Source organism: Roseateles sp. L2-2 (genome assembly GCF_050613215.1).
GTDB lineage: Bacteria > Pseudomonadota > Gammaproteobacteria > Burkholderiales > Burkholderiaceae_C > Roseateles > Roseateles noduli.
In genome coordinates this window covers 724,289-779,137 of record NZ_CP192509.1, presented here as the reverse complement: position 1 = coordinate 779,137, position 54,849 = coordinate 724,289, and the positions used below count along the sequence as shown (strand labels likewise).

57 protein-coding genes and 2 tRNA genes (2 of these 59 only partly in view) are annotated in these 54,849 nt (G+C 68.1%); 14 read left to right on the top strand and 45 right to left on the bottom strand.

The features are described 5' to 3' along the window. Positions 1-303, top strand: the final stretch of a protein-coding gene (locus ACQZ13_RS03620) for an extracellular catalytic domain type 1 short-chain-length polyhydroxyalkanoate depolymerase (RefSeq protein ID WP_431049879.1). Its footprint begins 711 nt before the window's first position; 303 of the gene's 1,014 nt are visible here — the last part of the coding sequence; its start codon lies beyond the left edge, outside the window; the stop codon is at positions 301-303. Between the two features lie 4 nt (positions 304-307). On the opposite strand, the gene ACQZ13_RS03615 is transcribed toward ACQZ13_RS03620, so the two are convergent. From ACQZ13_RS03615 to fba, 4 genes are all read right to left on the bottom strand, one after another. Beyond that, positions 308-1,411, bottom strand: coding sequence for a hypothetical protein (locus ACQZ13_RS03615; protein WP_431049878.1), 1,104 nt, complete (start codon positions 1,409-1,411; stop codon positions 308-310). A gap of 95 nt (positions 1,412-1,506) precedes the next feature. Beyond that, positions 1,507-2,403: a phosphoribosylaminoimidazolesuccinocarboxamide synthase gene (locus ACQZ13_RS03610; RefSeq protein WP_431049877.1), complete on the bottom strand. Its 897-nt coding sequence runs from the start codon at positions 2,401-2,403 to the stop codon at positions 1,507-1,509. Positions 2,404-2,530: 127 nt separating this feature from the next. Continuing rightward, positions 2,531-2,956, bottom strand: coding sequence for a gamma-glutamylcyclotransferase family protein (locus ACQZ13_RS03605; RefSeq protein ID WP_431049876.1), 426 nt, complete (start codon positions 2,954-2,956; stop codon positions 2,531-2,533). 98 nt (positions 2,957-3,054) lie between these two features. Beyond that, positions 3,055-4,119 carry a class II fructose-bisphosphate aldolase gene (gene fba, locus ACQZ13_RS03600; RefSeq protein WP_431049875.1) on the bottom strand — a complete coding sequence of 355 codons (1,065 nt, stop codon included), beginning with the start codon at positions 4,117-4,119 and terminating at the stop codon, positions 3,055-3,057. 400 nt (positions 4,120-4,519) lie between these two features. Here fba and ACQZ13_RS03595 point away from each other — a divergent pair, with 400 nt between their 5' ends. After that, entirely contained in the window at positions 4,520-5,539 is a 1,020-nt protein-coding gene (locus tag ACQZ13_RS03595; RefSeq protein ID WP_431049874.1) for an STAS-like domain-containing protein, read from the top strand. A 46-nt stretch (positions 5,540-5,585) separates the two neighbouring features. Here ACQZ13_RS03595 and ACQZ13_RS03590 read toward each other — a convergent pair whose 3' ends face one another. From ACQZ13_RS03590 to ACQZ13_RS03580, 3 genes are all read right to left on the bottom strand, one after another. Then, positions 5,586-6,404, bottom strand: a complete 819-nt coding sequence (locus ACQZ13_RS03590) for a substrate-binding periplasmic protein (RefSeq protein WP_431049873.1) — start codon at positions 6,402-6,404, stop codon at positions 5,586-5,588. Positions 6,405-6,444: 40 nt separating this feature from the next. After that, on the bottom strand, positions 6,445-7,875 hold the full coding sequence (gene pyk / locus ACQZ13_RS03585) for a pyruvate kinase (protein ID WP_431049872.1): 1,431 nt from the start codon (positions 7,873-7,875) through the stop codon (positions 6,445-6,447). A gap of 106 nt (positions 7,876-7,981) precedes the next feature. After that, positions 7,982-10,309, bottom strand: coding sequence for an NADP-dependent malic enzyme (locus ACQZ13_RS03580; RefSeq protein ID WP_431049871.1), 2,328 nt, complete (start codon positions 10,307-10,309; stop codon positions 7,982-7,984). Positions 10,310-10,644: 335 nt separating this feature from the next. Here ACQZ13_RS03580 and pstS point away from each other — a divergent pair, with 335 nt between their 5' ends. Beyond that, a complete protein-coding gene (pstS, locus tag ACQZ13_RS03575; protein WP_431049870.1) occupies positions 10,645-11,745 on the top strand; it encodes a phosphate ABC transporter substrate-binding protein PstS in 1,101 nt (366 codons plus the stop codon). Between the two features lie 129 nt (positions 11,746-11,874). Here pstS and ACQZ13_RS03570 read toward each other — a convergent pair whose 3' ends face one another. The 9 genes from ACQZ13_RS03570 to def all read right to left on the bottom strand — a co-directional run bounded on the left by ACQZ13_RS03570 (position 11,875) and on the right by def (position 20,231). Then, entirely contained in the window at positions 11,875-13,443 is a 1,569-nt protein-coding gene (locus ACQZ13_RS03570; protein ID WP_431049869.1) for a M48 family metallopeptidase, read from the bottom strand. Between the two features lie 183 nt (positions 13,444-13,626). Continuing rightward, entirely contained in the window at positions 13,627-14,820 is a 1,194-nt protein-coding gene (locus ACQZ13_RS03565; protein ID WP_431049868.1) for a phosphoglycerate kinase, read from the bottom strand. A gap of 177 nt (positions 14,821-14,997) precedes the next feature. Continuing rightward, positions 14,998-15,327, bottom strand: coding sequence for an AzlD domain-containing protein (locus ACQZ13_RS03560; RefSeq protein ID WP_088404647.1), 330 nt, complete (start codon positions 15,325-15,327; stop codon positions 14,998-15,000). After that, a complete protein-coding gene (locus ACQZ13_RS03555; protein WP_431049867.1) occupies positions 15,324-16,115 on the bottom strand; it encodes an AzlC family ABC transporter permease in 792 nt (263 codons plus the stop codon). The genes ACQZ13_RS03560 and ACQZ13_RS03555 overlap by 4 nt, the downstream gene beginning before the upstream one ends. A gap of 132 nt (positions 16,116-16,247) precedes the next feature. Next, entirely contained in the window at positions 16,248-17,027 is a 780-nt protein-coding gene (locus ACQZ13_RS03550) for a head GIN domain-containing protein (RefSeq protein ID WP_431049866.1), read from the bottom strand. Positions 17,028-17,162: 135 nt separating this feature from the next. After that, a complete protein-coding gene (locus ACQZ13_RS03545; RefSeq protein ID WP_431049865.1) occupies positions 17,163-17,579 on the bottom strand; it encodes a hypothetical protein in 417 nt (138 codons plus the stop codon). Between the two features lie 136 nt (positions 17,580-17,715). Next, positions 17,716-18,561: a zinc metalloprotease HtpX gene (htpX, locus tag ACQZ13_RS03540; protein WP_431049864.1), complete on the bottom strand. Its 846-nt coding sequence runs from the start codon at positions 18,559-18,561 to the stop codon at positions 17,716-17,718. Positions 18,562-18,702: 141 nt separating this feature from the next. Then, entirely contained in the window at positions 18,703-19,659 is a 957-nt protein-coding gene (gene fmt / locus ACQZ13_RS03535) for a methionyl-tRNA formyltransferase (protein ID WP_431053114.1), read from the bottom strand. 59 nt (positions 19,660-19,718) lie between these two features. Further along, positions 19,719-20,231 (bottom strand): peptide deformylase, encoded by a 513-nt coding sequence (gene def, locus ACQZ13_RS03530; protein WP_088404641.1) that lies wholly within the window; start codon positions 20,229-20,231, stop codon positions 19,719-19,721. A 227-nt stretch (positions 20,232-20,458) separates the two neighbouring features. Between def and ACQZ13_RS03525 the strand changes: the two genes are divergently transcribed. From ACQZ13_RS03525 to ACQZ13_RS03515, 3 genes are all read left to right on the top strand, one after another. Then, on the top strand, positions 20,459-21,622 hold the full coding sequence (locus ACQZ13_RS03525) for a LysM peptidoglycan-binding domain-containing protein (RefSeq protein WP_431049863.1): 1,164 nt from the start codon (positions 20,459-20,461) through the stop codon (positions 21,620-21,622). 67 nt (positions 21,623-21,689) lie between these two features. Next, positions 21,690-22,868, top strand: a complete 1,179-nt coding sequence (dprA, locus tag ACQZ13_RS03520) for a DNA-processing protein DprA (protein WP_431049862.1) — start codon at positions 21,690-21,692, stop codon at positions 22,866-22,868. A 111-nt stretch (positions 22,869-22,979) separates the two neighbouring features. Further along, entirely contained in the window at positions 22,980-23,432 is a 453-nt protein-coding gene (locus ACQZ13_RS03515; protein WP_088404638.1) for a DUF494 family protein, read from the top strand. A gap of 130 nt (positions 23,433-23,562) precedes the next feature. Here the strand turns inward: ACQZ13_RS03515 and ACQZ13_RS03510 are convergent, their stop codons facing one another. The 4 genes from ACQZ13_RS03510 to yajC form a co-directional block, all read right to left on the bottom strand. Next, a complete protein-coding gene (locus ACQZ13_RS03510) occupies positions 23,563-26,007 on the bottom strand; it encodes a DUF1631 family protein (protein WP_431049861.1) in 2,445 nt (814 codons plus the stop codon). A gap of 33 nt (positions 26,008-26,040) precedes the next feature. After that, positions 26,041-27,075 (bottom strand): protein translocase subunit SecF, encoded by a 1,035-nt coding sequence (gene secF, locus ACQZ13_RS03505; protein ID WP_431049860.1) that lies wholly within the window; start codon positions 27,073-27,075, stop codon positions 26,041-26,043. 36 nt (positions 27,076-27,111) lie between these two features. After that, positions 27,112-29,019 (bottom strand): protein translocase subunit SecD, encoded by a 1,908-nt coding sequence (secD, locus tag ACQZ13_RS03500; protein ID WP_431049859.1) that lies wholly within the window; start codon positions 29,017-29,019, stop codon positions 27,112-27,114. Positions 29,020-29,173: 154 nt separating this feature from the next. Continuing rightward, entirely contained in the window at positions 29,174-29,503 is a 330-nt protein-coding gene (gene yajC, locus ACQZ13_RS03495; protein ID WP_067278751.1) for a preprotein translocase subunit YajC, read from the bottom strand. A gap of 217 nt (positions 29,504-29,720) precedes the next feature. On the opposite strand from yajC, the gene ACQZ13_RS03490 reads away from it, so the two are divergent. Next, the gene (locus ACQZ13_RS03490) at positions 29,721-30,386 is read left to right on the top strand and encodes a GntR family transcriptional regulator (RefSeq protein WP_431049858.1); all 666 of its coding nucleotides are present in this window, start codon (positions 29,721-29,723) and stop codon (positions 30,384-30,386) included. A gap of 195 nt (positions 30,387-30,581) precedes the next feature. Here ACQZ13_RS03490 and ACQZ13_RS03485 read toward each other — a convergent pair whose 3' ends face one another. Together ACQZ13_RS03485 and ACQZ13_RS03480 are read right to left on the bottom strand one after the other, a co-directional pair. Then, entirely contained in the window at positions 30,582-31,106 is a 525-nt protein-coding gene (locus ACQZ13_RS03485; protein WP_431049857.1) for a hypothetical protein, read from the bottom strand. Positions 31,107-31,330: 224 nt separating this feature from the next. After that, positions 31,331-32,284: a DMT family transporter gene (locus ACQZ13_RS03480; protein WP_431049856.1), complete on the bottom strand. Its 954-nt coding sequence runs from the start codon at positions 32,282-32,284 to the stop codon at positions 31,331-31,333. Between the two features lie 97 nt (positions 32,285-32,381). On the opposite strand from ACQZ13_RS03480, the gene ACQZ13_RS03475 reads away from it, so the two are divergent. Together ACQZ13_RS03475 and ACQZ13_RS03470 are read left to right on the top strand one after the other, a co-directional pair. Then, positions 32,382-33,278, top strand: coding sequence for a LysR family transcriptional regulator (locus tag ACQZ13_RS03475; RefSeq protein WP_431049855.1), 897 nt, complete (start codon positions 32,382-32,384; stop codon positions 33,276-33,278). Then, positions 33,275-34,870, top strand: a complete 1,596-nt coding sequence (locus tag ACQZ13_RS03470; protein ID WP_431049854.1) for a glycine betaine ABC transporter substrate-binding protein — start codon at positions 33,275-33,277, stop codon at positions 34,868-34,870. Before ACQZ13_RS03475 ends, ACQZ13_RS03470 begins: the two co-directional genes overlap by 4 nt. A gap of 66 nt (positions 34,871-34,936) precedes the next feature. On the opposite strand, the gene ACQZ13_RS03465 is transcribed toward ACQZ13_RS03470, so the two are convergent. The 5 genes from ACQZ13_RS03465 to ACQZ13_RS03445 form a co-directional block, all read right to left on the bottom strand. Continuing rightward, positions 34,937-36,055: an HDOD domain-containing protein gene (locus ACQZ13_RS03465; RefSeq protein ID WP_431049853.1), complete on the bottom strand. Its 1,119-nt coding sequence runs from the start codon at positions 36,053-36,055 to the stop codon at positions 34,937-34,939. A gap of 135 nt (positions 36,056-36,190) precedes the next feature. Then, a complete protein-coding gene (locus ACQZ13_RS03460) occupies positions 36,191-36,922 on the bottom strand; it encodes an ABC transporter ATP-binding protein (protein WP_431049852.1) in 732 nt (243 codons plus the stop codon). A 1-nt stretch (position 36,923) separates the two neighbouring features. Then, positions 36,924-38,780: an ABC transporter permease subunit gene (locus ACQZ13_RS03455; RefSeq protein WP_431049851.1), complete on the bottom strand. Its 1,857-nt coding sequence runs from the start codon at positions 38,778-38,780 to the stop codon at positions 36,924-36,926. A gap of 1 nt (position 38,781) precedes the next feature. Then, positions 38,782-39,816, bottom strand: coding sequence for a branched-chain amino acid ABC transporter permease (locus ACQZ13_RS03450; RefSeq protein WP_431049850.1), 1,035 nt, complete (start codon positions 39,814-39,816; stop codon positions 38,782-38,784). Between the two features lie 252 nt (positions 39,817-40,068). After that, positions 40,069-40,662: a GAF domain-containing protein gene (locus ACQZ13_RS03445; protein ID WP_431049849.1), complete on the bottom strand. Its 594-nt coding sequence runs from the start codon at positions 40,660-40,662 to the stop codon at positions 40,069-40,071. Between the two features lie 314 nt (positions 40,663-40,976). On the opposite strand from ACQZ13_RS03445, the gene ACQZ13_RS03440 reads away from it, so the two are divergent. Continuing rightward, complete coding sequence (locus ACQZ13_RS03440; protein WP_067278790.1) at positions 40,977-41,213, top strand: hypothetical protein; 237 nt, start codon at positions 40,977-40,979, stop codon at positions 41,211-41,213. Positions 41,214-41,249: 36 nt separating this feature from the next. Here ACQZ13_RS03440 and ACQZ13_RS03435 read toward each other — a convergent pair whose 3' ends face one another. Further along, entirely contained in the window at positions 41,250-41,810 is a 561-nt protein-coding gene (locus ACQZ13_RS03435; RefSeq protein ID WP_088404627.1) for a thymidine kinase, read from the bottom strand. Positions 41,811-42,011: 201 nt separating this feature from the next. Between ACQZ13_RS03435 and ACQZ13_RS03430 the strand changes: the two genes are divergently transcribed. The 4 genes from ACQZ13_RS03430 (at position 42,012) to selD (ending at position 44,962) form a co-directional block, all read left to right on the top strand. Beyond that, positions 42,012-42,215 carry a hypothetical protein gene (locus ACQZ13_RS03430; RefSeq protein WP_088404626.1) on the top strand — a complete coding sequence of 68 codons (204 nt, stop codon included), beginning with the start codon at positions 42,012-42,014 and terminating at the stop codon, positions 42,213-42,215. Positions 42,216-42,344: 129 nt separating this feature from the next. Next, the gene (locus ACQZ13_RS03425; protein ID WP_431049848.1) at positions 42,345-43,223 is read left to right on the top strand and encodes a ProQ/FINO family protein; all 879 of its coding nucleotides are present in this window, start codon (positions 42,345-42,347) and stop codon (positions 43,221-43,223) included. 7 nt (positions 43,224-43,230) lie between these two features. Beyond that, the gene (locus ACQZ13_RS03420) at positions 43,231-43,854 is read left to right on the top strand and encodes a tRNA-uridine aminocarboxypropyltransferase (RefSeq protein ID WP_431049847.1); all 624 of its coding nucleotides are present in this window, start codon (positions 43,231-43,233) and stop codon (positions 43,852-43,854) included. 25 nt (positions 43,855-43,879) lie between these two features. Beyond that, the gene (selD, locus tag ACQZ13_RS03415) at positions 43,880-44,962 is read left to right on the top strand and encodes a selenide, water dikinase SelD (protein ID WP_431049846.1); all 1,083 of its coding nucleotides are present in this window, start codon (positions 43,880-43,882) and stop codon (positions 44,960-44,962) included. Positions 44,963-45,008: 46 nt separating this feature from the next. Here the strand turns inward: selD and ACQZ13_RS03410 are convergent. The 17 genes from ACQZ13_RS03410 to rpsH form a co-directional block, all read right to left on the bottom strand. Further along, positions 45,009-45,085 (bottom strand) — tRNA-Met (locus tag ACQZ13_RS03410). Positions 45,086-45,203: 118 nt separating this feature from the next. After that, positions 45,204-45,280, bottom strand: a tRNA-Met gene (locus ACQZ13_RS03405). A gap of 67 nt (positions 45,281-45,347) precedes the next feature. Beyond that, entirely contained in the window at positions 45,348-47,246 is a 1,899-nt protein-coding gene (gene dsbD / locus ACQZ13_RS03400; RefSeq protein ID WP_431049845.1) for a protein-disulfide reductase DsbD, read from the bottom strand. 189 nt (positions 47,247-47,435) lie between these two features. Then, positions 47,436-47,825, bottom strand: a complete 390-nt coding sequence (gene rplQ / locus ACQZ13_RS03395; RefSeq protein WP_067278807.1) for a 50S ribosomal protein L17 — start codon at positions 47,823-47,825, stop codon at positions 47,436-47,438. A gap of 91 nt (positions 47,826-47,916) precedes the next feature. Next, on the bottom strand, positions 47,917-48,909 hold the full coding sequence (locus tag ACQZ13_RS03390) for a DNA-directed RNA polymerase subunit alpha (protein ID WP_067278809.1): 993 nt from the start codon (positions 48,907-48,909) through the stop codon (positions 47,917-47,919). A gap of 141 nt (positions 48,910-49,050) precedes the next feature. Continuing rightward, positions 49,051-49,674, bottom strand: a complete 624-nt coding sequence (gene rpsD, locus ACQZ13_RS03385; protein ID WP_088404622.1) for a 30S ribosomal protein S4 — start codon at positions 49,672-49,674, stop codon at positions 49,051-49,053. Between the two features lie 257 nt (positions 49,675-49,931). Continuing rightward, positions 49,932-50,336 (bottom strand): 30S ribosomal protein S11, encoded by a 405-nt coding sequence (gene rpsK, locus ACQZ13_RS03380; RefSeq protein WP_088404621.1) that lies wholly within the window; start codon positions 50,334-50,336, stop codon positions 49,932-49,934. A 26-nt stretch (positions 50,337-50,362) separates the two neighbouring features. Next, positions 50,363-50,728 carry a 30S ribosomal protein S13 gene (gene rpsM, locus ACQZ13_RS03375; protein WP_088404620.1) on the bottom strand — a complete coding sequence of 122 codons (366 nt, stop codon included), beginning with the start codon at positions 50,726-50,728 and terminating at the stop codon, positions 50,363-50,365. 36 nt (positions 50,729-50,764) lie between these two features. Then, on the bottom strand, positions 50,765-50,878 hold the full coding sequence (rpmJ, locus tag ACQZ13_RS03370; RefSeq protein WP_058933616.1) for a 50S ribosomal protein L36: 114 nt from the start codon (positions 50,876-50,878) through the stop codon (positions 50,765-50,767). A gap of 62 nt (positions 50,879-50,940) precedes the next feature. Then, positions 50,941-51,159, bottom strand: coding sequence for a translation initiation factor IF-1 (infA, locus tag ACQZ13_RS03365; RefSeq protein ID WP_088404619.1), 219 nt, complete (start codon positions 51,157-51,159; stop codon positions 50,941-50,943). 50 nt (positions 51,160-51,209) lie between these two features. Continuing rightward, positions 51,210-52,520 carry a preprotein translocase subunit SecY gene (gene secY, locus ACQZ13_RS03360; protein WP_088404618.1) on the bottom strand — a complete coding sequence of 437 codons (1,311 nt, stop codon included), beginning with the start codon at positions 52,518-52,520 and terminating at the stop codon, positions 51,210-51,212. Positions 52,521-52,546: 26 nt separating this feature from the next. Beyond that, on the bottom strand, positions 52,547-52,978 hold the full coding sequence (gene rplO, locus ACQZ13_RS03355; protein WP_088404617.1) for a 50S ribosomal protein L15: 432 nt from the start codon (positions 52,976-52,978) through the stop codon (positions 52,547-52,549). Between the two features lie 25 nt (positions 52,979-53,003). Further along, the gene (gene rpmD, locus ACQZ13_RS03350; protein WP_067278823.1) at positions 53,004-53,186 is read right to left on the bottom strand and encodes a 50S ribosomal protein L30; all 183 of its coding nucleotides are present in this window, start codon (positions 53,184-53,186) and stop codon (positions 53,004-53,006) included. A gap of 16 nt (positions 53,187-53,202) precedes the next feature. Next, entirely contained in the window at positions 53,203-53,721 is a 519-nt protein-coding gene (gene rpsE, locus ACQZ13_RS03345; RefSeq protein WP_067278825.1) for a 30S ribosomal protein S5, read from the bottom strand. A gap of 18 nt (positions 53,722-53,739) precedes the next feature. Beyond that, positions 53,740-54,099, bottom strand: coding sequence for a 50S ribosomal protein L18 (gene rplR / locus ACQZ13_RS03340; protein ID WP_067278827.1), 360 nt, complete (start codon positions 54,097-54,099; stop codon positions 53,740-53,742). Between the two features lie 11 nt (positions 54,100-54,110). Next, positions 54,111-54,644, bottom strand: a complete 534-nt coding sequence (gene rplF / locus ACQZ13_RS03335) for a 50S ribosomal protein L6 (protein WP_421035261.1) — start codon at positions 54,642-54,644, stop codon at positions 54,111-54,113. Between the two features lie 18 nt (positions 54,645-54,662). Next, positions 54,663-54,849, bottom strand: partial view of a 30S ribosomal protein S8 gene (gene rpsH, locus ACQZ13_RS03330; protein ID WP_058933609.1) — the 3' end only. The gene runs 209 nt beyond the window's last position; 187 of the gene's 396 nt are visible here — the last part of the coding sequence; its start codon lies off the right edge, out of view; it ends in the stop codon at positions 54,663-54,665.

The following is a 54,849-nucleotide window of genomic DNA, read 5'->3' as shown; positions in this document are numbered from 1 at the left end:
CAGGGCAACAAGGATCGCGTCGTCGCCGCGTCCAATGCCTTCGAGGCGGTCCGCCAGTGGGCGCTTGCCGCGGGCGCTGCCACGGTGCACGACCGCCGGCTGCAACGCGGGAAACGGCTGCCCATGACGGTCGTGGAGTTCAAGCGCGGGAGGTCCGTCGCCGCGACGCTCGTCGAGATCGACGGCCTCGGGCATGCGTGGAGCGGCGGGACCGCGAAGGAGCCGTTCAGCGATCCGGCCGGGCCGGATGCGACGGCGATGATCTGGCGCTTCGTCGCGAAGCGCTTCGCGACGCGGGAATGAGCGCTCAGGCTTCGAGCGCGCTGCCTGCGAGCAGGTCGCGCCATTGCTGCTGCTGTTCGGCGAACTGCCGCCAGGCCTCGTCGGCCAGCGCCTGGTGGCGATCCGCGTCGGCCGTTTCGCCGAGCATCCGGAAGGTCTGCGCGAGCCGGCTGTGCGTGATGGCGCGGTCGTCGAGCTCGCACTCGGGATCAAGTTCGATCTCCGCCTCGCGCGCCTGATGCAGCGCGTGCTCGTGCTGCCCGAGGTTGGCCCGGCACCAGGCCAGGTCCGACAGCAGGCTGCTGCCCAGGCGCTCCAGTCCCAGCGACATCGCCTGCGGCAGATGTTCCTCGTAGAGTCGTCTGGCCTCGTCGAAGCCGCCCTGCATCGTCAGCACCTGCGCGCGCAGCACCGGCGTCAGCTCGGTCATCATCTGCGCGCCGACGGCCTCGTCGAAGTGGTGCACCGAGTCCACCGAGAGCATCAGCTCGGTCCCGCGCCACGACTGGCTCGACAGGCTCTCGCGCCGCAGCTGCGAGGCGCGCATGCCGGCCATGTTGAACATCAGCGCCGACAGCGACGCGTCGTCGCCCTCCACCGACGCATGGCGGCGCGCGCGGATGTACCAGCGCTGCGCCGTCGTCAGGTCGCCGGCGTAGTGCCAGGCCAGACCCATCGTGATGGCCAGCCGGGCCTGCGCCACGTTGTGTTCAGGCAGCGCCTCGTCGAGGCAGCGCTTGGCGTAGTCCACCAGCGCCACCGGGTCGTGGCGGATGAAGGCCAGTTGCGACAGCCAGGCCGACGCCAGCACCCTCACCTCGATCAACGCGGGCGAGGTACCCGCGATCGCATGCGCGCGCTGGATGCGGTCCCAGGCCTGCTGCGCGACGAAGCCGTTGTAGTAGCTCATCAGGCCTTCGGCCATGTGCAGCCAGGCCCCGATCTCCGGATGCGGATGCTGGAACGACAGCTGATGCAGCGCCGTCAGCGCCTCGCGCGCCTCGCCCACCGCGCCGTGGCGCGCCAGCAGCATCGCCCGCTTGGCCCGCGCCGCGGCCGAGGCGGTCGGCGAGGTCGCGGCGGCGATGTCCTTGTCCAGCTGCTTCAGCAGCCGGGACTTGATGACCACGGGCCCCGCGGCGGCTGATCCGGCTGATCCGGCTGAAGCGGCCGGGCCGGCAGCAGCGGAGGAAGGCGGGGCTGAGGCGTCTTGCATGCCGGGCCTCAGCGGGTCAGCCGGTCCAGCGCTTCCTGGTACTTCGCGGACGTGTTGACGATCACGTCCTCGGGCAGCGCCGGCGGCGGCGCGACCTTGCCCCAGGGCTGGCCGTCCACCGTCGCCTGCTCCAGCCAGTCGCGCAGGAACTGCTTGTCGTAGCTCGGCGGGTTGCTGCCGACCGCGTAGCTCTCCGCCGGCCAGTAGCGCGAGGAATCGGGCGTGAGCACCTCGTCCATCAGCGTCAGCGTGCCATCGGCGTCCAGGCCGAACTCGAACTTGGTGTCCGCGATGATGATGCCCTTGGTCAGCGCGATGTCCGCGGCGCGCTGGTAGAGCTGGATCGCGATGTCGCGCACGCGCTCGGCCAGCTCGCGGCCGATGATCTCGGCGCAGCGCTCGAAATCGATGTTCTCGTCGTGGTCGCCCATCTCCGCCTTGGTCGCGGGCGTGAAGATCGGCTGCGGCAGCTTGCTGGCGTTCTGCAGGCCGGCGGGCAGCTCGACGCCGCAGACCTTGCCGCTGGCCTTGTATTCGGACCAGCCGCTGCCGGCCAGGTAACCGCGCACCACCGCCTCGATCGGCAGCGGCTTCAGGCGCTTGACCAGCATCGCGCGGTCGCGGACCTGGGCCTTTTCCGCCTCCGTCACCACCGACAGCGGATCGTCGCCGGTCAGGTGGTTGGGGACGATGCCGTCCAGCTTGTCGAACCAGAACAGCGCCATCTTCGTCAGCAGCGCGCCCTTGCCCGGGATGGGCTCGCTCATGATGACGTCGAAGGCCGAAATGCGGTCCGACGCGATCATCAGGATGCGGTCGTCGCCGACCGCATAGTTCTCGCGCACCTTGCCGCGTGCGATGAGGGGAAGGGAGGTGATCGACGAGGTGTGCAGGGCGGCGGTCATGGGTGTGCGGTCGGACGGAACGGCAAAGCCGGGATTCTAGAGGCGGCACAGGAAACCCCGCCGCCCCCGGCGACCCGTCCATCCGCTTCAGGACGCTCCAGGACGCTCCGGAATGCGCCCGAACGAGTTAGAGCGACGTGAAGCCGACGTAGCGCGACAGGAAGCGCGCCTTGCCCTCGCGCTCGAAGCGCGTCTCGTCCCAATCCCCGTCGTCGAGCCGTGCCGCGGCCTGCGGCTTGAAGAGATAGGTCCAGGCCCGCTGCCAGCTGCCGTCGGCCAGGGTCACCAGCACCTCGTGACGCTCGTAATCGTCGCCCTCGAAGCGATCCAGGCGTTCCCACGCGGACTCGGGCACGTCGAGGTAGAGCCTGCCGACGACCTGATGGCCGGTCGCCGGGATCATCCCGGGATAGTCGTGACCGCACACCGGATGGCGCGCGTGGTCGGCCAGGGTCGCCGCGACCGGCGGCGCGGACGGCTCGGCGTCGCCGCCGCAGACGCGGGCCATGATGTCCGGCCACATCAGCGTGCCGTAGGTGAACGCATGTGCCATGAGCGAATTCCAGAAGACGAGGTCGGAGGTGAGCGTGCCGAAATGAAAAGACCGGCGCGAGGCCGGTCCGTTCGGGGACGTTCTGACGCGTCCGGAGCTTACTGGACGACTTGCGCCAGTTCGCCGCGCTCATAGGCGGCGGCCACGTCGACCAGGCTGCGCGGCTTGATCTTCGGGGCCTGGCCTTCGCAGCCGAATTCCAGGTAGCGCGCCTTGCAGACCAGCTTGGCGGCTTCGCGGGCCGGCTTCAGCCATTCGCGGGCGTCGAACTTGTCCGGGTTCTCGAACAGGAACTTGCGCACCGCGCCGGTCATCGCCAGGCGGATGTCGGTGTCGATGTTGATCTTGCGCACGCCGTGCTTGATGGCTTCCTGGATCTCCTCGACGGGCACGCCGAAGGTCTCCTTCATCTTGCCGCCGTACTGGTTGATGATCGCCAGCAGTTCCTGCGGCACGCTCGACGAGCCGTGCATCACCAGGTGGGTGTTGGGGATGCGCTTGTGGATCTCCTTGACCCGCGAGATCGCCAGGATGTCGCCCGTGGGCTTGCGCGAGAACTTGTAGGCGCCATGGCTGGTGCCGATGGCGATGGCCAGCGCGTCCAGCTGCGTGGCCTTCACGAAGGTCGCGGCCTCTTCCGGATCGGTCAGCATCTGGCTGTGGTCCAGCTTGACGTCCGCGCCGATGCCGTCTTCCTCGCCCGCGTCGCCGGTTTCCAGGTTGCCCAGGCAGCCCAGTTCGCCCTCGACGGTGACGCCGACCTTGTGCGCCATCTGCACGACGCGGCGGGTCACGTCCACGTTGTAGTCGAAGCTGGACGGGGTCTTGCCGTCGTCCATCAGCGAGCCGTCCATCATCACCGAGCCGAAGCCCAGGTTGATCGCGCCTTCGCAGACCTTGGGGCTGGTGCCGTGGTCCTGGTGCATCACCAGCGGGATGTGCGGGTAGGCTTCGACGGCTGCCTGGATCAGGTGCTTGATGAAGGCTTCGCCGGCGTACTTGCGGGCGCCGGCGCTGGCCTGCAGGATCACCGGGGCGCCGACCTCGTCGGCCGCGGCCATGACGGCCTGCACCTGCTCCAGGTTGTTGACGTTGAACGCTGGGATGCCGTAGCCCTGTTCGGCCGCATGGTCCAGCAGCTGGCGCATCGAGACGAGTGCCATGAGAGTTCTCCGAGATAGTGAAAAATCCTGTGGCCGCGGGCGGGCGCCGGACTTCGCCGTCGACCTCGCCGTAACCGCGCCGTAACTGATCGGGATTCTAGCCAGCCGCCATGACGGCCTCTGTAACGAACAGCGGGCTCCCCCCGAACTGGTGCCATACCAACTCGTCTTTCCGAGCCCTTCAGCAGGTTGTTCCGGGGATGTCCGGGCGACCGCGGCGGGCGCACACCGCATCCGCGCCAGGGCGCTCCCCCCGGACAGGGGTCTGTGCGCTTGCGCGGCGGCGGAAGCGGCCGGTAGGCTGTCGCCCGGGCGTCCCGGCCCGTCGGAGCAAGCGCCGTGCCTTGCCCCGCGACCGACGGCGAGGATCGCCCGCGCGACCGCCGCTTCCAGGAATTTCATGACCCGTCTCGCGATCGATCAGCTCTCGCTCTGGATCACCGCCGCCGCCAACGAGCATTCGCTGGACCTGCCCGCCTTCGTCGAGGAACGCACCGGCGCCAGCCACCGCGCCACGCTGAACGCCCTGCGCCGGCTGGTCGACGCGCAGTGGCTGACGCGCTCCGGCACCGCGCGGCGGCCGGTCTTCGGACCGGGCGCGCTGCGCCAGGTGGCGCGCAGCTACACGCTGCACGGGCTGATGGAGGACGTGGTCTGGCAGCGCGACTACGCGCCCCATTTCTCGCTGCCGCGCCACGTCGCGCGCATGATCCAGCACGGCTTCACCGAGCTGGTGAACAACGCCATCGACCACAGCGGCGGCACCAGCGTCACCGTGTCGCTGCGGCAGACGACGACGCACGCGCAGCTGCTGGTGTCGGACGACGGCTGCGGCGTCTTCGACAAGATCCGCGACACCTACGAGCTGACCGACGCGCGCCACGCGATGCTGGAGCTCAGCAAGGGCCGGCTGACGACGCAGCCGCAGGCGCACACCGGCCGCGGGCTGTTCTTCAGCTCGCAGCTGGCGGACGTCTTCGACATCCATGCCAACGGCAAGGCGTTCCAGCGCCGCGCCTGGGAAGGCAACGCGTGGAAGGACGGCAAGGGACTGCCGCGCCAGGGCAGCTCGATCTACATGGCGATGTCGCTGGAGAGCAAGCGCACGCTGGAGCAGGTGCTGGAGCAGTGGAGCGTCGACGGCACCGGCATCGCCTTCGACCAGACGCGGGTGATGCTCAACCTGGTGGTCGTGGCGGGGCAGATGCTGGACTCGCGCGCGCAGGCCCGTCGCGTCGCGGCGCGGCTGCCGCAGTTCAAGCGGGCGGAGGTGGACTTCGACGGCGTCACCGATGTCGGCCACGCCTTCGCGGATGAGCTGTTCCGCGTCTTCGCGCGGGCGCACCAGGAAGTGGAACTCGTGCCCCTGAACATGACGCCGCGCATCGCCGCGTTGGTGCAGGCCGCGCGCAACGGCTGAGGTCGGAGACCTCGCGGCGAGCCGCCACCGCACGGCGCTCGGACACTCAGAGGTTGCTGTCGACCAGTGTCTGGATCGCGGCGCGGCTGCGGGCGATCGCCTCGTCCAGCCGAGGCAGCAGCGTTGCCGGATCACTGCCCTTGGCGGCGGCGAAGAGGATGCCCTCCTCCACCACCGGTTTGGGCAGCACCTGCAGCTGCGACCCGTTGCGCAGCCCGCGCAGACGCCGCTCCAACGCGGCGGCGCTGCCCCTGTGGGTGGCGACCAGCACGTCACAACGCCCCGCCGCCAGCATGCGCGCCCGGCCCGCGAGATCGGTGCCGCCGCTCTCCACGCGGAACAGCTGCTGATGCCGCGCCTCCTCGAACGCAGGGCCGTAGGTCGACCCGCGCGCCACGCACAGCGATCGTCCGCGCAGGTCTTCCAATCGATCGAACCGGATCGGTTTCGCCTTGGGCACGACCAGCCAGCCGCGGCTCGTGAACGCGGGCTGGCTGTAGGCGAAGAGCTTGTCCCGAGACGGGCTGCGCGACAGCCCGAAGACCAGATGCTCGCCCAGCTGCGCGCCCAGCAGCGCGCGCGGCCAGGGCAGGAACAGCAGTTCCCACTGCAGGCCGGCGGCCTCGCCGATCTGCTTGAGCAGCGGCAGGACGAAGGGTTTGTGGGTCTGCTCGCTGATCGCGAGCCGGACCGGCGTCTTGTCGTCGACGATGGACCAGGGCGCCGAATCGGCCCCAGCGGCCCCAGCGGTGCCCGCGCCGCCTGTCCCTCCGACGCCTCCGGTCCCGCCCTGCGCGCGCAGGGTCCCGAGCATCGCCGCGCCCGCGCCGCCGACCAGCAGATCGCGGCGGCGCAGCGGGGTCACGGGAACGCTCCGAGGGTCTGCCGATCCGTCAGCCGTGGCGTCAACCGACGCGGCAGACCTTCAGCATGTTGGTGCCGCCCGGGTAGCCCATCGGCTCGCCGCAGGTGATCGCGTAGGTGTCGCCCGGCATCAGCACGCCGCGCTCGATGAGCAGGTCCTCGGCGGCCTTCAGCGCCTCATCGCGGTCGTTGAAGTTGGGCATCAGCAGCGGCGTGACGTTGCGGTACAGCGCCAGCTTGCGCTGCGTCAGCACCTGCGAGGTCAGCGCGAAGATCGGCACGTGGATGCGGTGGCGGCTCATCCACAGCGCGGTGGAGCCGGACTCCGTCAGCGCGACGATCGCCTTGCAGCCCAGGTGGTGCGCGGTGAACAGCGCGCCCATCGCGATCGACTGGTCGATGCGGCCGAACTGGCGGTTGGCGAAGTCGGTGTCCAGGGTCACGAACTCGGCGTTCTCGGCTTCGAGCGCGATCGCGGCCATCTGCTGGATGGTCTCGATCGGGAAGCGGCCGGCGGCGGTCTCGGCGCTCAGCATGACGGCGTCGGTGCCGTCGAGCACGGCGTTGGCGACGTCGGACACTTCGGCGCGCGTCGGCACCGGGTTCACGATCATCGACTCCATCATCTGCGTGGCGGTGATGCAGACCTTGTCGAGCTCCAGCGCCATCTTGATCATGCGCTTCTGCAGCGCGGGCACGGCGGCGTTGCCGACTTCCACGGCCAGGTCGCCGCGGGCGACCATGATGCCGTCGGAGGCCTTCAGGATCGCCTCCAGGTGCGGGATCGCCTCATAGCGCTCGATCTTGGCGATCATCCCCGGCTTGTGGCGGTACGGCTCGCCGGCGACGTTGGCCAGCTGGCGCGCCATCTCCATGTCGGTGGCGTTCTTGGGGAAGCTCACCGCCAGGTACTCGCACTGGAAGGACATCGCGGTCTTGATGTCCTCCATGTCCTTGCCGGTCAGCGCGGGCGCGGTCAGACCGCCGCCCTGCTTGTTGATGCCCTTGTTGTTGGAGAGCTCGCCGCCCTGCTTCACGAGGGTGTGCACCTGCGAGCCACGCACCGCCTCGACCGTCAGCACCAGCAGACCGTCGTTCAGCAGCAGCGTGTCGCCCGGCTTCACGTCGCGGGGCAGTTCCTTGTAGTCCAGGCCCACGACCATCTCGTTGCCCGGCTCGGTGCGGTCGGCATCCAGCACGAACGGCGTGCCGTTGATCAGCTCGATCTTGCCGTTCTCGAACTTGCCGACGCGGATCTTCGGCCCCTGCAGGTCGGCCATGATCGCCACCTGCCGGCCGGCACGGGCAGCGACCTCACGGACCATGCGGGCCCGGTCGATGTGATCCTGCGCCTTGCCGTGCGAGAAATTCAGCCGCACCACGTCGACGCCGGCCTGGATCATTTTCTCCAGGACCTCGGGGGACGACGACGCAGGACCGAGGGTGGCGACGATCTTGGTGGCACGGGACATGTCTTGTCTCTGTCTGAAATTTAGTTACAGCGACCGATTATGGAGCGGTCGGCACCGCTCCGGTCGGTTTCGACAAGTTACGGCTGAGTTTCCAACGAAAGGAAGCTCAGGACTTCCCGGCTGCCGCGGCCTTCACATCCGCGACGGCGAGCGCCGTCATGTTGACGATGCGGCGCACCGTCGCCGACGGCGTCAGGATGTGCACCGGGCGCTTGGCGCCCAGCAGGATCGGACCCACCGTCACGCCCTGACCGCCCACGACCTTCAGCACGTTGAACAGGATGTTCGCAGCGTCCAGCGTCGGCAGCACCAGCAGGTTGGCCGAACCGGACAAGGTCGACTCCGGCAGGAAGTTGTTGCGGACGTCTTCCGACAACGCCGCATCGCCATGCATTTCACCGTCGCATTCGATGGTCGGGTAAGCCGCGGCGAACAGGTCGCGGGCACGGCGCATCTTGACCGCCGACGCGCGCTTGCTGCTGCCGAACATCGAGTGCGACAGGAAGGCCACCTTGGGCGGCAGGCCGAAGCGCTGCAGCTCTTCGGCCGCCTGCCAGGCGATGTCGGCGAGCTGCTCGGCCGTCGGATCCTCGTTGACGAAGGTGTCGGCGATGAAGAGCGTGCGCTGCTCCAGCATCAGCGCGTTCATCGTCGCGAAGTTGGAGACCTCCGGCTTCAGGCCGATCAGGTTCTGGATGTGCTCCAGGTGCGAGTCGAAACGGCCGACCGTGCCGCAGATCATCGCGTCGGCGTCGCCGAGCTGGATTGCGAGCGCGCCGATCGTCGTGTTGGAGCGGCGCACCGCGGACTTGGACATCTCCGGCGTGAAGCCGTTGCGGCCCATGACCTGGTGATACGCCTCCCAGTACTGGCGGAAGCGGTGGTCGTTCTCGGGATCGATGACTTCGGCGTCCTCGCCCAGTTTGATGCGCAGGCCGGCGCGCTTCAGGCGCATGGCGATGACTTCCGGGCGGCCGATCAGCGTCGGCTTGGCCAGGCCTTCGTCCAGCGCGACCTGCACGGCGCGCAGCACGCGCTCATCCTCGCCCTCGGCGTAGATGACGCGGGCGGGGTGGGCCTTCGCCTCGGCGAAGACCGGGCGCATGAACATGCCGGTCTGGTAGACGAAGCGCGACAGCTGCTCGCGGTAGGCGGCCATGTCCTGGATCGGACGCGTGGCGACGCCGGACTCCTCGGCGGCCTTGGCCACGGCCGGCGCGATGCGCAGGATCAGGCGGCTGTCGAAGGGCTTGGGAATGATGTAGTCGGGACCGAAGGCCAGGTCTTGCCCCGCGTAGGCGGCGGCGACTTCCGGCGGCGTCTCGGCCTTGGCCAGTTCGGCGATCTCGCGCACGCAGGCCAGCTTCATCGCCTCGGTGATCTTGGTCGCGCCGCAGTCCAGCGCGCCGCGGAAGATGTAGGGGAAGCACAGGACGTTGTTGACCTGGTTCGGATAGTCCGAACGCCCCGTCGCCACGATGCAGTCGGGGCGCGCTTCCTTCGCGAGCTCGGGACGGATCTCCGGCTCCGGATTGGCCAGCGCCAGGATGATGGGCTGGCGCGCCATCGTCTTGACCATCTCGGCGGTCAGCACGCCGGCGGCCGAGCAGCCCAGGAAGACGTCCGCGTCCTTGACGACGTCGGCCAGCGTGCGCGCCGAGGTGATCTGGCAGTAGCGGCGCTTGGACTCGTCGAGCTTGCCGGCGTCGGCGCGCTCGCTCTGGATCACGCCCTTGGAGTCGACGGCAAAGACGTTCTCGCGCTTCACGCCCAGGCCGACCATCACGTCCAGGCAGGCGATGGCGGCGGCGCCGGCGCCCGACACCGCGACCTTCACCGTGCCGATGTCCTTGCCCACGAGTTCCAGGCCGTTCAGCAGCGCGGCGCTGGAGATGATGGCGGTGCCGTGCTGGTCGTCGTGGAAGACGGGAATGTTCATGCGGGCGCTGAGCTGCTTCTCGATGTAGAAGCACTCGGGCGCCTTGATGTCCTCGAGGTTGACGCCGCCCAGTGTGGGCTCCATCGCCGCGATGATCTCGACGAGCTTGTCGGGATCGCGCTCGGCCAGCTCGATGTCGAAGACGTCGATGCCGGCGAATTTCTTGAACAGGCAGCCCTTGCCTTCCATGACCGGCTTGGCGGCCAGCGGACCGATGTCGCCCAGGCCCAGCACGGCGGTGCCGTTGGTGATGACGCCGACCAGGTTGCCGCGCGAGGTGAAGTCGGCGGCCAGCGACGGGTCGCGCTCGATGTCCAGGCAGGGATAGGCGACGCCCGGCGAGTAGGCCAGCGACAGGTCGCGCTGGTTGGCGAGCGGCTTGGTCGGCGTGACGGCGATCTTGCCGCGCGTCGGGAAGCGGTGGTAGTCCCGCGCCGCCTCGCGCAGTGCGGCCTCGGCCGGGCTCAGGTCGAGGTCGTCGTTCTTGTCGGTCATGCAAATCTCCGTCGCGATGAAGGGGGCCCGGCGCCCTGCGGGGCGGTCTGCGCGGCGCAACAACGCGCCTCCGTAACCGCGCGGTAATGGGGCCTGGGGGGCGCAAAGCTTAATCCTCCGGCTCCGGCGGTGCGATGAATTCAGCTTTAACTCCCATGCAAAGATGGCAATCGCCGATGCCCGCGATGGAATCCGCATCGGGATTTGCCCGCAAGTTGGAGCAAGCTCCCTATATCCGAGCGCAAGTGCCGGCACCCGGTCGTCGATCACGACGTGCGAAGACCGTGCTCCTTAGAATGCGCCCCGCTGTCGACTACCTCTTTCGAGCCTCCGCCGTGCCTGCTTCCCTTGCTGCTTCCCTGTCCGCTTCGCAGCGCCGTGCGCTGCTTCGCCTGACCGCCACCCTCCCCATCACCCTTGCCTTCGGCGCGCCGCGCGCCCTGTTCGCGCAGACCGCCGCGCTGGCCGGAGCCGGCGCGTCGTTCCCCTCGCTGGTGTACGGCCGGTGGGCCGCGGCCTACGAGAAGGCCAAGGGTCAGGCCGTGAGCTACAAGCCGACCGGCTCGGGCGACGGCGTCAAGCAGATCACTGCGCGCGGCGTCGCGTTCGGCGGCAGCGACTCGCCGCTGGCTTCCGACGAGCTGACCAAGCGCAAGCTCGTCCAGATCCCGATGCTGGTCGGCGGCATCGTGCCGGTGGTCAACCTGCCAGGCGTGCCGGAAGGCCATCTGCAGCTGACCGGCGACCTGCTGGCCGAGCTGATGATGGGTCGCGTCGCGAAGTGGAACGACGGCCGCATCGCCGCGCTCAATCCCGGCGTCGCGCTGCCCGCGCTGCCGGTCAAGCGCATCGTGCGGGCGGACAAGTCCGGCACGACCGAGGGCTACACGAAATACCTGAGCGCGGTGTCGCCGGCCTTCGCGAAAGACGTGGGCGCGAACGCCCAGCCGAAGTGGCCCGGAGAAGTCGAGGCGGCTGAAGGCAACGACGGCATGGCCAAGGCGCTGAAGGCGGCGCCGGGCACGATCGCGTACGTGAGCTACGACCGCGTGCAGCGCGACAAGCTCAACGGCGTGCGCCTGCGCAATGCGGCGGGCCAGTGGGTGGCTGCGGGCGAGGCGGGCTTCAAGTCCGCGATCGCCAACAGCGACCTCTCGCGCAAGGGCGACGACCTGGCGTCGCTGATGGACCGCGACGGCGCGGAGAGCTGGCCCATCACGATGACCAGCTTCATCCTGATCGACGCGACGCCCGCGACCGGCGTCGGCGCGGCGCCGGTGATGAGCTTCCTGTACTGGTGCTTCATGCACGGCGACGACCTGACGCGCGGCACCGGCTTCGCGCCGCTGCCCGTCGCGCTGCAGTCCAAGCTGGCCGCCCGCTTCGCGGCGGTGAAGCCGGCGGACGGGAAACTGCCGGCCTACCTGGGGATCTGAATCCCTCCGGTCAATCCGAAGCGGTTCGGAGAATCTGGAGCCGTCCGGTCAACTCGGTGCATTCTCACTCCCTCTCCCGCTTGCGGGAGAGGGCGGGGGTGAGGGCCAGCGGCCGAGGCAGTACGCCATTCAGCCCTTCAGTCGAGGCGTCGCATCGACGCGCGCCTGCAGTTCAGGTGGAAGTCCCTCGGTCATATAGCTGAAGCGCGGCATCCAGTCGCGTCCCGCTGGAAGCACGAGTCTCATCGTCAACGCCAAGGTCGTCGCAACCTGCTCCAGGCTGAGCTTCATCGCGATCATCCGCTCCGGATCGATGCGCAGCACGACGGCCACAGTCGACGGCTCGACCGGCACGTCGAAAAGCCAAGCCTGCACGATGGTCGAGTTGACCGACACGGCCCGGCGTAGCGCCTCGATCTGCGATGGCGCGAGATCGCAAGGCTGAACCCGTCCGTGCTCGATCGCCGCCTGGGCCTGGGCTTGCCGGCGATGGAGACGACGCCAAGCGGCTTCGTCCGACGACTCCGGCAACTCCGGCAATTCCGATAGCACGGGCTGGCTGTCCGCATCGAGCCCGACCAACGCCGCATGCGCCATCGCCCAGCTCAGGCGCTCGGCGGCGCCTGCCCACGGCCCTTGAGCCTGACAGAGTTCCGGCCACACGCCGCCCATCCATTGGGCGGCGGCACTCTCTTCCCAGGCGGGTGGCCGCAGATTGAGCGACTCACCGGCCACGCCGAGCGCCTCCATCCGCTGGCGGTGCGGCGGATGACTGCCCTGCGGCTGACGATGGCGCAGCGCTTCGGCGATTTCCTCCGGCGTCGGCGGGCGCGCGATCAGTTCCTGGACCGGCTCGTCGGTCCATTGCGCGGGCGGCTCGGCGCTGGCGCGCAGTGCATCCAGGTCCAGCGTCGTGGACGCATCGCCCTGGCGCATGACGGCGATCTCGATCAACAGCAGCGCACGCGCCAACGCCTCCGGCGACGCCCACTGCGCCGCCAGCGCATCGGCCTCGAATTCGCAGCGTCGCGAATGCGCCTCTGAAGCGCGACTGAACCACGGGAGGAAGAGCTCCGCGAAGTTCGCACCGGCGCGATCCCAGGGACTGCTGTCGTCCTCATCCTCGCGAACGCTCGCGGCCCAGGCGGTCCACGCCGCCCGCGTGCGATAGAGCCAATGCCCGAGCCGCCCATGCCGGCGCGAGAAGTGCCCCAGCTCATGTGCAATCACGGCCTCCGCCGCGGCGGTGTCCAGCAATCGCAGCAGCGGCAGGCCGAGGATCAGCACCCGCCGGGTCGGCCGCAGCGAGACGCCGCGATTTTCTTCGAGCGCCCCGGCGTTGATGCTGTTGTCGATCGCGATCGCATGAAGGCGCGGAGCCCCGATGGCATCGGTCATCTCGTCGACGCGAGCGTAGAGCCGCGGCGCCTGCTCGCGGCTCAGGTGTTGCGTCGATCCGTGCCGGCTCGGCTGCGCCAGCCAGGCCATCAGCACGAAGCCCAGGACGCCCGCGCCCCAGAAGAGCCAGTTGTCGAACACCGCGGCCGGCGCCAGCGTCACCAGCGCCGCCGGCATCAGCAGCATCAGCTGATGGAAAAACGACGCCGCCAGCGCGGCCAGCGCCAGCCAGACGGGCGCGATGCCCGTCTCCGTGCCGTGCGCCGCGGGCGCCGCGCCGTCGATGTCGATGTCGCTCATGATCTTCCTCCCTCTGCGCCCGAGTCCTGCGTGGGACCGGGTCGAAGAAAAGGGCGCTCGACGGCGCCCTCGATGTCCAGCCGCCGCGCGACTGCTGTACTGCCACCGCCGCTGGCCCTCACCCCTGCCCTCTCCCGCAAGCGGGAGAGGGGGCAAGAAGGGCAGAGGCGGTAGCGAGGGTCTTCAACCCTGCGCGCGCTTGGCCAGGATCTCGAACGCGGGCAGCGTCTTGCCTTCCAGCACTTCGAGGAAGGCGCCGCCGCCGGTGGAGATGTAGCCCACCTGGTCTTCGATGCCGTACTTGGCGATCGCCGCCAGCGTGTCGCCGCCGCCGGCGATCGAGAACGCGTCCGACGCCGCGATGGCGCGCGCGATGGTCTCGGTGCCGTTCGCGAAGGCGTCGAACTCGAACACGCCGACCGGGCCGTTCCACACGATGGTGCCGGCCGCCTTCAGCTGCTCGGCCAGCAGGGCCGCCGTCTTCGGGCCGATGTCCAGGATCAGGTCGTCGTCGGCCACGTCCGTCGCGGCCTTCACCGTGGCCGGCGCATCGGCAGCGAAGGTCTTGGCCGTCACCACGTCCACCGGGATCGGCACCGCGGCGCCGCGCGCCTTCATGGCCTCGATCACGGCCTTGGCTTCACCGACCAGGTCGGGCTCGGCCAGCGACTTGCCGATCTTCAGGCCGGCCGCCAGCAGGAAGGTGTTGGCGATGCCGCCGCCGACGATCAGGCCGTCGACGTTGGCGGACAGCGACTTCAGGATGGTCAACTTGGTCGAGACCTTGGAGCCCGCCACGATCGCCACCAGCGGGCGCTTCGGATTGGCCAGGGCCTTGGTGATCGCGTCGATCTCGGCGGCGAGCAGCGGGCCGGCGCAGGCGATCTTCGCGAACTGCGCGATGCCGTAGGTCGAGGCTTCCGCGCGGTGCGCGGTGCCGAAGGCGTCGTGCACGAAGATGTCGCACAGCGCGGCCATCTTCTTCGACAGTTCCTCGCTGTTCTTCTTCTCGCCCTTGTTGACGCGGCAGTTCTCGAGCAGCACGACCTGACCCGGCTCGACGTCGACGCCGTCGACCCAGTTCGCGACCAGCGGCACGTCGCGGCCGAGCAGCTCGCCCAGGCGCTTGGCGACCGGCGCCAGCGAATCCTCGGGCTTGAACTCGCCTTCGGTCGGGCGGCCCAGATGGGACGTGACCATCACGGCGGCACCGGCCTTCAGCGCCATCTCGATCGCGGGGATCGACGCGCGGACGCGGGTGTCCTCGGTGATCTGGCCGGCGTCGTTGAGCGGCACGTTCAGGTCGGCGCGGATGAAGACGCGCTGGTCGGCCACCTTGCCGGCGGCGATCAGATCGGCGAAACGCAAGACGTTCATGGGATGAGCTTCGAGTAGTTGGAAAGCGGTGCGCCGGGGCCACCGCGCGCGGCAGAGACGCAGCGCGCGAAGCCCGGCAAATCGGGCCGCAGCTTAACAGCCGCGTGACGACGGCCCGCGTCCGGGCGGGTTACGGAACGCCGCTGAAACCGGCGACCGCCGGCTCCACGCGTGCGCTCACCAGCCCAGGCCTATCCTCAAGGCGAGCATCACCGCGGTGCCGCTGACGATGGTCCCGAGGATGCCGCGCTTCCAGAAGAAGTAGGCCGTGCCCACGGCCGCCGCGTAGAGCCGCGCATCCTTCCAGGTGTGGATCAGCTCGCCCTGCGTCATGACGATCTCCGGCACGATCACCGCGGCGAGCGCCGCCAGCGGCGCGTAGCGCAGCCCGTCGCGGACCCACTGGGGCAGCGGGATCTCGCGGTCCGGGATCATGAAGAAACTGCGCGTGACCATCGTGATCACCGCCATGCCGAGGATGCCCAGCACCGCCTCCCACACGCTCATGCGGACCTCCCGTTGGAGGAGCCCGACGAGCCGGAAGCGCCGGAAGCGCCGGAAGCGCCGGAGGGGCTGGACGGGCTCGCCGGCGGCAGCCACTTCTCCATCAGCAGCCCGACCGCCACCGCCGCGGCGATGGCCACGAGGATGTTGAGCCGCAGCGGGAGCGCGTACGCCGCCACCGCCGCGCAGCCCGCGACCACGCCGGAGATCCAGGTGTTGCGGTCCTTGAGCAGCGAGTAGCTCAGCCCCAGCAGCGCCAGCACGCCGGCGAAGCCCAGGCCCCAGTTCGTCGGGATGCGGTCGGCGAGCAGGATCCCGGCGATGGCCGGAACCTGCCAGGCGAACCAGTTGGTCGCCACGCCGCCCCAGAAGTACGGGAGCTGATTGGCCGGGTCCGGCTTCAGGTCCGGGAAGCGCTTGAGGAAGGCGACGTAGTTGAGGTCGGCCGCGAAGTAGCCGATGACCAGCCGCTGCGCGCGCGGCAGCGGCTCGAAGTACAGGCGCCACTGGGCGCTGAAGATGACGAAGCGCAAGTTGACGCAGAAGGCCGTGGCCCACAGCACCCACAGCGGCGCGCCGCTGGCCAGCAGCGGCAGCGCGGCCAGCTGCGAGCTGCCGGCGAAGACCGCCAGGCTCATCAGCAGCGACAGGCCCACGCCCAGTCCGCTCTTGACCATGGCCACGCCGGTCACCAGCCCCCAGGCCGAGATGCCCAGCGTGATGCCGAGCATTTCCTTGGAACCGCGCTTGAATTCCGGGTGGCGCACCAGCGCCGAGAGTCCTTCCGCCATGGGCGCGATTGTCGTCTGCGCGCTGCACAAACGAATCGCCCCTCGCCCGCTGTCGCGGTGAGGGGCGTCCACACAGCGCCCGGAACGCCCCGCGGCGTTGCCTCAGGCCATCACGTCAGGTCAGGTCGGCGGTCACTTCAGCTTGCGCACCGAGCCCGAGCCGGCGTTGGACATGCTGATCTCCGGACTGCCGACGTAGCCGACGTCGCCCGAGCCGGCGATGCGCACGTCCAGCTTGCGGGTCGGCGCCACGGTGACGTCGCCGCTGCCGGAGATGCTCACCTTGGCCTCGTCGACGACCAGTTCGCGCGTCTTGACGTCGCCGCTGCCGGCCACGGTCACGGACAGCGCGTTGGCCTTGCCGTTGAACGACATGTCCCCGCTGCCGGCGACGCGCAGCGTCACGTGGTCGGCGTCCAGGCCCTGCACGCGCAGGTCGCCGCTGCCGGCGATGCTGGCGTCCAGGTTGCCGGTCTTCATCGGCTCGACGCGGATGTCGCCCGAGCCCGAGATCGACAGGCCCCTCAGCTGGCGCATGTCCAGCGTGATGGTCGGCGTGCCGCGGGCGTTCAGGCTGAAGCCGCGCTTGGGCGAGATCTCCAGCGTGCGGCCCTTGCTGCCGTCGACGATCTTCGTCTCGATGTAGCTGAACAGGTTGCGGTCGGTCTTGACCTCGACCTTGTCGGTCGAACCCTGGCGCACCAGGACCTTGAAGTCACCCGACAGCGCCACCGCGTCGAAGGCGCCGACATCGCGGGCGTCGGCGGCGACGTCGCCGTTGCCTTCGATGCGCTGCGAGCTGCCGAAGCTCAGCGACCAGGCGTGCGCGGTGCCGACGGCGCCCATGGACGCCAGGCTCAGCGCGGTGATGGCAAACAGGCGGCGGGTGGCGCGGAAGGACGTGGTGGTCATGAGCGATCTCCTGATCTTTCGGATGATCGTATCTTCGTCGCGACCAGCCCGCCCCGCGAGCGGGCGATGACGAACTGCACCATCCAGGGAATCAGCTGCACGGCGGACCGATGCGCCGGACGCCCCGGCGGCCGCTCAATGCCCGCCCTTGCCCTTGTCCGCTGCCTTGTCCGCGGGCTTCTCGCCCACCTGACCCTTGGCCGTGCGCGGCGACTCTTCCTCGTCGTCGGAGGCTGCGGCGGCGGGCCGGCTGGCCTGCGGGTTCGCCACCTGCGGACGGGTGCCTTCGAGCTTGTTCTCGCGCATGTATTCGTCCATCTCCCGCCAGCCGTCGTACACCGCGGCCTTCTGGGCCTTGGGGTTGAGGGCGTAGCAGTCCTCGATGGCGCGCAGCGCGTTGCGGCAGGCGCCGCCGATGGCCTTGCCCTCGGCCTGCTTGGCCGCGGCGACCTTGGCGGGATCCTCGATGCCGAGCTGATCGCAGCCGGCCAGCAGCGCGGCGGCGCCGAGCAGCGCCGCCAGGACGGTCAGGGGACGGAAAGAGGCGGTCATGCTGTCCTTTTCGGCCGCCGGGGACAGGCGCCTGAATCAGGCGCACCGGCGGGATCGGGCCATTGTGCCGCCGACCCCGACACCCTCGATCCAATGAAAAACACCGCCCGGAGGCGGTGTTTCGTGGCGAAGCCGTTCAGCTGCGCGCCATCGCCATCAGGCGCTCGATGCGCTCCTCGGTCGACGGGTGGGTGCTGAACAGCCCCTTGAGGCCGCCGCCCGACAGCGGGTTCATGATCATCATCTGCGCCGTTTCCGGGTGACGCTCGGCGGTCTCCAGCGGGATGCCCTGGGCATAGCGGTGGATCTTGTCCAGCGCGCTGGCCAGCGCCTGCGGGTCGCCGGAGATCTCCGCGCCGCCGCGGTCGGCCTCGAACTCACGCGCCCGGCTGATCGCCATCTGGATCAGCGAGGCCGCGATCGGCGCCAGGATCGCCACCAGGATGCCGACGATCGGGTTGGCCGGACGGCCTTCGCTGTCGCGCGGGCTGAAGAACATCGCGAAGTTCGCCAGCATCGAGATCGCGCCGGCCATCGTCGCGCTGACCGTCGAGATCAGGATGTCGCGGTGCTTCACGTGCGCCAGCTCGTGGGCCATCACGCCGCGCAGCTCGCGCTCCGACAGCACGCGCACGATGCCGGTGGTCGCGGCCACGGCGGCGTGCTCCGGATTGCGGCCGGTGGCGAACGCGTTGGGCGCGTCTTCCTGGATCAGGTAGACCTTGGGCATCGGCAGCTGGGCGCGCTCGGCCAGTTCCTTGACCATGTTGTAGAACTGCGGCGCGCTGCGCTCATCGACTTCCTGGGCGTTGTACATCTTCAGCACCAGCTTGTCGGAGAACCAGTAGCTGAAGAAATTCATGCCCACCGCGACGACCAGCGCGATCAGCATGCCCGTCTGGCCGCCCAGCAGGGAGCCGATCACCATGAACAGCGCGGTGATGGCGGCCATCAGGATGGCGGTCTTCATCAGGTTGAACATCGCAATCACTCCTCGAAAACTGCGGCCGCGGCCGCGAACAGAAACCCAGGGAACGGTACACCGTCCCGATGTCCCACGTGACGGCAAGGTGGCAAGCTTCAAGCCGGCACCGGGCCGGTTTGTCCGACGGTTCAGTCAGGGTTAAGCGAACCGGACGCCGACCTGCAGCGGCCGGGCCTGCAGGAATGCCGCCGCCGGCAGGCGCTTGCCGCCGGCGCGCTGGAGCTCGGTCAGCCGGACGCTGCCGGCGCCGCAGGCGACGACGGGCCCTTCCGGCGACACCGCCAGCACCTGCCCCGGCTCGCCGAGCGAGCCGTCGGCCTCGACGACCTCGGCGCGCCAGACCTTCACGGCTTCGCCGTCCAGCTGCGCGACGCCGCCCGGGAAGGGATCGAAGGCTCGCAGCCGGCGCGCGATCTGCGCGGCGTCGTCGGACCAGAGGATCTGGCTCTCGGCCTTCTCGATCTTGTGGGCGTAGGTGACGCCCGCCTCGGGCTGCTTCACCGGATGGAAGCCGCCGCAGGCGGCGAGCTCCAGCGCCTCCACGATCAGACGGCCGCCCAGCGTCGCCAGCTTGTCGTGCAGGCTCGCGGTCGTGTCCGCCGCGGCGATCGGCAGCCGCTCCAGCAGCAGCATGTCGCCGGTGTCCAGGCCCTCGTCCATCTGCATGATGGTGATGCCGGTCTCGACGTCGCCGGCCTCGATGGCGCGGTGGATGGGCGCGGCGCCCCGCCAGCGCGGCAGGATCGAGCCGTGGATGTTCAGGCAGCCCAGCCGCGGCAGCTCCAGCACCCACTTCGGCAGGATCAGCCCGTAGGCGGCGACGATGAGCACGTCGGGGCGTGCATCGAGCAGCGCCTGCCGGCCGGCTTCGGCCTCGTCGGGGAACTTGCCGTCCAGCCGAAGGCTGCGCGGCTGCGCGACCGCGATGCCGCGCGCCACGGCGAGCTGCTTCACCGGCGAAGCCTGCAGCTTCATGCCGCGGCCGGCGGGCCGGTCCGGCTGGCTCAGCACCAGCGGGACCTCGAAGCCGGCATCCAGCAGCGCCTGCAGCGCCACGGCGGCGAACTCGGGCGTGCCGGCGAAGGCGACGCGCAGGCCGGCGTTCGAGCCGGCGTTCAAGCCAGTAGCAGGGCCAGCAGCCAGATCGGCGGCCATCAGTGCTTCGCGTCCTCGCGGGCCTTCTTCACCAGCTTGGTCTTGATGCGCTCGCGCTTGAGCGGGCTCAGGTATTCGACGAACACCTTGCCGGCGAGGTGGTCCATCTCATGCTGCACGCAGACGGCCAGCAGGCCCTCGGCGTCGAACTGGAAGGTGTGGCCGTCGCGGTCCAGCGCCTGCACGGTGACCTTCTTGTGGCGCATGACCTTGTCGTAGATGGTCGGCACGGAGAGGCAGCCCTCCTCGCCTTCCATCATCTCCTCGCTGCGGGCGACGAGCTCCGGATTGATCAGCACCAGCGGCTGGTTGCGCTCCTCGGAGACGTCCATCACCAGCAGGCGCTCATGCACGTCCACCTGGGTCGCGGCCAGGCCGACCCCGTCGGCGTCGTACATCGTCTCCAGCATGTCGTCGGCCAGCTGGCGCAGACGGTCGTCGACCGCGGCGATGGGCTTGGCCACCGTGTGCAGACGCGGATCGGGGTATCGAAGAATGGAAAGTTTCGCCATGGTGAGGACGCGGGGCGCGGTGCGCGGCTGTGGACAGCACACAACGCCGGTTTGTAAGGGCTTGCAAGGGAGGGCGGGCCGGTTCATTGCCGGGCCCCCTGAACCGGGGCAGAATCGCCGCCAGCGAGACGGTTGATTTTCGCCGATTTGGCGGTCAGTCTGGCCCTCGTCACAAAAGCGCCACTGGCCACGAGGGGCCTTCGATCTCGGCGCGCGGAGAACAAGTAATGACGCAAAGGCGGCCGCTGGGCTTGACGATGATTTCTGCAGCCCTGCTGGCGGGCACCTTTGCCGCCGCACCGTCGTTCGCGGCGGGGGACTTCCCCATCACCCAAGGACAGCGCCAGACGGCGCAGCAGGTCGCCCAGGCCGGCGTGCCCCTGTCGGAGCTGGCGCCCAACGCCCCCGACACGTACACCGTCAAGACGGGCGACACGCTGTGGGCCATCTCGGGCCTGTTCCTGAAGAGCCCGTGGCGCTGGCCCGAGCTCTGGGGCATGAACACCGAGCAGATCCGCAACCCCCACCTGATCTACCCCGGTCAGGTGTTGATGCTGATCAAGTCCGACGGACGCGCCCGCCTCCAGCTGGGCCGCGACGTCGGCGCCGGCGGCCCGGGCGGCACCGTGAAGCTGTCGCCGCGGGTGCGCGCCGAGTCGCTCTACGACGGGTCCATCGCCGCGATCCCGCAACACCTGATCGAGCCCTTCCTCAACGAGGCCGTGGTGCTCAACGGCAATGAGCTGGCCGCGTCGCCGCGCATCGTCTCCGCACAGGAAAGCCGCGTCTGGATGGCCAAGGGCGACCTGGCCTATGCCCGCGGCAACCTGCCTGCGGAAGCGACCTCCTTCCGCGTCTTCCGCGAGCCGCGCCCGCTGCGCGATCCCGACACCAAGGAAGTGCTGGGTTACGAGGCCGTCTATGTCGGCACCGCCGACCTGACCCGCCCCGGCGTAGCCGCCAACGGCAAGAATGTCGAGGTACCGGCCACGTTGACGATCACGCTGAACCGCGTGGAAGCCCAGCCGGGCGACCGCCTGGCCCCGGTCCCGGAACGCGGCTACACCAGCTACGTCCCGCACGCGCCGCAAGGCGTGGTCAACGGCACGATCGTGTCGGTCTACGGCGATGCGATCACCGCCGGACAGAACCAGATCGTGGCGCTGAACAAGGGGCGCGTCGACGGCATGGAGCGCGGCCATGTGCTGGCGCTGTGGCACAAGGGCCGCATCGTGCGCGACCCGACGACGGAGCGCCGCGAGGAGATCAAGCTGCCTGACGAGCGTCATGGCCAGCTCTTCGTCTTCCAGGTGTTCGACCGCGTGTCGTATGCGTTGATCCTGACGGCCAAGGAACCGGTCGTCTCCGGCGACCGCTTCACGCAGCCGTAAGCGCAACCGTAGGCGCAGCGGTCAGCGCGTCGGCTCTCCGGACCAGTTCGCCCCGAGGACCGCACGGATGCGCCCGGACGAACTCCGCGACTGGCTGCACCTGCTGTCCTGCGTCTCCCGCGGAGCGGCCCGACGGCTGCTCGCGCGTCACGGTTCCCCGGGCGCGGTCCTGAAGGCTGGCCGCGCCGGCTGGGGCGCCATCCTCGGCGCCGAGGAGGCGACGCTGCTGGACCGCGGACCGGAACATCTGGCTCGGCTGGTGCGTCGGACCGAGGACTGGCTGGGCAGCGGCGAGCGCCGCTCGATCCTGCTGCTGGGCGCGCCCGACTATCCCCTCCCCCTCCTGCACACGGCGGATCCGCCGCTGATGCTCTACCTCGACGGACGTCGCGAGCTGCTCGGCGAACGTTGCGTCGCCGTCGTCGGCAGTCGGCGGCCCAGTCCGCAAGGCGACGAGAACGCGCGCTACTTCGCCGCCGGTCTGGGCGAAGCGGGCTTCTGCGTCGTCTCCGGCCTGGCCCAGGGCATCGACGGCGCCGCGCATGAGGCCGCGCTGAACACGCGAGGCAGCACGATCGCGGTGCTCGGCACCGGGCCGGATCAGGTCTACCCGCTGGATCACGCGGACCTGTCCCGCCATGTCGCGCGGCGCGGGCTGCTCGTCAGCGAATACTTCGTCGGCACCCCGCCGATGGCGCCGAACTTCCCGCAGCGCAACCGCATCATCGCGGGACTGTCAGAGGGCTGCCTGGTGGTCGAGGCCGCCATGAAGTCAGGCTCGCTGATCACCGCCCGGCAGGCATCCGAAGCCGGCCGGGAAGTCTTCGCCGTGCCCGGGCCTATCCATGCGCCGCAATCCAAGGGCTGCCATCACCTGCTCAAGCAGGGCGCCTGCCTGGTCCAGGAACTGGACGATCTGCTCCACGAGCTGCCCGCCGGCGGCCTGCCTCGCACCGCGTCGCTAGCCCTCGACGAGCAGCCCGAGCCCGGCATCGCGCCAAGCGGTCGGGGCCAGGCCGACCCGGAGGGCGCCAGGACGGGCGGGAACGGGAACGACGACGAGGACGGCGATGACGACCACCCGCTCCTGCGCGCGATCGGTCGCGACACCGTCTCCCTCGAACAGCTGTCCCAGCGCAGCGGCTGGGCGCAGGACGAACTCAATGCGACGCTGCTCGACCTGGAGCTGGACGGCCGTGTGGCGCGGCTGCCGGGAGCGCTCTTCCAGCGCCGCCGGACCACGTGAAGCCGGACTTCGTCAAAGCAGCGTTTTCGCCTCCCTGGACGGGGAAATCCGTGCGTCGGACCGCTCATTTCGGGCGGAAGGGCTTTCGGGGCGTCGGTTATAGTCCCCGCCATGTTTGACGTCCTCGTCTACCTGTACGAAACCTATTGGCGGCCCGACGCCTGCCCGGATCACGCACAACTGACCCGGAAACTGTCGGCGGTCGGGTTCGAGGACGACGAGATCCGCGACGCCCTGTCGTGGCTGGACGGCCTGGCCGGCGCGGCCGAGTCGCATCACGGCGAGCCCGGCGAACGCAGTATGCGCGTCTACACGCGCGACGAGCAGGACCACCTGGGCGAGAGCTCCGTCGGCTTCATCAGCTTCCTGGCCTCGGCCGGCGTGCTGCCGACCGCCATGCGCGAGATGGTGATCGATCGCGCGATGGCCATCCCCGGCGGCCCGCTGGACCTGGAAGACCTGAAGATCATCGTGCTGATGGTGTTCTGGAGTCTGGGCGAAGAGCCCGATGCGCTGATCCTCGACGAGCTGTTCGTCGCGCCGGAAGAACGCCTGATCCACTGATCACGCCTGGCGTCCAAGACGCCTCCCGCTGCCGGACGACGGCAGCACGCAGAACCGGCCCCGCAGCGCGGCGCCGGTTTTTTCGTGCGTGGAAGAGCATGGAAGAGCGTGAAAGAGAGCGCCGACTGGCTCAGGCAAGCAGCCGGGTGGGATCGACTTCGAGCTTTGCGAGCGCGTTGCGCGTCGCCTTCACGGTGAGCGATTCGTCCTGCGCCGGCAGCATCAGCCCCGCCTGCAGGAACGCGGCGAGCCGGCTCAGCTGGAACAGCACGCCCCGCCCTTGCGGCGAGACGAACAGGATCAGGTGGTGCCGCAGTCCGCGCCAGACCAGTTGGACCGGTTCGACCCGGCCGCGGTAGTCCAGCATGTACCAGCTGCCGACCTGCAACTCGCGCGCCCACGCCAGCATCGCCGTCGTCGGCGCGGCACCGCCTTCGGCCACCACTTCCAGCCCTTCACACTCGTGGCTGGAGAGGTCGCGGACCAGCGTCTCGTTGATCTCGCCGGAATCGGGCGACGGCAGCATCGCCTCCAGCGTCTCGAGCTGGCTCATCAGGTCGTCCAGCCGCTCGCGCGGGATCGCCGCGGTCTTGGCGGTGAACGCCGCAGCCAGCGCATTGTTCAGCGACCGGATGTGCTCGTCCTGACGCTCATGCGTCAGGCCCGCGTGGCCCATGCCGTCGCGCAGCGTCTTCAGCAGCGGCGGCAGGCGACGGATCACCTCGGCCCGGTCCTCGCGGGACACCTTCGCGCTCGCCGACCAGATCAGGTCGGCCGCGGCGCGCTTCATCGCCTTGGTCTGCTCGGCCTGCGGACCGTAGCGCACGCCGGTCACGGCCAGCACGTCGGCCCAGACCTGGAACAGGAAGTCGCGCACGCCGTCCTGCACCGGCACCTCGGACAGCATCTTGCGCAGCTCGATCGTGTACTGGATCGCCAGCGTCTCGCGCTGCTCGACCTGCTGAGCCAGCGACACGCCCTTCTTCGAGACCTCGTTCTCCTGCTCGAAGTAGTGATCCAGGAATTTCTCGAACTCGGTCAGCACGGTCTGGAAGACGCGTCTGCCGGTGTCGGGATAGGCCTCGACGACCTGCACCACGCGCTTGATCTCGCGCTCCAGCGCGTCGCCGATCTCGGCGGTCGAGGTGCTGAAGCCCATCACGCAGGAGCCCATCCGGTCGATCAGGCGGCGCGCCGGGTGATCGTCGGCGGCGAAGAAATCGGGCTCGCTGACGGCCACGCGCAGCACCGGCATCTGCAGCCGGGCGAACCAGACGCGGATCGCCGGCGGAATGCGTTCTTCCTGCAGGATGGCCTGGAACAGCAGCGCGACCAGCTCGATCGTGGCGCGCTCGGCCGGCGTGTCGGCCGCGTTCTTCAGGACCTGCTTCAGCGCCTGATTGCGCTGGCGGATCTCGTCCAGCGCCTGCGGCGCGGTGAGCTGCTGATCGACGGTCGCGACCTTGTCCGCGCGCCGCTGCACCGCTTCCTGGGCATGGTTGATCGCGGCGCTCAGCCGCGGCGAGCCGGTCCGCGTCGACGGGCTGCCGAACTGGCCTTGAGGATTCACATGGCCTGCTGGACCCGCTGCGCCCGCATACCCGGACATCGTGCCCGGACCGGCCGGCGCGGCGGGCAGTCCGCTGCGCGTCGCCGGTCCCGCCGCAGGCATGCCGCCGGAACGGGTCGGCGCGGGCGCCTGCTGCGCCAGCTCGGGCACATGCCGCGCGAGGACGCGCTGCAACTGCGCCATCACCTGCTGGGCCGACTGGCTGGCCGGCGTTCCGACAGGACCGGCGGCCTGCGCGGCTGCGGCACTCGCATGACCGGCTGGTCCCGCCTGCGGCGCGATGCCGCCGTGGACATGACCCGGCCCCGGGGCCGGACCCAGCGGCGCGGCCTGCGTCATGGCCCCGGCCGGCGCGTTGCGGCGGATGAAGGGCCGCAGGTCCACCTCGGGCATCACCCCTTGCTGGATCAGCCAGTGGTTGGCCTCGTGATAGGCCTCGTTCAGCAGCTGGGAGAACTCATGGTGCAGCCAGCGCTGCAGCATCTGCCAGACCGAACTGCTCAGCCCGGCCTCGAACCAGGCGTCGAGCACCAGCCGCGACAGCACCTGCGCGCGCAGCAGGTCCTGCTGCGGCAGGTCGTCGACGCGTTCGAGCGACTGCATGCGATTGCGCAGGTCGCTGAATTCCCAGCTGGCCTTGTCCATCATCGCCAGCGCCAGCCGCGAGGCGATGATCTCGCGCTCGATCGTGTCGTCGCTGACGAGGGTCAGGTTCTGCGGCCGCGACGACAGCGAGGCCGACCGGGAGTCGCCTGCGCCGTGGTGGTAGGCATGCCGCAGCGACTTGCCCAGCCTCGCGTGCCAGGGCGTCGAGGACCGCTGCCACGCCTCGAAGGCGTCGCGACGGGCCATCTGCAGGGAGTGCTCCGCCGGCTGAGCGAGCTGGTCCTGCACCGCCGTGGTGAGGACGGCCACCATGGCGGGCAGCCCTCGCAGCAGCACCTCCGTATGGACGCGCCGCGCTTGCGAAGCCAGGGCCTGGGATCTTGCGTCGGCGGCGGTCATCGAGCTCGAGTTTGAGGAGTGCGGATGACTCTACTACACCACCGCGCCCGCGTTGGGGTCATCCGGGTCCCCGGCCTTCGCCGGACCGGCCTTGACCAGGTCCTCGCGCTTGACGCCCAGCCACATCGCGATCGCCGCGGCCACGAAGACCGACGAGTAGATGCCGAACAGGATGCCGATCGTCAGCGCCACCGCGAAGTAGTGCAGCGTCGGGCCGCCGAACAGCAGCATCGACAGCACCATCATCTGCGTCGAGCCGTGCGTGATGATCGTGCGGCTGATCGTGGACGTGATCGCGTGGTCGATGATCTCGTGGGTGTTGAGCTTGCGGTACTTCCGGAAGGCCTCGCGGATCCGGTCGAAGATGACCACCGACTCGTTCACCGAGTAGCCCAGCACCGCCAGGATCGCCGCCAGCACCGCCAGCGAGAACTCCCACTGGAAGTAGGCGAAGAAGCCCAGGATGATCACCACGTCGTGCAGGTTGGCGATGATGCCGGCCACGGCGAACTTCCACTCGAAGCGGAAGGCCAGGTACAGCATGATGCCGATCACCGTGAAGCCCAGCGCCATCGCGGCGTCGTGCGCCAGCTCGGCGCCGACCGACGGGCCGACGACCTCGCTGCGGGTCTTCTTCAGCGGTTCGGCGTCGCCGACCGCGCAGGCCTGGCGATTGATCGACTCGCCCTGCGGCGTGATCTCGCGGTGGTCGACGACCTTGCCGTTCTCCGCCTTGCAGAGCTCGGCGAACACGTGGTCGGCGACCTCGTCCTGCTTGACGCCGGGCTTGATCGGCAGCCGGATCATGACGTCGCGCGAGGTGCCGAAGTTGGTCACCTGGATCTCGCCGAAGCCCATCTGCTCGACGGTGTGACGCGTCTTGTTGATGTCGGCGGCCTGGGCGTACTGGACCTCGACCACCGTGCCGCCGGTGAACTCGATCGAGAAGTGCAGGCCCTTCGTGACCAGGAAGAAGACCGCGGCGACGAAGGTGAGGAAGGACACGGCGTTGAGGATCAACGCGTGCTTCATGAACGGGATGTCCCGTTTGATTCGGAAGAATTCCATGGCGGGGTGCGCTCGCTAGGGGGGCCGCAGCCGTTGTTACTTGGCCTCGACGGCGTCCGCCGTCGATTCGGTCGGGAGCGCGGTCGTGCCGGGCTTCCAGACGGTGCCGATGGACACCGACTTCAGCCGCTTGCGGCCGCCGTACCAGAGGTTGACCAGCGCGCGCGAGAACATCACCGACGAGATCATCGAGGTGATGATGCCCAGGCAGTGCACCACCGCGAAGCCCTTGATCGGACCCGAGCCGAAGGCCAGCAGCGCCAGGCCCGCGATCAGCGTCGTCACGTTGGAGTCCAGGATGGTCGCCCACGCGCGTTCGTAGCCGGCGTGGATCGCCTGCTGCGGCGCGAGCCCGGCGCGCAGTTCCTCGCGCACCCGCTCGTTGATCAGCACGTTGGCGTCGATGGCCATGCCCAGCACCAGCGCGATCGCGGCAATGCCCGGCAGGCTCAGCGTGGCCTGCATCATCGACAGCACCGCCAGCAGCAGCAGCAGGTTGAAGCCCAGCGCCACCGCGGAGAACACGCCGAACATCATGTAGTACAGGCACATGAAGATCGCCACCGCGACGAAGCCCCACGTCACCGACGCGATGCCCTTCTCGATGTTGTCCTTGCCCAGCGACGGGCCGATGGTGCGTTCCTCGATGATCTCCATCGGCGCGGCCAGCGAGCCGGCGCGCAGCAGCAGCGCGGTGTCGCTGGCTTCCTGCGTGGACATGGCGCCGCCGGTGATGGAGAAGCTGTTGCCCAGCTCGCCGCGAATGACCGGGGCGGTCACGACCTGGCCCTTGCCCTTCTCGAACAGCAGGATCGCCAGGCGCTTGCCGATGTTCTCGCGCGAGACGTCCTTGACGATGCGGGCGCCCTTGGCGTCCATCTTCAGGGTCACGGAGGGCTGATGGTTCTCGTCGAAGCTCGACTGCGCGTCGTTCAGGTTGTCGCCGGTGACGACGACCTGGCGCTTCACGATGATCGGCGTGACGCCGTCCTTCTCGGTGAAGCGCTCCGTGCCGAAGGGCACCGGACCGGTGCCCGCCAGCGCGGCGTTGGCCTCGGCGCTGTCGTCCACCATGCGCATTTCCAGCGTCGCGGTGCGGCCGATGATGTCCTTGGCCTTGGTCGTGTCCTGCACGCCCGGCAGCTGGACGACGACGCGGTCGCGGCCCTGCTGCAGGATCACCGGCTCGGCGACGCCCAGCTCGTTGACGCGGTTGTGCAGCGTGGTGATGTTCTGCTTGATCGCGGCGTCCTGGACGGCGATCACCGCCTTGGGCGTCAGAGAACCGGTCAGGCGCAGCTCGGTGCCGGCGCCGGACGGCGTCCAGGCGAAATCAGGCACCTGGTCGCGCAGCAGGTTCTGCGCCTGCGTGCGGACGGCCTCGTCGCGGAAGTTGATGACGACGTCGTTGCCTTCGCGGCTGACGCCGGCGTGGCGGATCGTCTTGTCGCGCAGCATGGTGCGGACGTCGGAGGCCATCGACTCGGCCTTCTTCGTCAGCGCGGACTTCATGTCGACCTGCATCAGGAAGTGCACGCCGCCGCGCAGGTCCAGGCCCAGGTACATCGGGAACGCGTGCAGCGCGCTCAGCCAGGCCGGCGAACGGGACGCCAGGTTCAGCGCGACGATGTAGGTCGGATCGTTGGTCTCGTTGCCGTTCAGGGCCTTCGAGATCGCGTCCTTGGCCTTGATCTGGGCGTCGGTGTCATGGAAGCGGGCGCGGATCGAGCCGCCTTCCAGATGGACGAAGTCCGGCGTGACGCCGACCTGCGTGATCGCCTGCTCGACGCGCTGGCGGACCGCGTCGTCGATCTTGACGACGACCTTGGCGCTGGACACCTGCACCGCCGGCGCTTCGCCGAACAGGTTGGGCAAGGTGTAGATCAGGCCGACCAGCAGCGCCACGACGAGCAGCGCGTACTTCCACAGCGGATAACGGTTCATGAGGAGATCCTCTGCAAACCAGGCGCCGCGTCGGCCGATGCAGTCATCGGGCCCGCGGGTGCCTCTGAAAACCGACCCGGCGCGTGCGTGGCACGGGCCGGGTCGTCAGGGAGCGGTCACGCCAGGCGCGGCCGCCCCGGGTCGGGGTTTCGGATTATTTCGAGACGGTGCCCTTGGGCAGGACCTGCACGACGGACGTGCGCTGCACCTGGATCTCGACGCCGGAGGCGATCTCGACGGTCAGGTACTGCTCGCCGATCTTGACGACCTTGCCGAGCATGCCGCCGCCGGTGATGACCTCGTCGCCCTTGGCCAGGGCTTCGACCATCGTCTTGTGCTCCTTCTGGCGCTTCATCTGGGGACGGATCATCACGAAGTACATGACGACGAAGACGGCCACCAGGGGCAGCATCTGCAGGAAGCCGCCCGTGGGGTCGGACGAGGCAGCAGGCGCGGCCTGGGCGAAAGCGTTGGAGATAAACACGTCGATATCCTCAGGAATTGCGTTGGCGTCGGCCCGCGGGCCGGAGCGCCGCCGGACACGAGGTCCTGGCGTACGGAAGAACCGGTGATTGTATGCGGCCCACCCGGCCGGCCCGGCGCCCGCCGGACGCGGATTTAACTGGGGTTGACCTGCGCAAACTCAATCCGGTCCCACCCCAGGGATTGCCCGCATGGCAGACCTGCGATGATCCGCGCCCATGACTTCAGACACCCTAGACCTGCAGGACGTCGACAAACGCCGCCAGGCGGACCAGGCGTACGACGCGATCGAGACGCTGATCGCGACCCTGCAGCTGCGCCCGGGCGCGCCGGTGGTGGAGTCGGAGCTGATCGCGCGGATCGGCCTGGGGCGGACACCCACGCGCGAGGCGCTGATGCGGCTGGTCGCCAGCGGGCTGATCGCGCAGCAGCCGCGGCGCGGCCTGCTGGTCAGCGACATGCCGCTGGCGGAACACCTGGACCTGCTGGAGGCGCGTCGGCCGCTGGAGCGGCTGATCGCCTGCTGCTCGGCGCGGCGGGCGTCGCCGGCGCAGCGTTCGGAGCTGCTGGCCTGCGCGGCGCTGATGGCCGAGGCGGCGGAACGCCACGACCTCGAGGCCTACATGCGGGTGGACCAGGCGCTGGACCGCGTCAACCACACGGCCTGCCGCAACCGCTACGCGGTGGCGGCGGTGCTGCCGATGATCATCCAGTGCCGGCGCTTCTGGTACGCGTACCGGCATCTGGGCGATGTCGCCGTCGGGGCGCGCGCCCATCAGCGCCTGGCGGAAGCGATCGCGGGCGGCGACGGCGAGGCCGCGGCATCAGCCTCCGACACCCTGATGGACCATCTGCGCGCGTTCACGCAGCAGGTGATCGCTTGAAGTTCCTTGGCGGCGCCACGGTCTCATTGATGGCCAGATCTTTCGAGCGCTCGTCTGCCGGGGTCGCCTCGAACTGAGGTTCGCCGGAGACCGCGGAGGCGGGGGACAGCAGCGATGGCGATGGCGTCGACGAACGCTTCGCCCGCTTGCTGAGCTGGCCGGGACCGCGGCGCACGGCGGTCCTGCCGGGAGCGTTCACCGGAAGCGCACCCGCGCGACGCTGATCTGCGTCGATCCGTCCGGCAAAGGCTTCACCGAGACGACGCGAAAGTTCTTCGGCAGGCCAACCTTGTAGAGCTGACCACCCGCATCGGGCTTGTCGTCGTCGCAGGTCAACGGACCGCCGTCCTTGGGCTTGCCCCGCGGCGCGTCGGCGGCGCCGCAGTCGAGCGGCGTGCCGTAGCGCGACAACGCGCGGCGATAGAACCTGCCGATGCGGTCGACGTCGTCACGGCTCTGGAACTTCCCCGCCGCCAGCTGCATGCCGAACAGGCCGCCCCACAGGCTCATCTGCACGCTGGACTTGTCTTCGTCGTGATCCTTGTAGGGCACGGCGCCGGGATAGAGCGGCGTGTCGAGTTCGGAACCGTCGGTCTTGCTGTCGACCGTGATGCCGGCGCTGAAGCCTTCCGAGGCCGGCGGCGGCGGCGCGGGCTGCGCGCAGGCGCCGAGCGCCAGCGTGAGCGCACCGATCAGCAGCACCGCGCGGGGCTTCCGCACAGAGGCGGCCGGCAAGCCGGTCGGAGCGAAGGCGGGCCGAAGCGACGAAGGCGATGGCGACGGCGATGGCGACGAAGAGCTCGACGGCTGGTTCACAGGATGCTCCCTGGTTCGAGGTGTGCGATGCACTCTACGAACCCGCGCGGTCCGCCGCTCGTCCGCGGCGACCAACTGCATCCTGGGACGGACAGGCCGCCGCAATCCCGGGCCGAGCGATCGCCTCCTCAGGCGCGGCGCCGCAGGGTCCACAGTGCCGCGGCGATCAGGCCGACACCGACCATCTGGGAGAGGCTCAGCGCTCGGCCGTAGACCGCCCAGTCGACCAGCACGGCAGTGCCCGGATAGACGAACTGCAGCACCGCGATGCGACCGGTGCCCAGCCTTGCCATGCCGGCGTACAGCACGACATAGGCCAGGCCGGTGTGCAGCACGCCGAGTCCGGCCAGCCAACCCCAGGATGCGCCGAACGCCGGCAATCCGTGCATCAGCGGCCACGGCAGCAGCACGACCGCGCCCACGACGCACTGGCCCGCCGACAACGCGAACGATCCGGCGCGGTCGGCTTCGAGCTTGGCGATGAAGCTGGCCGCCGCATAGCTCACCGAACCGAGCAGGCACATCCCGATGCCCAGCGCATAGCCGGACTGGCCCATGGCGCCGCCGGCCATCCCCGTCCACGCTCCGCCAGCAGCGAACAACTCGTCCGCGATGCCTGTCGCCAGTGTGAGTCCGCACAACGCGACGGCCGCCGCCGACCACTGCGCACGGGTGACGCGTTCGCGCAGCCAGAACGCTCCCATCGCCATCAACCAGAAGGGCTGCACATGGAACACCACCGTCGACACGGCGATCGAACAACGCGGGATCGCCGCGAAGAACAGCCCCCAGTTCACCACCGTGAGCAGCCCCACGGCGAGCACCGCGCCCAGCGCACGGCCGCGCAGCCGCACGAGCTCGCGGAGCTGGCCTCGCACGGCGCCCCACAGCAGCAGCGCCGCGAGGCCGAACACGCAGCGGAACCACACCGTCGTGGCGGGATCCTGGCCCGCCTCCTCGACGAACACGCCGATCGTGCCGAGCAGCAGCCCGCCGCCGACCATGAGCGCCTGGCCTTCGCGCGAGCGTCGGTCCAGCGCACTGGAGGGAGAAGCGGGGGATGAAACGAGCGATGAGGACATCCGTCGAGTCTGTGTCGCCACCTTCATTCGGCAAAGCGAATCCTCTTCACGCTTAGCATCACGGAATCGAATGGATGCCCGCTGGGCGGAGGACCGGATGCCCTCGACCGACCTGCAACTGGATTGGCTGCGCGCCTTCGTCGCGGCGGTGGACGCCGGCTCGCTGACGGCTGCGGGCGCGTTGGTGCACCGCTCGCAATCCGCGCTGAGCATGCAGATCGCCAAGCTGGAACAGGCGGTCGGCCAACCGGTGCTGATGCGAACGCCGCGACGCCTGGACCTGACGCCGGCGGGGCGCGAGCTGCTGGGCCACGCGCGCCGCCTGATCGCCCAGCATGACGAGGCCGTCCAGGCGCTGCGGCGCGAGACGCTGCACGGCCGGCTCACCATCGGCGTGCCGGAGGACTACGCCCTGCCCTACCTCACCCCGGTCCTGCGCGACTTCGCCGGCCGGCACACGGCGGTGGAGCTGACCCTGGTCTGCCAGCAGTCGACGGTGCTCATCCCGCGGGTGACGCGCGGCGAAGTCGACGTGGCCGTCGTGACGCGAGATCGCGTGGGGCGCGGTCAGCCGCTGTTCGATGAACCGCTGGCCTGGTTCGGCGCGCCGCGCTTCGAGGCGTGGCGTCAGACGCCGCTGCCCGTCGCGGTCTACGAGTCGGGCAGCCTCGCGCGCAAGGCGGCGCTGTCCGCGTTGGCCGCGCTGAAGCGGCCGCATCGCATCGTCTGCGACAGCGCCAGCCCCGCCGGCATGCTGGCCGCCGTGGAGAGCGGCCTGGCGATCGCGTTGTTCACGCGATGCAGCGTGCCCGAGGGCATGGAACTCCTCGACGAGCGGCACGGCATGCCGCCCGCGACCTCGCTGCCGGCGATGTCGGTGGTGCTGATGCGCAGCAAGGCGTCGGCCGGCTCGGCGGCGGCCGACGCCTTCGCGGGCCAGGTCTTGCGCACGCTGGCGCGCACCCGGACCGGCTCGACTATGCTGCGCCGATGATGCTGCTCCGACGGCTGCGGCCCCTCCTTCTCCTGCTGGTCTGCGCGGCGCTGACGGGCGCGTCGGGCGCCTGGGCCGCGGAGCCGCTGCGCATCGGCTCGAAGCGCTTCACCGAGAGCTACATCCTGGCCGAGGTCCTCGCGCAGACGGTGCGCGCCGACGATCCGTCCGCCGGGGTCGAGGTCCGCCAGGGACTGGGCAACACCGCCATCGTCCACGCGGCGCTGAAGGCGGGCAGCATCGACGTCTACCCCGAATACCTGGGCACGATCGAACGCGAGATCCTCGGCCACCCCGCCACCGGCGCGCCGCTCGAACAGCTGCAGGCGGAACTGCGGCCGCTGGGCCTGGCGATCGGCGTCCCGCTGGGCTTCAACAACGGCTACGCGCTGGCGATGCGGTCGGCACAGGCGCGCGAACTCGGGCTCACCACGCTGTCGCAGTTGAAGGCGCAGCCGGCGCTGAAGCTCGGCCTCAGCAATGAATTCCTGGGGCGCGCCGACGGCTGGCCCGGCCTGTCGAAGCGCTACGCGCTGCCGCAGTCGCCGACGGGGCTCGATCACGGTCTCGCCTACCGCGCGCTGGCCGACGCACAGATCGACGTCACCGACGTCTACACGACCGACGCGCAGATCGCGGCGCTCGACCTCACGGTGCTGGCGGACGACGGCCATTTCTTCCCGCGCTACGACGCGGTGCTGCTGTATCGCATCGATCTGCCGCAACGGCATCCGCGCGCCTGGGCGGCGCTGCAGAAGTTGCAGGGGCGCATCGACGAAACCGCCATGATCGCGATGAACGCGCAGGCCGAGGTCAAGCGGCAGCCGTTCGATGCGATCGCACGGGAGTTCCTGGCGGCTCACGGTCAGAAGTCTGCGGCCTCCGGCTCATCCGCATCCGCATCCGCATCCGGATCCGCATCGGCCGCGCCCTCGTCTTCGCCGGGCGCCGAGACGGCCAGGTCCGGTCTGTGGTCGAGACTCACCGGACCGGATCTCGGACGCCTCACCTTGCAGCATCTGGCGCTGGTCCTGGGCGCCGTCGCGCTGGCCACGCTGGTGGGTGTGCCGCTCGCGGTCGCGCTGCACCCGTGGCCGCGCTGGCGCGAGGCGCTGCTCGCCGTCTGCGCGCTGCTGCAGACCGTGCCTTCCCTGGCGATGCTGGCGCTGCTCATCTGGGCGATGAACCGGATCGGACCGGTGCCGGCATTGATCGCGCTCACCCTCTACGCGCTGCTGCCGGTCCTGCGCAATTGCACGGTGGGTCTCAGCGAAGTGCCCGAAGGATTGACGACCGCGGCGCGCGCGCTCGGACTGACGCGGGGTCAGGTGCTGCGTTCGGTGCAACTGCCGCTGGCGCTGCCGGTGATGCTCGCGGGCCTGCGCACGGCGACCAGCCTGTCCGTCGGGACCGCCACGATGGCGGCCTTCATCGGCGCCGGGGGATATGGGGAACGCATCGTCACCGGACTGGCGTTGAACGATCAGACGCTGCTGCTCGCAGGCGCACTGCCGGCTGCGGCGTTGGCCTTGCTGTTCGAAGGCGTGTTCGGACTGACGGCCTGGGGATTGGCGCGAAGCCGCGGCGCTTGAAGGCTCGCCCGCTCCCCCGGGCGATACCGCTGGCGAGAGGTGCCGGCGATAGGTCGCTCTGAGCGCTCAGGAAGCGCCGGCGTTGAACTCGCGTTCGAGATCCGCGTAGCAGCGCTGCTGCGCGGCGGACCAGTCGCCCAGCTGCGCAGGCTGCAGTCCCGGCTGCATCAGCTGACGCAGCGCCACCGCCTGTGCCTGCCGCACCAGGTGGGCCAGCACGATGGACTCTGCGCCCCGGCCCGGACGCGGCGCCAGCGCTTCGGCGACCTGGGGCGGGAAGCCCCAATGCTCGACGATCTGCGCCGACCACGCCGCCGTCAGCGGCAGCAGCTGGCGATGCAGGCCTTCGCGATCCAGCGGCGGCACCGACGGCGCGGACATCCCGTCCAGCGCCCGCAGCAAGGCCATCAGACCGAGCTGGGAACTGAGCCCGGCGAGGTAGGCGGAGAACTCGTCGTCGCCCGCATTCGCCAGACGTGCGGTCGCGAACGCGGTGCGCTCGCTCAGGTCCCACAGCAGCGTGCCGGAGCGGCTGCCGTAACGGCCCTTGCCGTGATGGAAGAGCGGCCGCATCGCGACGCTCATCACCAACTGGTCCAGCCCCTGCTGGCCGAGCACCATCACCGCGCCGGCGAGATCGGTGATCTCGCGCTCGGTGCGATAGCGGGGCGAGTTGGCCAGCCGCATCAGCTCGCCCACGAGACTCGGATCACGCGACATCAGCTGCGCGAGTTCCGACGACGACACGTTGCCGCGGCGCACGAGGCGCATCAGTTGCGGCAGGACGGCGGGCAAGCGGGGCAGCAGGTCGGCCCATTGCGACCCGCGCTGCGCCTGCAGACGTTGCATCAGGCCCTGTTCGCCCGAGGACGGCGGCACATCCTTCAGACGCGACAGCCCGAACAGCCGGGTGCTGAAGTGCAGCCATTCCGGCGACGCGTCGAGACTGGGGAACACGATGTCCCCGCCGGTGTAGACGGCCGTCTGGGTCGACATCATGCCGGGGCCCTGCGAGTGCGAAGACACCGGCGAGAGCACGGGCGCGATCGGGGCGCCGGCCGGCTGGGCCGACGCGGGCGTGGCGGCCGCGCCCTTCGACGTTCCGCCGGTGGCGGACGCTCCGCCCGTCGACTTGGTGTCGCCGGAACCGGAGAGCAGTTTGCGGAGGGAGGACAGCAGAGCCATGGCGGGGATTGGCCGAATTATGGTCGGCCGCCCCCGCACGGGTGTTTCACGGGCGTCACGCTTCTCCCCCCGATTCGGGGTGTGCGGCGCGGGCGTACGCCGTTTCCGTCACGCCGCGGCGAACCGCGGAGCGACTCACGGCGCCTGGCGACTCGCGCCCAGATAGGTCTCGATCACCCGGGGATCCTTGGCCAGATCGGCGGCCCGGCCTTCGAGCGCGATCTCGCCGGTCTCCAGCACGTAGGCGTAGTCGGCGACCTCCAGCGCGGCACGGGCGTTCTGCTCGATCAGCAGGATGGAGACGCCCGCCTCGCGCAGCTGCGCGACGATGCGGAACACCTCCTTCACGATCAGCGGCGCCAGGCCCAGGCTGGGTTCGTCGAGCATCAGCAGCTTGGGGCGCGCCATCAGCGCCCGGCCGACTGCGAGCATCTGCCGTTCGCCGCCGGACAAGGTCCCGGCCAGTTGCGCGCGACGCTCCTTCAAACGCGGGAACAGCGCGTAGACGCGCTCCAACTCGTCGCGCCAGCCCTTCACGCCCAGGCGCATGGGGCGGAAGCCGCCAAGCACCAGGTTGTCCTCGACCGACATCGTCGTGAACAGCTCGCGTTTCTCAGGCACCAGCGCGAGGCCCTTCATCACGCGGTCCTCCAGGCCCAGGCCCTGGATGTCCTCGCCGTCGAACACGATCTGGCCGCGCGCCGGCAGCACGCCCATCAGCGCGTTCAGCGTCGTGCTCTTTCCCGCGCCGTTCGGACCGACGACGGTGACGACCTCGCCTTCGCGCAACCGCAGGTCCAGCCCCGTCAGCACCTCGGCGCGGCCGTAGCCCGCATGCAATCCGCTGACCTTCAGCAAGTCGCTCATGTCAGTGTTCCGTTCCCAGGTAGGCGGCGCGCACCTCGGGGCTGGCCTGCACCTCGGCGGGCGTGCCCTCGATCAGCTTGGTGCCGAACTCCATCACCACGATGCGGTCCGTCAGTCCCATCACGAAGTCCATGTCGTGCTCGACCAGCAGGATGCTCATGCCTTCGGCGCGCAGCTGGCGCAGCACCGCCGCCAGCGCCTGCTTCTCCTTGTGGCGCAGGCCTGCGGCGGGCTCGTCGAGCAGCAGCAGCGAGGGGTCGCTGCACAGCGCCCGGGCGATCTCCATCAGTCGCTGCGGTCCGAGCGCCAGGTTCCCCGCGAGTTCATGCAGATGGTCCTGCATGCCGATGCGGCGCAGCTGCGACTCGGCTTCGGCGAAGAGGCGCTTCTCCTCCGCGCGATCGAGCCGCAGCATCGCCCGCGTCGTGCCGCTGTGCGAGCGCAGGTAGCCGCCCAGAGCGACGTTCTCCAGCACCGTCATGTCCGCGATCATCTTCACGTGCTGGAAGGTGCGCGACATGCCGCGACGCGCGATCTGGCGCGCGGGCAGGCCCGTGATGAGTTCGCCGGCGAAGCGCAGCTCGCCGCTGGTCGCACCCAGCACGCCGGAGACCAGGTTGAAGGTCGTCGACTTGCCGGCCCCGTTCGGGCCGATCAGGCCCATGATCTCGCCGGCGCGCAGCTCGAAGCTGACATCGTTCACGGCGACCAGTCCGCCGAACTGCTTGCGCAGCTTGTCGAGCTTCAGCAGCACCGATCCGGCCTGCGGCTTCGCGCGCGACGCCAGCGGCGCGGCACCTTCCCAATTCCGCTCGCGCGGACGCGCGGGCCACCAGCGCGACAGCGCCGTCTGCAGCGACGGCCAGAGGCCCTTGGGCGCGTACTTCAGCATCAGCACCAGCACGACGCCGAGCACGATGATCTCGAAGTTGCCGTTGCTGCCGAGCAGTGCGGGCAACAGCTCCTTAAGCTGGTCCTCGATGATCTTGAACACGCCCGCGCCGACGAAGGCGCCCCAGACGCTCGAGACGCCGCCGACGACGGCCATGAACAGGTATTCGATGCCCATCTTCAGGCCGAAGGGGCTCGGGTTCACCGTGCGTTGGACATGCGCGAACAACCACCCCGATACCGACGCCAGCAGCGCGGCGATCAGGAAGACGACGACCTTGTAGCGGAAGGTCGAGACCCCCATCGATTCGGCCATCATGGTCGCGCCGCCGAGCGCCCGGATCGCCCGCCCCGGGCGCGAGTCCAGCAGGTTGCGCACGGCGATCGCGCCCAGGATCGCGAACAGCCAGATCAGGTAGTAGATCGCGCGGCCGTCCGCCAGGCTGACGCCGAACAGCGTGATCGCCGGCACGCCGAGCAGGCCGTCGTACTTGCCGAGCGACTCCATGTTGGCGATGGTGAAGTTCAGGCTCAGCGCCCAGGCGATCGTCGCGAGCGGCAGGTAGTGGCCCGACATCCGCAGCGTGATCAGGGCCAGCACAAGCGCGATGCCCAGCGTGATCGCGAGGCCCGCGGCCAGGCCGATCCACGGCGACAGCCCGTAGCGCGCGCTCAGCAGCGCCGTCGTGTACGCGCCGACCCCGACGAAGGCGGCCTGCCCGAACGAGGTCAGCCCGCCGACGCCGGTCAGCAGCACCAGCCCCAAGGCGACGAGCGCGAACATGCCGATGTAGTTGAGCTGGGTGATCCAGAACTCGGGGACCGGCAGCAGCGGCAGCACCGCCAGCACGGCCAGCAGCAGCGCCGGCACGATGCGGCGAGACCACGGGCGGGGGACTTTCGAAGCAGCCGCGGCGGAAGCGGGCGTGCCGGCGGCCTTCACGGCGGAGGGATCGGAGACGGCCACGTCAGTGCTCCTCGTGGTGCGGGTCGCGCCAGCTGCGCCACAGCAGCACCGGCAGGATGGAGGTGAAGACGATGACCTCCTTGAAGGCGCTGGCCCAGAAGGAGCTGAACGATTCGATCAGTCCGACCAGCAGCGCGCCGAGCGCGGCGCCCGGATAACTCGACAGGCCCGCGAAGACGGCGGCGACGAAACCTTTCAGGCCGATGAGGAAACCGCTGTCGTAGAAGATCGTCGTCGTGGGGCTGATGAGGATGCCCGACAGCGCACCGATGAAGGCGGCCAGCGTGAACGACAGCCGGCCGGCGGAGGCGCTGGAGATGCCCATCAGCCGCGCGCCGAGGCGGTTCACCGCGGTCGCCCGCAACGCCTTGCCGTAGAGGCTCTTCTCGAAGAACAGCCACAACCCGACGATCAGCGCGGCCGAGGCCATCACGATGATGAGCGTCTGGCCCGAGAACATCAGCGGTCCCGCCGAGTAGCTTGCGTCCCAGAAGCTCGGGTTGCGCGAGCCCTCGGCGCCGAAGAACACCAGGCCCAGCCCGGTCAGCGCGAAGTGCACGCCGACCGAGACGATCAGCAGCACCAGCACCGACGCGTCCGCCAGCGACTGGTAGGCCAGCCGGTAGAGCAGCCCGCCCATCGGCGTCACCACCGCCAGCGTCAGCAGCGCCTGCGCCACCAGCGGCAGCTTCATCGGCGCCAGCCAGAGCGCGCACAAGCCGATGGCCACGCCCGGGAGGGCCCTCAGCGCGATGGGGATCCACTCGGCGGCGATCCGTCCGGCACGAGCAGCCGCGATCAGATCCAGGACCGCGGCCAGCAGCGCCATCGCGATCAGGAAGTGGATCGTCAGCGGCGTGTGCCCGAGCTGCAGGCCCGCCAGCGTCAGCGCGCCGAACGCGACGAACTCCCCCTGCGGGATGAAGATCACCCGCGTGACCGCGAAGACCAGGACCAGGGCCAGCGCCAGCAGCGCATAGATCGCGCCGTTGGTCACCCCGTCCAGCACCAGGATGCTTGCAATCGCCCCGTCCACCTTGTCTCCTGTCGTGGTACCGGGCAAAGGCCGTTGACCGCGCGTCGCCGATGCATGCCGGCGCCGTCGCGACCGCTCCGAAGGCCGTCGCCCGGGGGTTGGTCGTCCATGGGGACGTGTGGCGACCGACTCTAGCGGGAAGCGTTCAGCGGTCCGTCAGTGGATGCCGCATTGACATTTCGCAAGAGATTAATCCGACCGGTCGGTCGAAGTTGAGTGTGGACGAGCGCGCCGTGGCAGGCGCGCCCTGGATCAGACCGTCTCGAGCTCGTTCCGGAGCGCGTGCAGGTGGAGGCAGGCTTTCGCCGTGGCGCGACGCAGGTCGAGCTCTTCGCGCTTCGTCCAGACCCGCGCGGTGTCGCGCTGCCCGAGGGCGATCACGCCGAAGGTCTTGCCGTTGATCTGGCCCGACACGTCCAGCATCGCGCGCCAGGTCGGCGGAGGCTCCAGCCCGCTCAGCCGGGGATCGGCCTGGGCATCGGCGCAGTTGAAGACGCCGCCCGACAGCAGGGCGTCGAAGTAGCCCGGATAGGCCCGCTGCTCGCAGACCGGGCGCTGATCGCTCGCGCCGTCGACCGCGTGCGCGCCGAGGCAGCGCAGACGGTACTCGCCGGGCTCGCCGTCCAGCAGCCAGAGGCTGGCGTGCGAGCTGCGGAAGTAGCCGCACAGGGCCTCGCTGACGGCCTGCGCATAACGCTCGGCCCGATCGCCCGCGCTTTCCAAACCGTGTTCCAGGCCGCTTTCCAGACCGCCTTCCAAGCCGCTGTCGCGGGCCTCGGTCGCCGGCCATTCCATGTCCTGACTGGCCGCCCGCATGGCGGCAAACAGCCCTTCGATCCTTTCCATCGCTGCGCTCGCTCCCTGTGTGTCCTTGTTGTTGACGCCACGGTGAAACGGCGCGGCGGCATTCTAGGTGTTTTCCCTAGAACGCGCCAACCACCCCCCGATGGGGGTCCGCCAGCAGCGGAACGGCGGGCCCGCGCAGGGTGGCGAATGTCTCTTGGAGCCGATTCGGGCGACCTTCGCGCGAGGTCATTAGCGATGCCCCGGTACGGGGAGGCCCCGGCTTATAGGAAAATACGGGTTTCGCCGTCTGCCCCTGGGGGGAACTTGGGACGGACGGCGCGGCATTTCAAACTCTTATCAGGATCAGGAACAGCGTGGCCAAGGATACGACCAAGACGACCATCGAAGCCGATGGTCTGCGCTATCGCTCTAAAGCTCCAGGTTCGCCGTTCGCGGCGACCTCCTCGTTTGGCGCGGCAACCATGTCGTGCTTCCTCTGCGGCAAGCATCGCCCACGGGCGCTGCTGAAGTCCCGCAAGCTGCTGGGCAAGTCCCAGCCAGTCTGCGCTCCTTCCTGCAAGGAACTGGAAGAGCAGCTGACGAAGAAGTAAGCCTCGGTTGCCGGGCGGCCGCAGGACACGCTGTCCTCAGGACGCCCGGAAGCAGCGTCCACAGACCGCGCGGTAACGGGAGTTGCCGCCGATCTCGACCTGCGCGCCTTCGGTCTGCTTGCGACCGGTGGCGTCGACACGCATGTTCATCGTGGCCTTGCGGCCGCAATCGCAGATGGTCTTCATCTCGTCCATCTCGTCGGCGAGCGCCAGCAGCGCGGCCGAACCGGTGAACAGCTCGCCGCGGAAGTCCGTCCGCAGGCCGTAGCAGATGACGGGCACGTGGCGCATGTGCGCGACCTCGTGCAGCGACCACACCTGGTCCTTCGTCAGGAACTGCGCCTCGTCGACGAGGATGCAGGCGATGCCCGGCGACTGGGTGAGCAGCGCGCGGAAATCCGTCTCGCCGTTGAACACCTCCGCCACCCGCTGCGGCCCCAGTCGCGAAGTGACCATCCCCTTGCCGTAACGGTCGTCGACCCCGGCGGTGAACAGGCGCACCGCGTGGCCGCGCTCCTCGTAGTTGTGCGCGACCTGCAGCAGGGCGGTGGATTTGCCGGCATTCATCGCGGCGTAGCGGAAAAACAGTTTGGCCATGGTTCTCGAACGCCCGGGCTGCCGGGCAAGCGGGCGATTGTCGGCGTAAAAGCCGCCGTTCGTCGGGCGGTGCTTTCACCCCCGGGCAAGCGATGTAGCGGGGCGTCACACGCCCCACCTACTATCGTTGGCGAGGGAATCGATGCGCCGACGGGACACGAGCCCGCCGGTGCGAACAAGAGCGCCAAGCGAAGCGAGACCATGAGCAAAGACACCTGCACCGCCGTTCGGGATGACGGCTTGCGCTATGCCTCCAAGCTGGGAGGGTCGCCGTTCCAGGGCAGCGGCCAGACCCGCTCCTGCTTCAAGTGCGGCCGCCACCGGCCGCCGAGCAGCCTGCAGTCCAAGCGGATCCTGGGCCGGACCGAACTGATCTGCAAGCCCGCCTGCGAACCGAAGACCTGATTTCACCCCCGGAAGTCGCCTTCAGGCAGGACGGACGACTTCCGTCGATCAGCGCGAATTGCCACGCCCGCGCGGCTATGGGCACAATCCCCCCTTTTCCCCGAAGGCCGGCCCCGCGCCGCTTGATGCATGTCCTCCAGCACCCCGCCGCAAGGCGAAGTGACCTCTCCCGAGTTCCCCGATCAGAAGGTCCCCGCCACCGAAACGACTGACGCCGCGCCGACGGCACCAGCGTCGGAGGCGTTGTCGTCCGCTCCCGAAGCGGTCGAGGCCTCCGACGAGGCCGGCGCGAGCGCCGACGCCAGCGATGCCGCTCCCAGCGAAGCAGCGCCCGGCCAGGCGAAGGCGGCCGACGGCGGCCGAGTCGATGTCCAGGCGGTCGCCACGCAGCTGAAGGCACTGTTCCCCGCGTTGTTCGCCGGCGGCGCCAAGCCGCTGAAGCTGCGCGTGCAGTCAGACATCCAGCAACGCGCACCTGGCCAGTTCACCAAGGCTCAGTTGTCGGCGTTCCTGCGTCGCTACACCGGCGGCACCGGCTATCTGATTGCGCTGACCCGCGCCAAGACGCGCTTCGATCTGGACGGCCAGCCGGCCGGCGAGCTCAGCGATGAACACAGAGTCGCCGCCCAGGAAGAACTGACACGTCGCCGCGGCATCTCCGACGCTCGTCGCGCCGAGGAGGATCGTGGCCGCCAGGAACGTGCGCAGCTGCTGCGCGACTTCTCGCGCACCACGCTGACGCCGGCGAACTTCTGCGCGTTGAAGGGCCTGAGCCAGGAACAGCTGGAGGCCCAGCTGAAGCTGGCACGCGAGGAAGAAGCGCAACAGCCGCCGCGCCCGGAACGCAATGACCGCCCGCCTCGCGGCGGTGAGCAACGTCGTGGCGGTGGACCGCGAGGCGACGGCCATCCTGGAGGTCCGGGCCAAGGTCCGCGCGGCGACCGCCCGCGCCGTGACGGCCCAGGACGTCCGAACGACGGACGCAGGCCCCCGCGCCAACCGCGCTGACCCTCCGATGTCCGCCACCGACGGTGGCCTGAGCGGCCGACGCCCCCTCTGCGAGGGATGCGGACGGCCGCTTGTCGCTTGCTGGTGCGCCTACGTGCGCCGGGTCGAGAACGGCGCAGCGCTGCTCATCCTCCAGGACGCCGACGAGGCGGGACATGCGAAGGGAACCGGCGCGCTGCTGGCGCGTTGCCTGTCGCGCGTGGAGTTACGCGTCGGTGAGCGCTTCGAGCCACCGCCTTCCCTCGATGGACTGGTCCTGCTCTATCCAAGGGCACACGGCGAAGCACCGATACGTTCGTCGAACCATCAGACAACTTCGGTGGCTGCGGAGGCCACAACGACAACGCTGGTGGCGCTCGACGGCACCTGGCGCGGCAGTCGCCGGCTGCTCGCCTTGAACCCTTGGCTCAAGGCGCTGCCGCGACTCGCCCTCGATGCGCCGCCGCCTTCGCGCTACACCATCCGCCGCGCCCATGCGGACACACAGCGCAGCACACTCGAAGCCTGCGCCCTGGCGCTGGCAGCGCTCGACGGCGACGAGTCCCGCTATGTGCCGCTGTGGCACGCCATGGAGGCCTTTGTCGCCCTGCAGCGCCGACTGGCGGGTCACCCCACACCCTCGCTGGTTTGAAGCGCCAGGGGTAAGCTGCGGCGCCATGACGTCCCTCGCCACCTCGCCCACTCCAGCCCCGGCCTCTGAGCCGCGATTGACCTCGCTCTCCCACGGCGGAGGGTGCGGATGCAAGATCGCACCGGGCGTACTGTCGGAGATCCTCAAGAGCACGAACGCCCTGCCGGTGCCCAAGGAGCTGCTGGTCGGCATCGAGACCTCGGACGACGCAGCGGTCTATCGGCTCAACGATGAGCAGGCGCTGGTGGCGACGACCGATTTCTTCATGCCGATCGTCGACGACCCATACGACTTCGGCCGCATCGCCGCGACCAATGCGATCAGCGACGTCTACGCGATGGGCGGGCGTCCGATCATGGCATTGGCCCTCGTCGGCATGCCGATCGCCGTGCTGAGTGCAACGACGATCGGACGCATCCTTGAGGGCGGCGCTTCCGTCTGCCGTCAGGCCGGCATCCCGATCGCCGGCGGGCACACGATCGATTCCGTCGAACCGATCTACGGACTGGTCGCGCTCGGATTGGTCCACCCTTCGCGCGTGAAGCGCAACGCGGACGCCAAGGCCGGCGACGTGCTCGTGCTCGGCAAGGCGCTCGGCGTGGGTGTGATGTCGGCGGCGCTGAAGAAGGGCAGACTCGACGACGCGTCCTACCAGCGGATGCTGGAGACGACCACCCGGCTGAACACGCCGGGCCCCGAACTGGCGGCACTCGACGGCGTCCACGCGCTGACCGACGTGACCGGCTTCGGCCTCGCGGGGCATGCGCTCGAGATCGCACGTGGCTCACGTTGCGGGATCGAGATCGATTGGGCGGCGGTACCCCTGCTCGAAGGCGTTCGATCATTGGCCTCCGAGGGCCTGATCACCGGAGCATCCGGACGCAATTGGTCCGCTTATGGCGCCGAGATCTCACTTGCCGCCTCGCTGCCGGCGGAAACACAAGCACTGGTCAGCGATCCGCAGACCAGTGGCGGCCTGCTTGTGTCATGCGCACCGGAAACCGTCGACAACGTGCTGGACGTCTTCGCGCGACACGGCTTCGGCGCGGCCGCCGTCATTGGGCGCCTGATCGCTCCGGATGACGGCGCGCGGCTGAAGATCAGTTGACGCGCGGAAAAAACAAAGGGCCCTCGCATGAGGGCCCTCGTTCGATTGGTTGCGGGGGCAGGATTTGAACCTACGACCTTTGGGTTATGAGCCCAACGAGCTACCAGACTGCTCCACCCCGCGGCTGTACCGCTCGGCGACCAGCGATGACGCTGATCTGCCGATTTGTTGAACGATCTCAAACGCCTGATCGGCTTTCGTTTCGTTCAACCACGCCGTCCTGGGACAACGTTCAATATTCTGGTTGCGGGGGCAGGATTTGAACCTACGACCTTTGGGTTATGAGCCCAACGAGCTACCAGACTGCTCCACCCCGCGACTGAAGAATGAGAGTGTAGCACGGAAAGGACCGCCGCTTCAACTTTCGGCGACAGTCTTTCCAGAATCAAAGGCCGGCGGCCTGCAGCGATTGCAGGAAGCGCTCGGCGTCCTGGAAGCCGATCACGCGCACGCCGGTCAGTTCCTCGCCCTTCGCGTCGAAGAAGATCGTTCCCGGCGGGCCGAAGAGCTTGAAGCGCTTCAGTAGTTCCCGGTCGCCAGCGTTGTTCGCGGTGACGTCGGCCTTCAGCAGCAAAGCACCGTTCAACTTGGCCTGCACGCGCGCGTCGGTGAAGGTGAAACGCTCCATCTCTTTGCACGAGACGCACCAGTCGGCGTAGAAGTCGAGCATCACCGGTCTGCCGGCGCTGCGCAACGCGTCGTCCAGCTCGGCGACCGTCGCGATCTTGCGGAAGCTGACCGCTGAGGATTCCGATGCGGACGCCACACCCGTGACCTTGCTGGCGCCCACGACGCCGGCCAGTGGCTTCAACGTATCGGTTCCGCCGGCGGCGACGCCGATGAATTGCGCCACGCCGAACACCATCGCAGCCACCGCCACACTCTTTCGCAGCCAGACGCGGGGAGTGCTTCCCTCTGTGCGTTGGAAGAGCCCCAGAAGGGCCGCTACAGCGACCAGCAGCGCACCCCACAGGAGCTGAGCAATCACCGGCGGCAGCACCGGTTGCACGATCCACAGCGCCACCGAGAGCAGCAGCAGGCCGAAGAAGTACTTGACCGTTTCCATCCACGCGCCTGCGCGCGGCAGCAGCGTGCCGGCCGAGAGTCCCAGGAGCAGCAGTGGCACGCTCATGCCCCAGGCGAGCGCGAACAGCGCCAGACCGCCAATTGCCACATTGCCGGTCTGGCTGATGTAGAGCAACGCGCCGGCCAAGGGCGCGGCCACGCAAGGACTGACGATCAATGCGGACAAGCCGCCCATGACGAACACGCTGACGAACTTGCCGGCGGGCAGGCGCTGCGTGGCGTCAGAGACGCCGCCGGTGAAGCGACTGGGCAACTGGATCTCGTAGACGCCGAACATCGACAGCGAGAACCCGACCAGCAGCAATGCAAACAGGGTCAGCACCCAGGGCTTCTGCAGGTAGGCCGCCAGACCGCCGCCAGCGAGCCCTGCCGCCACGCCCAGCGCCGTGTAGAGCAGCGCCATGCCGAGCGAATAGCTGAACGCCAGGAAGAAGCCGCGGGCGCGTGACGGAGCCTCGCCCTGACCCACGATGATCGAGGACAGGATCGGCAGCATCGGCAGGACGCAGGGCGTGAGCGACAGCAGGACGCCGGCGGCGAAGAACGCGCCGATGACCAGCCATAGCCGGCCGGACGCGAGCACATCGTCGAGCGGCGATCCGACCGGCGACTTCGCGGTCGACGCCTGCGCATCTTCCGCTGCCTTTGCCGGAGACGCGTCGGCAGGCGTGGCCGCCACTGCATTGGCAACGCCGAAGCCGCTGAGCGCATCCGGCGCCGCGCCGACCTTCACGGCCCCATCACCACCGAAGCCCTTCAGGCCGAGGGTCAGCTGACTCTTCATCGGCGGGTAGCACAGGCCCTTGTCCGCGCAGCCCTGTCCCGTCAGCACCAGCTTCAGCGGGCCAGCGGCCAGCGCCTCGACCGGCACCTTGATGCTCAGGTGATCGCGATAGGTCTCGACCTCCTTCTGGAAGGTCTCGTCGAACTTGCGCTTCGGGGTCGGCCAGGCGATGTCGCCGAACTTCGCGTCGGTCGCGTCCAGCTTGAACTGGTCGCGGTACATGTAATAACCGGGCGCGATCGTGAAGTTCACCTGGAACTCGCGATCTCCAGTCAACTGCACATCGATCTTGAAAGCCTGTTCGGGATCGAGGAAATCGTCGGCGCGCGCCGGTCCGGCAAGGAAGGCCGAGGCCAGCGCCAGCAGCAGGAACAGCGCCGGCAACAGGCGTCGCATCAGGGCAATGGGGGTCATGAACGCGGGGCGCATGCAGGCCGGTGGGCTCGCGTCGCCGTGAGGTCGGAAAGGCGCGAAGCTTAGCGCCAAGCGGGCCCGCATGACGTTGGACAGACGCCATGCCCTGCCCGCGTTGCGCGTATCGCGGACACACAAGAAAAAAGGCCAGCATTGCTGCTGGCCTTTTGAGCGGATGCGAGTCGCTGCTTATTCAGCAGAGCCTTCGCCTTCGGCGGCGTCAGGGCGGTCCACCAGCTCGACGTACGCCATCGGGGCGTTGTCGCCCACGCGGAAGCCCATCTTCAGGATGCGGGTGTAGCCGCCCGGACGGGTCGCGAAACGCGGGCCCAGTTCGTTGAACAGCTTCACGACGATGTCGCGGTCGCGCAGGCGGTCGAACGCCAGGCGGCGGTTCGCGACAGTCGCTTCCTTGGCCAGGGTGATCAGCGGCTCGACGATGCGACGCAGTTCCTTCGCCTTGGGCAGCGTGGTCTTGATGGCTTCGTGCTTCAGCAGCGAGACCGCCATGTTGCGGAACATCGCGGCGCGGTGTTCACTGGTGCGGTTCAGTTTACGGAGGCCGTTACGGTGGCGCATGGTGCTTTCCTTCCTTCAGTTATTGCCAGCAGCCGGATCAGGTACTGCCGGGGGCACCGGACGGATCGTCAGACCCGTCCTCTTTCAAAAATCAACGCTTGTCGAGACCTTGGGGCGGCCAGTTCTCGAGACGCGAACCCAGGGTCAGGCCGCGCGAGGCGAGCACTTCCTTGATTTCGTTCAGCGACTTGCGACCCAGGTTCGGGGTCTTCAGCAGCTCGGTCTCGGTACGCTGGATCAGGTCACCGATGTAATAGATGTTCTCGGCCTTCAGGCAGTTGGCCGAGCGCACGGTCAGTTCCAGCTCGTCGACCGGACGCAGCAGGATCGGATCGAAGCTGCTGGAACGGGCGGCCGGAGCCTGGTCGAACACGTCGACCAGATCGGTGCCCTGCAGCTGCGCGAAGACGGCCATCTGCTCGACCAGGATCTTGGCCGAAGCACGGATCGCCTCCTCGGGCGAGATGGCGCCGTTGGTCTCGATCTCCATGACCAGCTTGTCCAGGTCGGTACGTTGCTCGACGCGGGCGTTCTCGACGGCGTAGCTGACGCGCTTCACCGGGCTGAACGAGGCGTCCAGCACGATGCGGCCGATGGCCTTGGTCGGCTCGTCGCCATAGCGGCGCATGTTGCCGGGCACGTAGCCGCGACCCTTCTCGACCTTGATCTGCATGTCCAGCTTGCCGCCTTGCGACAGGTGGGCGATGACGTGATCCGGGTTGATGATCTCGACGTCGTGCGGGGTCTGGATGTCGGCGGCCGTGACCGGGCCTTCGCCTTCCTTGCGCAGGACCAGGGTCACTTCCTCACGGTTGTGCAGACGGAACACCACGCCCTTGAGGTTCAGCATGATGTGGACCACATCTTCCTGAACGCCGTCGATGGCGGAGTACTCGTGCAGCACGCCCGCGATCGTCACTTCCGTCGGCGCATAACCCACCATCGAGGACAGCAGCACGCGACGCAGGGCGTTGCCCAGCGTGTGGCCATAGCCGCGTTCGAACGGCTCCAGGATCACCTTGGCGCGATGACCGCCCAGGGGCTCCACAGTGATGGATTTGGGTTTGAGCAAATTCGTTTGCATGAGGTCTTTCTTTCAATACCCTCGGTTCGTTACACCGATAAGGCTGAGGGACCAACCAGGCGCGCCCCTAAACAGCTGGCGAGCCCGGACGAGGAAAAGCCGAGCAGGCCCTTGCAGGGCCGCTCGGCAGGCACGAAAGAATTAACGCGAGTACAGCTCAACGATCAGCGACTCGTTGATCTCGGCGCCGAACTCGTCGCGATCCGGCGTCTTCTTGAAGATGCCTTCCAGCTTCGTGGCGTCCACGGCCACCCAGGCCGGCAGACCGATCGACTCGGCCAGCTTCAGGCTGTCGATGATGCGCAGCTGCTTCTTGGACTTCTCACGCACGGCGACCACGTCACCGGCCTTCACCAGGTAGGAGGCGATGTTCACGACTTCGCCATTCACGGTGATGCTCTTGTGCGAGACCAGCTGGCGGGCTTCCGCGCGGGTCGAGCCGAAGCCCATGCGATAGACGACGTTGTCCAGGCGCGATTCCAGCAGCACCAGCAGGTTGACACCGGTCGAACCCTTGCGGCGCTCGGCTTCAGCGAAGTAGCGGCGGAACTGACGCTCCAGCACGCCATACATGCGCTTGACCTTCTGCTTCTCGCGCAGCTGCAGGCCGAAGTCAGACGTGCGCTGACCCGAGGTGCGGCCGTGCTGGCCAGGCTTCGTGTCGAACTTGGCCTTGTCGCTGATGGCGCGGCGGGCGCTCTTCAGGAACAGGTCGGTGCCTTCACGGCGGGAAAGTTTGGCCTTCGGGCCGAGGTAACGTGCCACTTTGCGTGTCCTTCATCAATCTGACGCGAGCTCGGAGACATTCCGTGCAACGCGCGAGTCCGGCCGGTGTTTTTGTAGGCTCGGACGGTGGGCTTCAAGAAGTCAGAGACTTCAACCGGGTCGGCGTTTCCACCGTGACCCGCCGAGGTGCGTTTCAGCCCCTCAGCAAAACGGCCGGCTGGCGCTCGCGCACCAGCCGGCGTGTTCTGAACGAACCGGAGATTATCGCACTAATCGCGACCGTTCAGCAGCACCGCTTAGATGCGGCGGCGCTTCTGCGGACGGCAACCGTTGTGCGGCACCGGCGTCACGTCAGAGATCGAGTTGATGCGGATGCCGAGCGCAGCCAGAGCGCGCACCGACGATTCGCGACCCGGGCCCGGGCCCTTGATCTTGACGTCCAGGTTCTTGATGCCTTGCTCTTGGGCAGCGCGGCCAGCCACTTCGGCAGCCACCTGGGCAGCGAAAGGCGTGGACTTGCGCGAGCCCTTGAAGCCCTGGCCGCCCGACGACGCCCAAGACAGCGCACCACCTTGGCGATCAGTGATCGTGATGATGGTGTTGTTGAACGAAGCGTGGACGTGGGCGATACCGTCGGCAACGTTCTTGCGAACCTTCTTGCGAACGCGCTGGGCAGCCTGGTTATTGGGTGCTTTTGCCATGGTTAGCTTTCTTCAGATGCCGCGGATTACTTCTTGCCGGTCGCCGCCGACTTGCGCGGACCCTTGCGGGTACGGGCATTCGTACGGGTACGCTGGCCGCGCACCGGCAGGCCGCGACGATGGCGGAAGCCACGGTAGCAACCGAGGTCCATCAGGCGCTTGATGTTGATGGACATCTCGCGACGCAGGTCGCCCTCGATGGTCAGGCGGCCGACTTCCTCACGGATCTTTTCCAGATCGGAGTCGTTCAGGTCCTTGACCTTCTTGTCCAGCGGGATACCGCAGCTGTTGCAGATCTTCTGCGCGGTCGTACGGCCAATGCCGTAGATCGAAGTCAGACCGATCTCCGTGTGCTTGTGCGGCGGAATGTTGATACCAGCAATACGTGCCATGTGCGTCCTCTAATTCGCTTGCAGTCGTTAGGCCAATCAGCCTTGGCGCTGCTTGTGCCGCGGATCGGTACAGATCACACGCACCACGCCATTACGGCGGATGATCTTGCAATTGCGGCACATCTTCTTGACAGATGCCGAAACTTTCATGGTCTGCTCCTTGACCTACTCTGTTCGCTCAATCAGCGTTGATCCGGGGATTGCTAAAAAGCTCACTTCGCCCGGAACACGATGCGAGCACGACTCAAATCGTACGGCGTCAATTCGACGGTCACCTTGTCGCCGGGAAGGATGCGGATGTAGTGCATCCGCATTTTCCCGGAGATGTGACCGAGAACGACGTGACTGTTCTCCAGCTTGACTCGGAAGGTTGCGTTGGGGAGGTTCTCCAGAATCTCCCCTTGCATTTGAATGACGTCATCTTTCGCCATACCTTCGCACGTGCCAAATTGGAATCCAATATTCTGTTTGCCTGGCGCCTTCAGTTGGCCTTGAAACTGGCCTTCTTCAGCAGCGACTCGTACTGCTGGCTCATCACATAGGACTGGACCTGGGCCCAGAAGTCCATCGTGACGACCACGATGATCAACAGCGAGGTGCCACCGAAGTAGAACGGGACGTTGTACTTCAGCGTCAGGAACTCAGGCAGCAGGCACACGCCGGTGATGTACACCGCGCCCGCCAGCGTCAGCCGGGACAGGATCTTGTCGATGTGTCGAGCCGTCTGATCTCCAGGACGAATCCCGGGGATGAACGCACCGCTCTTCTTCAGGTTGTCTGCGGTCTCACGGCTGTTGAACACCAGCGCCGTGTAGAAGAAGCAGAAGAACACGATCGCGGCCGAATACAGCAGCACGTAGATCGGTTGTCCCGGACGCAGCGCGTCAGAGATGTCCTTCAACCAGCGCATGCTGTCACCGGTCGCAAACCAGCTCACGAGCGTGGTCGGCAACAAGATGATCGACGACGCGAAGATCGGCGGAATCACACCCGACATGTTCAGCTTCAGCGGCAGATGCGAGCTCTGGCCGCCGTAGACCTTGTTGCCAACCTGCCGCTTGGCATAGTTGACCAGGATCTTGCGCTGACCACGTTCAACGAACACGACCAGGTAGGTCACGCCGATGACGATCGCGATCACGAGCAGGCAGGAGATCACGCTCATGGCGCCGGTGCGAACCAGCTCAAGCAGACCACCGATGGCACCCGGCAGACCCGCGGCGATACCGCCGAAGATCAGGATCGAGATGCCGTTGCCCAGGCCACGTTCCGTGATCTGCTCACCCAGCCACATCAGGAACATCGTGCCAGCCACCAGACTCGTCACCGCAGTGATGCGGAAGCCGAAGCCCGGGCTCAGCACCAGACCCGGCGAGCTCTCCAGCGCGAAAGCAATGCTCAAGCTCTGGAAGATCGCCAGGCCCAACGTGCCATAGCGCGTGTACTGCGTGATCTTGCGACGCCCTGCCTCGCCTTCCTTCTTCAGCGCTTCCAGGCTCGGCACCACGTACGTCATCAACTGCATGACGATCGAGGCCGAGATGTAGGGCATGATGCCCAGCGCGAAGACGGTGAAGCGCGACAGCGCACCGCCCGAGAACATGTTGAACAGGCTCAGGATGCCGCCCTGCTGACCCTTGAACAGCTGCTGGAGCTGCGTCGGATCGATGCCGGGCACGGGGATATGCGCCCCGACACGGTAGACGACCAGCGCGAGCACCAGGAACACAAGGCGGCGACGCAGGTCGCCGAACTTGCCGCTCTTGGCCAACTGTGATGCGTTGCTTGCCACTGCTGCCTAGTCCTGTGCTTGGCTGATCAAGCGACGGAGCCGCCGGCGGCTTCGATCGCCGCCTTCGCGCCGGCCGTCACGCCCAGACCCTTGATGCTCACCTTGCGGGTGATCTCGCCGGACTTGATGACCTTGACAGCCTTGGCCAGCTCGGACACCAGGCCGACAGCCTTCAGCGTCAGCAGGTCGATCTCTTCGCTGGTCAGCAGGTTCAGTTCCGACAGCGTCACTTCCGCATTGAACGGACGAGCCAGCGACTTGAAACCACGCTTGGGCAGGCGACGTTGCAGCGGCATCTGACCGCCTTCGAAGCCGACCTTGTGGAAGCCACCGGCACGCGACTTCTGTCCCTTGTGGCCACGGCCTGCGGTCTTACCCAGACCGGAGCCGATGCCACGGCCCACGCGACGCTTGGCGTGCTTGGCACCAGCGGCGGGCTTGATGGTATTGAGTTGCATCTTGTGTTCCTCGTCGATGCCGTGCTTACAGCACCTGCACCAGGTAGGCGATCTTGTTGATCATGCCGCGGACCGCCGGCGTGTCTTCCAGCGTCTTCGTGCTGTTCAGCTTGCGAAGACCCAGGCCGACCACCGTCGCGCGATGATCTTCACGGCAGCCGATCGGGCTACGGACCAGCTTGACCGTGAGCGTTTTCTTTTCAGACATCTCGATCTCCTGGCGCTCAGTTGAAGATTTCTTCAACCGTCTTGCCGCGCTTCGCCGCCACTTGGGCAGGCGTGGAGCAGCGCTTGAGCGCGTCCAGCGTGGCACGAACCATGTTGTAAGGGTTGGTCGAACCGTGGCTCTTGGTCACGATGTCGGTCACGCCCATCACTTCGAAGACAGCGCGCATCGGGCCGCCGGCGATCACGCCGGTACCAGCCGGAGCCGGTGCCATGATCACGTGCGCAGCGCCATGCTCACCCACCACGTTGTGCTGGATGGTGCCGTTGCGCAGCTGGACCTTGACCATGTTGCGGCGGGCCGATTCCATCGCCTTTTGCACGGCGACCGGAACTTCCTTGGCCTTGCCCTTGCCCATGCCGATGCGGCCATCGCCGTCACCGACCACGGTCAGCGCAGCGAAGGACAGCGTGCGGCCGCCCTTCACAACCTTCGTGACGCGGTTGACCGCAATCATCTTTTCCTTCAGGCCGTCGTCGTTGCCTTCGGTCTGAGCGCGGGGTTGAAACTTTGCCATTTCCTAATCCTTTGAGCGTCAGAACTGCAGGCCGGCTTCGCGAGCGGCTTCAGCCAGGGCCTTGACACGGCCGTGGTAAGCGAAGCCCGAACGGTCGAAAGCCACCTTCTCGACGCCAGCGGCCTTCGCCTTCTCGGCGATGCGCTTGCCGATCAGGCTTGCGGCGGCCACGTTGCCACCCTTGCCGGACAGCTGCGTGCGCACTTCCTTCTCGGCCGTCGAAGCGGAGGCCAGCACGCGCTGACCGTCTTCGGAGATGACCGAGGCGTAGATATGCAGGTTCGAGCGGAAGACCGTCAGACGGGCCACGCGCTGCAGGGCGATGCGAGCACGCGTTTGACGCGAACGACGCAGGCGTTGTTCCTTCTTGTTCAGCATGGCGCGGCTCCTTACTTCTTCTTGGTCTCTTTGAGGGAGACCTTTTCGTCGGCGTAGCGGATGCCCTTGCCCTTGTAGGGCTCCGGCGGACGGATCGCGCGCACTTCAGCGGCGATCTGACCGACGACCTGGCGATCGGCACCCTTGATCAGGATTTCCGTCTGGGTCGGGCATTCGACCTTGATGCCAGCCGGCATGTCCTTGACAACCGGGTGCGAGAACCCGATCTGCAGGTTCAGCTTCTGGCCCTGGGCTTGGGCGCGGAAACCCACGCCGACCAGGTTCAGCTTCTTTTCGAAGCCCTTGCTGACACCGTTGACCATGTTGGCCAGCAGGGCGCGCATCGTGCCGCTCATCGCATCGGCTTCTGCCGATTCGTTGACGGGAACGAACGTCAGCTTGCCGCCTTCGAGCTTGACCGTAACCAGCGGGTTCACGGCCACGAACAGGGTACCTTGGGCACCCTTGACGCTGATCTTCTCAGCGCTGATCGTCACTTCCACGCCTTGCGGGAGGACGACCGGCATTTTTCCAACGCGGGACATTGTCTGTCTCTCCTTGGCTTATGCGACGTAGCAGAGCACTTCGCCGCCGACACCGGCTTGACGTGCTTTGCGGTCGGTCATCACGCCCTTCGGGGTGGTGACGATCGCCACACCCAGGCCATTCATGACCTGGGGAATATCGTGGCGGCCCTTGTAGATGCGCAGGCCAGGACGGCTCACGCGCTCGATGCGCTCGATCACCGGA

What these genes read in the sequence shown, in the direction of transcription:
- pyk (WP_431049872.1), bottom strand. Translation starts at nt 7,875, where the DNA reads ATGTCCCGTGCCACCAAGATCGTCGCCACCCTCGGTCCTGCGTCGTCG.
- ACQZ13_RS03605 (WP_431049876.1), bottom strand. Translation starts at nt 2,956, where the DNA reads ATGGCACATGCGTTCACCTACGGCACGCTGATGTGGCCGGACATCATG.
- dprA (WP_431049862.1), top strand. Translation starts at nt 21,690, where the DNA reads ATGCGCCCGGACGAACTCCGCGACTGGCTGCACCTGCTGTCCTGCGTC.
- rplQ (WP_067278807.1), bottom strand. Translation starts at nt 47,825, where the DNA reads ATGCGCCACCGTAACGGCCTCCGTAAACTGAACCGCACCAGTGAACAC.
- ACQZ13_RS03515 (WP_088404638.1), top strand. Translation starts at nt 22,980, where the DNA reads ATGTTTGACGTCCTCGTCTACCTGTACGAAACCTATTGGCGGCCCGAC.
- ACQZ13_RS03510 (WP_431049861.1), bottom strand. Translation starts at nt 26,007, where the DNA reads ATGACCGCCGCCGACGCAAGATCCCAGGCCCTGGCTTCGCAAGCGCGG.
- rplF (WP_421035261.1), bottom strand. Translation starts at nt 54,644, where the DNA reads ATGTCCCGCGTTGGAAAAATGCCGGTCGTCCTCCCGCAAGGCGTGGAA.
- rpsK (WP_088404621.1), bottom strand. Translation starts at nt 50,336, where the DNA reads ATGGCAAAAGCACCCAATAACCAGGCTGCCCAGCGCGTTCGCAAGAAG.
- rplR (WP_067278827.1), bottom strand. Translation starts at nt 54,099, where the DNA reads ATGCTGAACAAGAAGGAACAACGCCTGCGTCGTTCGCGTCAAACGCGT.
- rpsE (WP_067278825.1), bottom strand. Translation starts at nt 53,721, where the DNA reads ATGGCAAAGTTTCAACCCCGCGCTCAGACCGAAGGCAACGACGACGGC.
- ACQZ13_RS03570 (WP_431049869.1), bottom strand. Translation starts at nt 13,443, where the DNA reads ATGAGCGACATCGACATCGACGGCGCGGCGCCCGCGGCGCACGGCACG.
- ACQZ13_RS03560 (WP_088404647.1), bottom strand. Translation starts at nt 15,327, where the DNA reads ATGAGCGTGTGGGAGGCGGTGCTGGGCATCCTCGGCATGGCGGTGATC.
- ACQZ13_RS03555 (WP_431049867.1), bottom strand. Translation starts at nt 16,115, where the DNA reads ATGGCGGAAGGACTCTCGGCGCTGGTGCGCCACCCGGAATTCAAGCGC.
- dsbD (WP_431049845.1), bottom strand. Translation starts at nt 47,246, where the DNA reads ATGACCCCCATTGCCCTGATGCGACGCCTGTTGCCGGCGCTGTTCCTG.
- ACQZ13_RS03465 (WP_431049853.1), bottom strand. Translation starts at nt 36,055, where the DNA reads ATGGCTCTGCTGTCCTCCCTCCGCAAACTGCTCTCCGGTTCCGGCGAC.
- ACQZ13_RS03525 (WP_431049863.1), top strand. Translation starts at nt 20,459, where the DNA reads ATGACGCAAAGGCGGCCGCTGGGCTTGACGATGATTTCTGCAGCCCTG.
- rpsM (WP_088404620.1), bottom strand. Translation starts at nt 50,728, where the DNA reads ATGGCACGTATTGCTGGTATCAACATTCCGCCGCACAAGCACACGGAG.
- ACQZ13_RS03580 (WP_431049871.1), bottom strand. Translation starts at nt 10,309, where the DNA reads ATGACCGACAAGAACGACGACCTCGACCTGAGCCCGGCCGAGGCCGCA.
- rpmD (WP_067278823.1), bottom strand. Translation starts at nt 53,186, where the DNA reads ATGTCTGAAAAGAAAACGCTCACGGTCAAGCTGGTCCGTAGCCCGATC.
- def (WP_088404641.1), bottom strand. Translation starts at nt 20,231, where the DNA reads ATGGCGAAACTTTCCATTCTTCGATACCCCGATCCGCGTCTGCACACG.
- ACQZ13_RS03425 (WP_431049848.1), top strand. Translation starts at nt 42,345, where the DNA reads ATGTCCTCCAGCACCCCGCCGCAAGGCGAAGTGACCTCTCCCGAGTTC.
- ACQZ13_RS03565 (WP_431049868.1), bottom strand. Translation starts at nt 14,820, where the DNA reads ATGAACGTCTTGCGTTTCGCCGATCTGATCGCCGCCGGCAAGGTGGCC.
- secF (WP_431049860.1), bottom strand. Translation starts at nt 27,075, where the DNA reads ATGGAATTCTTCCGAATCAAACGGGACATCCCGTTCATGAAGCACGCG.
- htpX (WP_431049864.1), bottom strand. Translation starts at nt 18,561, where the DNA reads ATGTTCAACCTGATGAAGACCGCCATCCTGATGGCCGCCATCACCGCG.
- fba (WP_431049875.1), bottom strand. Translation starts at nt 4,119, where the DNA reads ATGGCACTCGTCTCGATGCGCCAGCTGCTGGACCATGCGGCCGAACAG.
- ACQZ13_RS03610 (WP_431049877.1), bottom strand. Translation starts at nt 2,403, where the DNA reads ATGACCGCCGCCCTGCACACCTCGTCGATCACCTCCCTTCCCCTCATC.
- secD (WP_431049859.1), bottom strand. Translation starts at nt 29,019, where the DNA reads ATGAACCGTTATCCGCTGTGGAAGTACGCGCTGCTCGTCGTGGCGCTG.
- ACQZ13_RS03435 (WP_088404627.1), bottom strand. Translation starts at nt 41,810, where the DNA reads ATGGCCAAACTGTTTTTCCGCTACGCCGCGATGAATGCCGGCAAATCC.
- rplO (WP_088404617.1), bottom strand. Translation starts at nt 52,978, where the DNA reads ATGCAACTCAATACCATCAAGCCCGCCGCTGGTGCCAAGCACGCCAAG.
- ACQZ13_RS03480 (WP_431049856.1), bottom strand. Translation starts at nt 32,284, where the DNA reads ATGTCCTCATCGCTCGTTTCATCCCCCGCTTCTCCCTCCAGTGCGCTG.
- ACQZ13_RS03595 (WP_431049874.1), top strand. Translation starts at nt 4,520, where the DNA reads ATGACCCGTCTCGCGATCGATCAGCTCTCGCTCTGGATCACCGCCGCC.
- ACQZ13_RS03490 (WP_431049858.1), top strand. Translation starts at nt 29,721, where the DNA reads ATGACTTCAGACACCCTAGACCTGCAGGACGTCGACAAACGCCGCCAG.
- ACQZ13_RS03420 (WP_431049847.1), top strand. Translation starts at nt 43,231, where the DNA reads ATGTCCGCCACCGACGGTGGCCTGAGCGGCCGACGCCCCCTCTGCGAG.
- ACQZ13_RS03445 (WP_431049849.1), bottom strand. Translation starts at nt 40,662, where the DNA reads ATGGAAAGGATCGAAGGGCTGTTTGCCGCCATGCGGGCGGCCAGTCAG.
- ACQZ13_RS03550 (WP_431049866.1), bottom strand. Translation starts at nt 17,027, where the DNA reads ATGACCACCACGTCCTTCCGCGCCACCCGCCGCCTGTTTGCCATCACC.
- infA (WP_088404619.1), bottom strand. Translation starts at nt 51,159, where the DNA reads ATGGCGAAAGATGACGTCATTCAAATGCAAGGGGAGATTCTGGAGAAC.
- selD (WP_431049846.1), top strand. Translation starts at nt 43,880, where the DNA reads ATGACGTCCCTCGCCACCTCGCCCACTCCAGCCCCGGCCTCTGAGCCG.
- rpmJ (WP_058933616.1), bottom strand. Translation starts at nt 50,878, where the DNA reads ATGAAAGTTTCGGCATCTGTCAAGAAGATGTGCCGCAATTGCAAGATC.
- ACQZ13_RS03430 (WP_088404626.1), top strand. Translation starts at nt 42,012, where the DNA reads ATGAGCAAAGACACCTGCACCGCCGTTCGGGATGACGGCTTGCGCTAT.
- ACQZ13_RS03545 (WP_431049865.1), bottom strand. Translation starts at nt 17,579, where the DNA reads ATGACCGCCTCTTTCCGTCCCCTGACCGTCCTGGCGGCGCTGCTCGGC.
- ACQZ13_RS03475 (WP_431049855.1), top strand. Translation starts at nt 32,382, where the DNA reads ATGCCCTCGACCGACCTGCAACTGGATTGGCTGCGCGCCTTCGTCGCG.
- ACQZ13_RS03390 (WP_067278809.1), bottom strand. Translation starts at nt 48,909, where the DNA reads ATGCAAACGAATTTGCTCAAACCCAAATCCATCACTGTGGAGCCCCTG.
- ACQZ13_RS03470 (WP_431049854.1), top strand. Translation starts at nt 33,275, where the DNA reads ATGATGCTGCTCCGACGGCTGCGGCCCCTCCTTCTCCTGCTGGTCTGC.
- ACQZ13_RS03460 (WP_431049852.1), bottom strand. Translation starts at nt 36,922, where the DNA reads ATGAGCGACTTGCTGAAGGTCAGCGGATTGCATGCGGGCTACGGCCGC.